This is a genomic window from Aurantimonas aggregata, from assembly GCF_010500835.1.
Taxonomy (GTDB): domain Bacteria; phylum Pseudomonadota; class Alphaproteobacteria; order Rhizobiales; family Rhizobiaceae; genus Aurantimonas; species Aurantimonas aggregata.
In genome coordinates this window covers 167,125-224,795 of sequence record NZ_JAAAMJ010000004.1, presented here as the reverse complement: position 1 = coordinate 224,795, position 57,671 = coordinate 167,125, and the positions used below count along the sequence as shown (strand labels likewise).

Genomic DNA, 57,671 nt, shown 5'->3' with positions numbered 1-57,671 from the left:
GCGCTGATGCGCACCAGATCGTTGCGGACGGCGTCGACAATGTTGAAGTCGACCGCTTCGGAGGCTTGCAGAACCTGCCCGCCGACGATGGCGTTGACGCCATACTGGGCATATCCCGGCTGCGGTACATAGCCCGGAGGCAGCGGACCGGTGAACACACCCGCGGCGTTGCTCGGGTTGAGGAAGGCGTCGAACAGATTGACCTCGACCGGGTTGCCGTTGGCGTCGAGCACCGTCAGCTTCTGCCCGATCAGCGAATGGCCGAAGCGGAACGCGGCGGCGGCGAACTCGTGCGAGATCGCGGCATTGGCATTGGGGTCGTATTCCTCGAAGCCATGCGTGCCCTCGCTGCGCAGGCCGCCCAGCAGCGTCTCGAGATACTCGTCGAACACCACCCGCTGGTACTCGGCCTCGTTGATCATCTTGGCGGCCTGGAAGACTTCTTCGGGCGTGCCCTCAAAGCCGGCAGCCAGCAGTCCGTCCACATGGTGATTATGGTTGCGGGCCCAGATCGTGTGGATCGCCGTCAGCCCGTAATTCTCGTTCGCCCGCCCGTCGCCGGCAACATAGTGATCGAGAACGTCGATGAACGGGTTGGTGTCGAGCAGCAGCGGGTGGCCGGACCCCATGAAGTTGGAGATCACCTTACTGACGACGCCTGGGTCGAAGGCACCCGCCTCGTCATCGAAGAGCGTGCCGGTGGTGTCCGCGTCGATCGCATAGTTGGTGTAGTAGGCGCGGAAGCTGATCTGGCCATTCGGAAGACCGGGATCGGTGAAGATCGTGTCCGCGTACCAGTGATGCTGGATCAGCTCGCGCAGCGTCGGCAGAAGGTTGAATTCCGGGTTTGACGGATCCGGCGCTCCCGAATAGAGCCGCATGCCGTAGCCCTGGTTGCCGTCGCTTTCGCGCAGGAACTGGCCGACCAGACTGTTCGAGCCATAGGCCTGGTTCTGGTCGACATAGGGAGACGTCTGGTTCTTGTGCAGCGGATTGCCGTCATCGTCGTAGCCGATGACCGTACCGCGCGTCAGGTCCGCCGGATTGCCGGAGAACGGGTCGCCACCGCCGGGCCCGCCGATCGCGATCGTGCCGTTGCCGCCCTTGGGCAGGAAGTCCAGCCCATGGTCGATATACTGGCCCATCGACATGAAGAAGATGTTGGCATCGTTGCCGGCCTTCGGCAGTCCCGCCTCCTGGGCACCGAGAATGTTGGAGATGGTGCGCGGGTCGAGCCCCTGGAAGACCGGGTTGATCGCCCGGTTGCCGTCGGCGTCGGGCTCGCCGTAATGCGGATTTGTGATGCGGATGAACGCCTCGTCGGCAGCGCCCCAGCCAGGGTTGGCTTCGTTGTTGTCGTAGCCGCTGAGTTCGCGGACACCCGTCGGCACCTCGTCGTCGCCCGCCGAGGCAGGTGTCTGCCCGTTGACCAGCGCCTTGAGGCCGGCGACGTCGCTCGGCGTGTATTCGAAGGCGCCGTCGATCGCGTCGTCATCCGGCGTCGAGTCGTTATCGAATGCCGGCGGGGCCGATCCGGTGAAGGTGATCGAGTGCGCACCGTTGGTGAGGGACTGGGTTCCATTGCCGTTGTCGACCAGGGTGTAGGTCGAGATGTCCTGTCCCGGCGCCAGCTCGATGACGTCCTGTGGCCGGATGCTGCCCACGACGGTGTCGTTGCCGCCATTGGAGCGGAAGACGATGCGGTGGGCCGAGCTGAGCGCGGAGATGTCGACGACGTCGTCGCCCGTGCCCCCGTTTATCGTGATCGTGTTGATGGCGAGACTGGTCGGCAAGAAGTCGCCGATCACCTGGATGGTATCGTTGCCGTTGTCGGTGTTGACGATGATCTCCTCGACGGCATCGAGCTCGGCGATGATCGACGCGTTGGTGGTGCCGCCGCGCGTGATGACGATCTCGGCGAAGGGGTTGGTGACGACGAGGCCGGCGGCATCGGCAGCGTCCCGCGAGTAGATGCGATACGCCTCGGCGACAAAGTTGGCCGCGTTGCCGTTGATGACGAACGTATCCGTCCCCTCGCCGCCGTCGACGATGTCCCGGCCGTCCGAGCCGAAGTTGCCGTTGGCCGGGGCGTTGTTCGCGTTCCAGATGATCGTGTCGTCGCCGGCACCGGAAATGATGACGTCATTGCCGGCATTGCCGTCGAACGTGCTCGACTGAGCGTCGCCCAGAAGGATGTCGGCGCCGTTCGTGCCGCTGATCGTGCCCACCGTATCCCAGGTGATGTCGACATCGGCGGTATCGGTGAGCGAACCGTCACTGAGCGTGTAGGTAAAGTCCTTCGTATTGTCGCCGTCCGTCCGGGTCGCGGTGACACCGCTGGTGGCCGGGTCGTAGACGATGTCGAAGTTGGCGTCGTTTTCCGTCGCCCCGATCACCCGCAGTACCGAACTGTCCACATCGGTATCGTTCTGCAGCATCATCCATTCAGGAATGAAGACGGGCCCCTCGATATTGGTGACCACATTGTCGATGACCGCGTTCGGCGTATTGTTGACGGGGACGACGTTCACCGTGGTTGTGGCGACATTGCTGTCGAGCACCCCATCGTTGACCGTGACGTTGATGATCCGATCGCCGGCGACCGGATCGTTGGAGACGCTCCGATACGTGACGGCCTGGATGGCGTTCTGGTACGCGCCCAGCGATGCGGCACCGGTCAGCGTCACGGTGATCTGTCCGGCGACCGCCGTGTTGACCGCCGCGACGATGCCGGCAGGCAGCGCACTGACGAGCAGCTGATCGCCGTCGGACGCGTTGGTCAGGACGATCCGGGCCGAGGCCATTTGAATGGCGTCGTCGACAATGGAGGGTCCGCTGGCGATTGCGACCGCCGCGCCGTTCTCGGTGAATGTCGTCTGGTAGTCCACCGTGGGTGACGGGTTCGGCACCGTGAGCGTGAAGGCCAGAATGTCGATATTCACGAATTCATTGAAGCCGGCCACGCCGCTTGCCGTGAACCGGATGACGGCATTCGCCGTGAAGGGACCCGTGAGGTCAAAGGCCCGGGATGCATTACCGGTGGTGAAGTTGACCGTCTCGAGAAGCGTAAACGGTGCGGAGCCATTCGGCGAAAACTCGACGAGTATCGTCTCGCCCGGATCGAACCCGTTCTCGTTGACCGAATAGGTCAGCCGGGCCGAACTGGCGGCCGAAAGATCGACCTGACGGGAGATGCTGGCACCGTTGCCGGTATCGAACTGCAACTGGCTGCCGGTGATGCGGATCTGTCCGGCCGCAGCGGTTGCGCTGTCGTCGTCGCCCGTCTCAATCCAGTCCGGCCCCCAGTTGATCGTGCCGTTGCTGTTGCCGTACGTGGCGACGGTGAAGTTGTCGGCGTAGGTTCCGCCGGGATTGAAGGCGTCCAGCTGCAATTGCGGCGGCGTGAGCATCAAGTCCATGTCGGAAAAGCGGAGCATCTCGATGTTGCGCAGCGTATCGACACCGTCGGAGACCAGATTGCGTCCGGTGAGCGGATCGATGACGCCGACCGTCACGGCGTTCTGCGTGACGGTAATCGTGCCATCCTCGTTGGACGTAATCGAATAGTTGGCGCGCACGTCGTTGAAGACCGCGATATCGGTGTCACCGGTGCCATCGTCTTCGATGATCTCGCGCACAATGTGCAACTGGCTCGGCACGATCGCACGGGAGATCATCAGCTCGAACAGGCTTTTGCCGATCCAGGCAGGGTCACCGGCATCCTGGGCCGTGAAGACGTGCTTCAGGCTGTCGACGGTGGCCATCTGGTTGCCGGCGGTGTTCCCGGTTCCCTGTCCGTCGACGTCCTTTTGGGTGATGCGGATCCGAACGTTCAGCCAGGCGTCGCCGTCGAGTAAGTCGTCACCGCCATTGCCCTGAAGCAGGTCGTTGCCGCCGCCGCCGAGCAGGATGTTGCCGCCATCGAAGGCGATTTCGAGTTCCCGCTCTTCGGCGGTCGCTCCGTTCGGAGCGTCGATCAGATTGCCCAGCAGGGCGCGAAGACCGTCGATCCGGTCGACGCCCGCCTGCGTGAGCTCGTCCTGGAAGAATACGCCCTCGGCAGTGCCGATGGTCGCGGCGCCGTCGGTGTCACGGACGCGGTCGTCGCCGCGCAGGATGTCGTCCTGGTCCCAGCCGGACAGCGCCTCCACCTTGTCGAAGCGGTTGCGCAGGATGTCGGCTTGCTCGGTGGTGAAGATCGGCACGCGCAGGTCGGCATTTGCCCCGAAGGATACCCCCTTGAAGATCGACCAGTCGAAGCCGAACATGCCCTCGTTGCGCATGACGCTTTCGCCCTGGACCATGATGTCGTCGCCGGATTCGGCGTCGAAATCATGCTCGTCATTGCCGGCGAACATCACGTCGTGGCCCTTGATGGCCGAGTTGAAGAACAGCTCCGAGTTGTCGCCGGCCGTGGTGTCGAAGCCGCCACCGCCTTCGATCCAGTCGTCTCCCTCGTTGCCCATCAGGAAGTCCAAGTCGTCGCCGCCGAGGATGAAATCGTCACCCTCGCCCCCGAAGACTTCGGTGGCATCGACGCCGACAAAGAAGACGTCCTTGCCGGTGCCGCCCATCAGGATGTCGAGGCCGTTCGAATTGGCGATAACGTCGTCGCCCTCGTCGCCCTTGAGGAAGTCGCCGGTATCGCCTGAGTCGGTAATAATGTCGTTGCCGGCCCCGCCATTGACGAGATCGACGCCGGCGCCCGCCTCGATGCGATCGTCGCCCGCATCGCCCCAGATGCCGTCGTCACCGAAATCCGCAATGATCGTGTCGTTGCCGTTGGTGCCGCCCAGCACCACGTGCTCGCCGCCGAAGACGCGGATGTAGTTTTCGGTGACGTCGCCGGTCGGGTCCACTCGCACGACCTTGCCGAGGCCTATCGCCTCGAGGAACGGATCGTTTCCGGTCGGATCCTTGCCAGTCGCGCTCAGATCGTTCGGATCGTAATCCGCCTGATTGGCGACATTGACTTCGAGGACGTAGTCGTAGGTCGCGAACGCGTCGACGCCGATATGGCGCAGGACGATGTCGTCGGGCGTGCCGCGGATGCCGTCCAGTCCCGCGTCCGCAAGGGCCGTATTAGCCATGATCATCTTGGCGAAGGAGTTCTGCTCCAGCGCGTTGAGCATGTTCTGGCCCTGGGTTCGGGTCAGATAGTAGAAGCGGTCGCCGTCCTGCAGGTTCTCGAGCTGCAGCTCGAAGACGGCGTTGAAGGTCGAGCCGAGGAAGCCGCCGAACGGCATCTTCTTCTCGGCCAGGCCGCCGATCCACAGATCGACCAGGTTGAGGCCGGTTTCGTCACCCGCCCAGTCGCCCGTTCCTGTCAGGAAGGCCATCCGGTCGGCGGGCACCGAATTGTCGCCGTTCTGATCGAGACCGAACACCAGTTCCATTGCCGCATCTCGCTTGCCCTCAAGCGTGGTCGCAGCTGTGATGGAGCCATGCGTGCCATAGGCCGCGATGAAGTTCACGATCGATGCCGGGTTCTTCAGGTTCGCCGCGAAGTCGGCCCAGTGATCGTAGGGTTTAAGGAAGGACGACCCGCTTGCCGCATAGAGTTGGCCGCGTGCGTCATTCAGCGACGGCATGCCGGTGTCACGACCGCGCGCGATGTTGATCGCAGCGAGATCGAGCGGAAGGCCGAGCAGGTTGTTGCGCAAGGCGTCCACGACGAACTCGTCGATCTCGTTGCCCCGTTCGATGGTCATGCCGCGGACGATCGCCGCAGCCGCCTCGTCGTGGGAGATGGGTACCCCGGCGAGCGTCTGGTCGAAGAGCACCGGATTGAGGAAGGCCTCGACGAGGCCGAGACCGGCGTCCATCGGATTGCCGTCGGCGTCGATGCGCGGCATGTTCTCCGTCAGCATCGAGTGGCCGAAGCGGTAGACCGTGTTGGCGAATTCCGAAAAGATGGATGGGTCGACGTCGGTGACCGAATTGAACACGAAGACGTCGATATTCGGCTGGACCTTGCGCGCGAACTCCTCGAACACGAGGTGCTGATACTGCATCTCGGTGGCGAAACGGGCGGCCTGGAACAGGCGCTCGCCGTCCCAGTTGCCGTCGTTGAACAGCGCGTTGCCGGCAAGATAGACGCCCTTGTCAGCGGCTGCCTCGAAACCGGAATTGAAGGCGGCGAGGGCTGCACCATCGATGTCGACAGAGAGCCATTCGTTGACGAAGGCGAGATCGCCGCTCTGCAGAATGGTCAGCTTCTGGGCGTCGACCTGACGGTTGTGTTCGGAGTGGAAGATGTGATGCACGGCGGTGAGGCCGATGTTCTCGTTGCCGCGGCCGTCGCCGGTGACGTAATGACGATCCAGCAGTTCATTGTCGTATCGCCCGGCGGTCGACACGCTATCGGCAAGGCCGAGACCCGTGTCGTCGTCGGCGATCTTGAGCGCGCCGGTCTGACTGTTCAGCGGATTGGCGTTGTGCGCGATGTCGTCGAGGAAAGCGTGGCCGATGCGCGCGGCAAGGGACGTGAACGTGTTGACGGGAGCATCGAGATCGACCTCGATCAGCGCATTGAGGGAGCCGTCGAGGTTGAGCTGCACCAGTTGCGGCAGGCCATTTTCCCCGCGGACGAACTCGCCGTAGGGATCCGTCAGGATCATCGGGATGTTAAGGACGTCGCCGTCCGTCAGTTCGATGCCCAGCATCGTGGCCGCCTGCGCCTTGATATCGGCCCAGGTTGCCAGTCCACCATCAGCCCCGGTGAGCAGACGGCCGGTCGAAACCGGTCCTTCGTCCGTCATGCGATATTCGCGCAGGAAGACCTGATGCGAAGCGTGCGAGGTGTAGGTCTGGTTCTGGTCGACGAACGGGGTCGTCGTGTTCGTCTGCGACCCGTCGTCCGTCGGCGTCGCGCGGGTCAACGTCATGAAGCGGAGCTGCGGCGGCACTTCGTCGCCGTTGCCCGCGATTCCGTCCGGGCCATGGGTAACCAAGGGATCGTCGACGGCGAGCGGCACGAACACCGTGCCGACACCATCGCCCCCTTTGGAAATGAGATCCAGGCCGTGGTCGAAGAACTGGCCGAAGAACGTCATCCATGCGTTGAACGGCGCGGACAGGCCCTCGTCCGGCGCGACATTCGGGATGTCGAGCGAACCATTGTTGACGGTGACGCCCTTGGCTTCCAGAACGGCGTCGAGTTCCCCTTGCAGGACAGAGTGGTCGCCGGCCGGATCGGCGTCCCGGGCGGCCTTCAGCGCGGCGAATGCTGCGCTGATCTCACCCTGGTCGCCGAGCACGTCTTCCGAGCCGGCGAAGGTCAGGGCGGCGATGATCGCGGCCGGATTGTTCAGGCTCATGTCGACGATGAGATTGGAGATCGTGCGCGGCGCGGTGTCGACGATGTTGCCGGGGTTTGCATAGTCCCCACCAACGACGACTCCACCCGGTCCCGGTCCGTCAAGGTCAGCCGAGCCGATACCGCTGGTGTATTTGGGATCCAGCAGGCGCGGCATCGACTGATCCGCGGCGCCCCAGGTCTCGCGGCCCGGAACGATGTTGTTGTACGTCCCGTCGACGGTGCGCAGGCCGAAAGGCACATGGGGATCGGGAATGGCCAGCGGCTGGCTGGCGTCCCGGGGAACCAATCCATTCACGCCGTCGAGAACGTAGTAGGTTAGGCCCTGACCATTGAGCGCCTCGGGATCGGCAACAACCTGCCCGTTGGGGTCGAGCAGGATGCTGGTGAGCGGGATGCCGGCAGCATGCGCCTCAGCAATTTTGATCTGCTGCAGAACGAATGACAGATCGGCCTGGTTGATCTTGAAGGCGGCCATGGTCCCTACTCCCGTTAACGCGGCTGCTGCGCGCGCTGTCCAAACGAAATATTTGCAAGGCACTTGCGAGCATGTCTGTTATGCTCTCAGCGCGAGCGATCTATTGTCGCGTGATCGATTCCTATCGCAGCGACGATCTGGCATGATTATTAACGGATGTTCAGCATGGCGTTAGGTCAGAAGGTCCTAGGCACTTTGGCTACTTTGGTCCGAGGAGGTCCGACGACCAAAGGCGGGAAGGACATCGGACCTTGGTCGAACGGGAATTTGACCTCGAGGCTGCTGACGCGGTGGCGCCGACTTGGGCTGGCAAGACAATTCCTGCTGGTCGCGTCGGTCCTGGTGACCCTGTTTCTCTCCATTGGCGGAATTCTGCAGTCACAGCTGATCACCGCCAACCTGGTCGACAGCAGTACGCGGGTCGCCTCCATCTACATGGAAGGCATCATTTCGCCCCACGTGCAGTCGCTAAAAGGCTCCCGCCGTCTTCAACCGGACGAGCAGTTCCAACTGGAATCCTCCATCGCCGACACCGGGCTGCGCACACAGATCGAGCAGGTCAAGATCTGGCTTCCCGATGGGACGATTGCCTATGCCAGCGACGAAAGCCTGATCGGACAGCAAGTCGTCTCCGAAAGTGTCCGCCGGGCGGCCGGAGGCGAGACAGTCCGGAATTTCGGAGAGTACACAGAGCATCCCACTGAGGGCACCCATCACGCCGGAATACTTGAGATGTATATCCCGATACGCGACGCTGATGGAAATGTCATTGCGGTGGGGGAATTCTACCAGAACCTCGATGAGATACATGCATCAATTTTCACCGTCATCGCCGGCAGCTGGGTGATCCGCATTCTCTTGAGTATCGCAGCCATGACGCCCTTGTTCTTCATCGTTCTCAAGGCTGATCGGCATATGGCATTGCAACGCCGGGCGGCGCGACTTCATCACCGTCGAAGCATGAACCTGTCGAGGCAAAACCTGACGCTAAGCATCGAGGCCGATAATTTACGTCGTCGAGCGGCGCAGGCCAATGAAGAGCTGCTAAGCCGTGTAGGTGCTGACCTGCATGACGGGCCTGTTCAGCTCCTGACGCTCGCAGCACTTAACTCAGAAGATCCACCGAAAGTGATGCAACTGCTGCGGGAGGCCATAGGGGAACTTCGGTGCATTGCCAGCGGGCTCGTATTGCCCGAGCTACGCGACCTGACTGCCGCCGATGCGCTGCGTCTCGCCGTCGCGCGCCACGAGCGAGATACAGGAACCAAGGTCGAGACGGATATTGCGGAGTTACCGATGGAGATATCGCACGAGCTTAAGGCCTGCATGTATCGTGTGGTCCAGGAAGCGCTTCGGAACATCGTCCGACATGCCGGCGGCCAGGGCCAAAAAGTTTCTGCAGGCCTAGAGGAAATGATCGTCGTTCGCATAGACGACGCGGGGCGGGCTACCTCGATGGCGACAGTACACGACCGGAGCACCGGGCTTGGGCTTCAGGGCGCTCGGAACCGCGTTGCCGCCTTCAACGGAACGCTTGAGATCCTAAGCATTTCCGGTGTCGGCACGTCGCTTGTTGCTCGATTTCCGCCGGACCTCGCCAGCGGAAAATAAGCAACGCGCGGCTTACGTCGAACGGCTAGAACGACCGACTAATTCATCGTGTCATCCGCGCGCCGCCAGTCGCGGCCGCTGGGGTCCGCGAGCCTCTGAGCCGCCAGAACGACTTCCAGGCGATTGCGCGCATCCAGCTTCTGCATCAGCAGCGTCATGTAATGTTTGACGGTTTTCTCGCTGATGCTCAACCGCGCGGCGATGGCCTTGTTGGTGCAGCCTTGCAGCAGAAGTTTGACGATCTGGTCTTCCCGGATGCTGAGACGAGGATTGGGTGAACCTCGCGTAACCGGCAGGCGAAGTGCTGCGATCACCTTGCTGGCAAGACTGGGCGTAACGAAAGTCTCGCCCTGCATCGCGCTGTTGATCGCAGCCGTTAGCTCGCCAGCGGTACTACCCTTCAATACGTAGCCGTTTGCGCCGGCCTCCAACGCATCGATCGCGTGATCGATGCGGTCGGAAGCTGTGAATGCTATGATGATGATCGACGGCGACTTCATCCGTATCCGGGCGATGGAATCCATTGCGTTCCCCGGCATCTGCAGATCGATGAGCAGGACGTCGGGCTGCTTTTCGGTGGCAATTGCCAGGGCATCGGCTGCAGACGCACCGCTGCCGACCACGGCATAGCCTTCGAACTTCGAGAATAGGCTGACTAACCCTTCCCGGAGGACGGGATGGTCATCAATGAAGGCGATCGAGGTAGGTGCCACGACTCGCTCCTGTCACATTATGGCCGCAATTCAGAGGTCGCACAAAATTGTCCCTATGTAAAGATTTCCCACGCCTTTCGCGCCAGTTGAGTTGAAGAGTTGCAGATTTGTTGGCCCGAGACCATGATGTATAATGCAGACTTATCATTTTCTACAATTTAAGGTTGTATTATCTTTTTTAGATTGACTGCGAAATTACTCGGTTGACAATTTTGACTGAAGGTATTTTCTTTTCGGGTTCTTCGGAAGAACTAGAGCCTTCTGGACATCAGGGTGCCGGTTTTCGCGTAGGATCAGTCTATGATCTTCGATCGTATGCCGATGGCCACCGCATGCAACACGTTGACTGCGTCGAGATGCTGACATGCCTGTTGGAGCAGGTCTTCCACTCGATGGGGCGTGCTGCCGAGGAGATTGGCGGCCTCCACAATCGAAGTTCCGTCTGCCATAAGCTGCAGACATGCCGCATAGTCAGGCGCCAACGGTTCGGGGTCACTTGGTGCCCACCGAGCATCATTCGAAATTGTCCTATACCCGACCATCGACCCGCTCCAAAAAGCGCTGCTACATCTCCGGGTATTCGTCGCTAGCCGCGATGCCGCGTAGCGGCACACTTCCCATCGACTCCTCGCCATTATGAACGAGTAGTCTTCTACCCTACACGGATCTGATGACTTGTATAGCGTGGTCGATGCTGCGGTTCGATACAAACTCGGTGCTCGCAAGGACATAGTGCGCAATCGGAGAGGGTCCAGTGACTGTGAGATGCTCAAACTAATCACTGAGCGAGAAGACTGCGATAGCAGCGTCATTGATGCCGTCGACGTTGTGAAGATCCTCTTGCTGCCGACTCTGCGCGAACGTTGGATCGTTCTCCTGCTTGCGCAGATTAGCCTGACCGATCCTGGACTGTTCGCGATCGACACCGATGGCCCTAGCGGAGCCCCAAGCAACCAGCGCCTCCGTGTGGCCGCCGTCGGCACAGCCGCAATCCAGCCAGACGCCTCGCAGCAGACCCATCTGCTTCAGCTTGCCCAGTCTGTAATTGAGCTTGACCTCCGGAGCTGTCGAGCCGCCGGGTGGGGAAGCATAGGGCGCTTCTTGCCCTCGGCAGCCGTGGCGTTTGTCATCATGGCGATCCTCCTCAGGTGTGATGTTGCCGCGGGAGCATCGATGGATGCGCAAGATCGTCGAGTGACAACGGTTCGGCATGGTCGCCACCGACGGTCACGGGGTCACGGCTGGGGCTCTCCTGCACGCGGTTCTTCAATCCGAGCAGCGGCGATTCCATCAAGAACCATGAGGCCGTCGACACGAGCAGGCTCAGAGCGATGGCGATCACTGCCTGGGCCCAGAGTGGGACCACGCCGAGATGCCTGATCATTGTATCGGACTGGAAGATCCCCAGAAAGAAGACGTGCGTCAGATAGATGCCGTACGAAATCTTGCCGATGAAGCGAACGAGGCTGAAATTGCTGAACCACGCGAGCGGGCCCTGCAGATCAGCGTCCGCTCTGGCGACCAGCCATGCGAAGAAGATCCCCACGGACAGATTAAAGGTAAGGTGGCGAACCACGCCATCACCCCAAAGATACCATGCCACGCCTTGGAACACGATGCAGACGATGCCGGTCCAACGCCAGATGGGGCCAGGCTGCAACGGCCGTCCCGCCTGCGATGCAGCATAGGAGAGCCCCCCAATCAGCACTCCGAGACCCAGTATTTCGAAGTTTCCGAAGAGCGAGAGTTCGAACGACCAGGGGTCGATGGGGGTCGCCAGGACGAGGTTGCGCAGCAGGAATCCCGTTGCGATGAGCAGGGCGGCCACCTTGACGGCATTGCGCCCGGACAGAATAACCAGGGCAGGCAGGAGGAGATAGAACTGCTCCTCCACCGCCAGCGACCAGAACACCAGCAGCGGGCCACCCGTGGCGGCGAGGTAGTTGCTCGCGTAGACAGCGTGCCACAGGACGAAGTCTCTGACCTCCGGCACGCCCAGCGCAAAGAGGACCAGCAGCGTCAGGTAATAGGCCGGCATGAGCCGGATGGCCCGGCCGATGTAGAATCTGCGAACGACGTCGCCGGCTGGTTGATCTTCCAGCCTTGCCAGAAGGTTGCGCGTGATCAGGAACCCGCTCAGGACGAAGAACAGGTGCACTCCGAGCGCCCCTGCCCCGATCGGGAAATGATCGCGGATCCAGGGCCCGCCGAAGTGCTCGATACAGACGAGCCCGATGGCGATTGCCCGCAGCCCGTCCAGTTGCCGTTTGTAGGCCTGCCGCACGAGCCCAGCCCTCACGTCTGGAGCGGCGACGGAGCCGGATTTTCTTGCAGGGAACTGGGCGCAGCGTTCAACTTGGTCACGAGGCCAAGAAAAGCCGCCGCGCATGCGCCCTCGATGATGACCGCGAGGGTCCATCCGAGAACCAGTCCCTGGAGCCCGCCGAATTGGGCGCCTGCCACCGCGAGGCAGACTTCCAGTAAGCCGCCGATCGCGAACCAGTACGCCGCCGTGCGCATCCGGTCGTTGAGCCTTGCCAGCGCACATGCGTGATACTTGAGCGTCAACCCGAGGAGGCTGAAGCCGAGCAAGCGGAGGCTGGAGCCGGCGATATCCGGATATGCCGGATTGAAGAAGGCGAGGATTTCCTGCGAATAGACCAGGATGACGACGGCGCCGGCGAGCGAGACGAGAAGCGATCCGAAGAGCGACACCAGGATGTTATGCCCGGCCTGATCCGGGTTCGACCTGACCACGGGGAAGAGAGCCGTCGCCGCCACCGCGGGGATCACCGCGGCCGTCGTGACCAGCATCCACAACAACGCGAAGGCGGCGGTGGTGGCCGGCGATAGCAGAACCAGCACGAGGAACGGCATGATGATGCCCGGCGCCTGGAGAGCGACATCGAGTGCGTAGTGGTCGAAAGTCTCGCGCCGGAGCCGATAAAGCAGTCTGAAATCGGGGCGACCGACGAGCCGCCGCGTTCCGCCCCGGGAGAGCAGGTCGAACACGATCCAGGATGCCAGAAGGCTTGCCACCCAGGTCAGGAGAATGGCCGCGTTCGAAACATAGCCCACGACCACAGCAGCGGCGATCAGCGCAAGCTTGAGCAGCGAGAACAGCACCTGCTGGACCATCCTGCCAACGCTGTTCAGGTTGCCGATAAGCGCATCCTCGAACAGCATGCTGACGACCGTCGCGCCGCAACCGAAGAAAAAGGCAGCGCCAACGATCCTGCCATTGATGGGACCTTCCGGACCAAGAACCAGCGTCTGGCCGATGACGAACGCGAGCGCGAGGCCGAGTGCCAACGCGAGCCCAACCAGAGTCGCGGCGCTGACGAGCTGCGGGCCCTTGCTTCGCCGAGGACCGTTTTCGCCGATAAGCAAGGTACCGATGCCCGCCTCGCTCAGGACGCCGGCAAGCCCGACGACGGAGAGAAGAGCCGAAGCACGGCCGACCGCCTCCGGCGGGAAGAACCGCGCCGCGAGCCACCAGTAGGCGAAGCCGAGTACCGCCGCAGCGAGCGTTCCGACTGCCAGAGCTCCGGAATTGACGATGAGCGTCGTGCTTTTGCGGATGGAACCACGCAGTTGCCCGATCGCCGTATTGACCTGCTCTAGAAGCACGACGGTTCTCCCAGATCCTCGCGCATCACCACAGGCTGAACGCCAGCGGCCTCCCGCAGGACGTCCCGGTAGACCTGCTCGATCCGACCGACCACGGCGGTGGATTTCAGATCCTGCACCCGGGCGAGGCTGGTCGTCGCCAGTCGCGCCAGGAGCACTGGATCATCCAGGAGGCGCTGCATGGCCTGAGCAAGCGCCGATGCGTCGCCGGGCGGCACGAGGAGGCCGGTTTCGCCCGAGCCGACGATATCCGGCATGCCGCCGATATCGGAGGCGACCACAGGCTTGCCCGAAGCCATCGCTTCCATGACAACCGTGGCGCAAGCCTCCGGACCGGTCGACGGCAGGACGCCGAAGAGCGAGCGCCGCCACGCGTGCATGATCGCGGCATGCGGCCAGGTGCCGAGAACATGGACGTTGGGCGGGAACCTCGATGGCGTGTCGGGGGTCCGGCGGCCGATCAGGACCAACGGTGGCGCCCGCTCTAGCCTGGCATAGGCTTCAAGAAGAACCCCGATGCCCTTGAGTCGCATCATGTCGCCAACGAAGAGGATGAAGCCGTTTGCCGGCAGCTTGTCCAGACACGATTCTTCGGGGCCAGGCACCCCGATCTCGTCGGGTACGAAGTTCGGAATGACTACGTGGGGCGTCGCTGTCCCGGCAAGATTGGTGTGGCGCGCCACCGCATGGCTGACCGGGATGAAGCGGTCCACGCCCCGGCGGGCAAGGAAACTGGTACCCCAGTTTCCCAAAGTCACCGCGGTTGCCTTTGCCGCCCCATAGTGGCGGGATGCACAAGGCAGGCATTTGGTCAGCGCCCGGCCGCTGCAAAGCTGCGTGCCCCTGTGCATCAGATTCTTTTTCGCGCAGACCAGCCCGTAGTCATGGAGCGTGACCACCAGCGGAATTCTGTTCGTGACGTTGACCGGGAGAAAAGAGGCGTAGATCCAGTTATGGGCATGGACGACGTCCGGGCTCTCCTGCACCATCAGACGCCTCAAAGCCAACGCCAGCTCGGGATCGGGGAAAGGCGGCGCATGGGGGCGCTCAAGATCGGCATGAATGGCCGCCAGTCGTCGCAGCGTACCGGGAAGTCGATACACGCGGACCGAGCCGTCCCATTCCACTTCGGGTGAACCGGGATGCCGCGACGTGCCCACGGCCACCGTATGACCCCGCTTGGCCAACGCTGCGCCGAGGTTGCGGACATGCCGCTCCTCGCCGCCGATCACCGGAGGATAGAATTGCGAGAGCAGCAGGATTCGCATGGACTGACTCCGTTACGTCAGGATCCCGGCACCAGCGCGGAAACACGGCGGTAAAGCTGCAGGTCGGCGAGCTTCAGCAATTTGGCCTCGGCGTTCTGCGGCCTAGCCTCTCTTGGCACCTGAACTTGCCGCGTCCACGACTCGCCGGGAGCGACTTCCAGTGACGGAAAGATCGCGAACGGGCGGCCGTCGATGGTGATTTCCAGGTCGAAATGCTGGGTGCGCGTTTCGCCGCTCCGCAGACCGACGGAGAGTTGGCCATCCGCCGACGGCAGGATCCACAGTTCGGTAAACTCGAACTGCTTCTGAGCGGCTTCGTCCCGCACGGCTAACGCATAGCCGATTGTCGCAAGCAGCGCTGCGAAGAGGAATGCCGTGACATGCCTTGCTCGCAGGCCCTCGGGCCACTGCCATTCCGGCAAACCGAAAGCGCTGCGGCGTCGCGCGGCAATGATCGAGGCCAAGACGACGACGGTTCCGAACCAGGCGGCCCATCCCAACGGGGTCAGCAGGCCTGATGCATGCAGGAAGAAGCCGCCGGCAATTCCCGCTACGAGACTCATCCCGGCCATGCAAACGAGATCTTCAAGCGTCGACCTGGTTCTGTAGCCTGCGGCCCTCAGCAGCGCGTGGCCGCTAGCAACGAGTACAAGCGGTATACCCAGGACGGTGCGAAGAAGGCTGCTGTCGCTGGAGGCGACGGCAATTACTGTCGCCGCAGCCCAGAGGCATGCCGCGAGAATATGCCGGTTGTCAGAGGAGTTCATGCAAACCCCTCACGTCGTAGATTTTGATCCAGCCATTGTCGTAGATGCGGACGACGCCGTCGACATGATCGAACTTCAGCAGCGCTTCCGGCAGCAGTGCCTCACGGTTCGAGTCCCACGGCTCGAAATAGAAGCCGAAAACCGGCCTGGACTGGGAAAGACGCATATCGACCAGCAGGAAGTCGATGTCGCTTCTCGCCAGGGCGTAGAGATTGTCGCCCTCCAGTTGCTCGGCCTCGTAAATCCGTGCGGTAGCGACGCCGTCGACGACGTCGACCCTGACGTCTTGTTGGCCATAGCCGGCCAGCAGCAGCCGATTGACACGGTCCGCGATGAAGCCGTTGCCGACGCCAAGCCACTCCCGGGTCCATCGCGCCGCCTGGATGGCCATCGGCTCCATCGACTCCGAGTCTGCCCCTGCCCTGTAGGGGCCCCGGATCGGATTGAGGGAAGAGGCCGTCACGCCGCCCATGACGATGACCGCCAAGGCAGACGCCGGCAGGACACGACGCCATCGGCGCAGCATCGGGCCTTGCCAGAAATGGACGAGGCTTACGGCGACCACGAGCCCGACGCCGAGGAAGACGAACGTTCCCATGCGATTGCCGATTTCCCATCCTCCGACCGTCAGCCGGAAGGCCATGGCAATCGGAAACCCGAAGGTCAGGACGGTCAGGAACAGGGAGCGACTGTCGCGCCAGCGTCGCTCCAGGATCTTGGCGATCGGCATCCAGCCACTGCTCGGGGCCGCCTTGACGGCCAAGGCCAGCGACCGGAAGAACCCGGTCGCCAGCCCGAGCGCCAGAAGCAGAACGGCGACGAGCGTCGTCAGCCGTGTTCCAAGCGGTTGCGGCGGTATGTCCAGAGGCTCTGTCGGGCGGGTCGTATCGGACAGGCTGCCGAGCCGCTGGAGTAGAGCCTCGAACCCCCCTTCGATCACAGGACCCAGATAATTGACAACCGGGTTGCCGCGGACACCCATCCACGCGAGCGGCAAGGCGACGGCAAAGAGGGCCAGGACCGCCGCGATCATCACGTCGCGTCGCGTCGCGTCCCGGCGCAAGATTTCGAGAATGGCAAGAGCCACGAAATAGATGATCGCATAGGTGGCGCTGAGATGATGGGTGACCGCAAGACCCGCCAGCAGAACGACGATCAGCACGGCTGCCCTCAGCCGGGAGACGTCATCGCGGTTCCTTGAGGCTGCCTCGATCGCGAAGCAAAGGAGGCACAGCACGATGCCGAGGCTCTCATAGGAAAACTTCGACGTGAACTGAACGTAAGTCGATGAGCCCATATAGACCAGGCAGGCGATGGCCGAGAGGCGGGCGGATCCGGTGATGCTCTCGAAAAGCAGGAATAGTGCGCCGACGAACACGCATCTCAGCACGGCCAGGAGCAGCGTCCCCGCCACGAAAACCGGCAGCCCGGTCATCTCGACGATCGCCGACGTCAAGATCTGCAAGCCAGGGTAGTCCGGCCCGACATCAAGCAACGGGTTGGAGGCGAACAGTCGGCCGGCCGTCGTCAGGTAGTCGGTCGCGATCCAGTGCAGGAATTCGTCGTGGTCGCTGAAGCTCGTCGGCGCATAGACGCTCTTGTAGTAGAAGAGCCCTCCCGCGAGGAGGAATAGCAGGAAGAGGCGCTCCCCCCGCGCGACCATCGGCCAGGAGATCCGGAAGGTCGTAGGGACTACCACGAGGATCACGCCGGACCAGAACAGCAAGGATGCCGCGTCTTCGCCCCGACGTCCGGCACCCTGCCCCGCGACAACGAGCAAAAGGCCGAGCGCGACAACGAGGCAAAGCGCCGAGACCCAGCGAAAATCAATCGCGCAGGATGCCTCGCCCTTGGCCGGCGCGCCGAGATCAGGTCCGATGATGGTCTCGATCAGCCGAAAGCGACTTCGGAACGTTCTTGCCTCAGTCCTTGCGGCGTTGCCGGCGGATACGGTCGACATCACGCGGGCTCTGCAGGCGGCATCCCCGCCTCGAGCGGAAGCCGCACCGGCGTCGAACCGCCCACAACTTCCCGGTACACCTCGCCGAGCGCCTGGGCGCAGGCCTCCCAGTCCGGCAGAACCATGTCGGGAACTTGCCGGCGGGACGAGAGCTCCTCGGCAATGGCCGCGGCCAGCACCTGCGACGAGGAGTTGATAGGAACACCGCGGCAAAGCCCCCTTTCGACCAATTCCAGCAGCCCGCTCGTCGTACTCACAAGGACCGGCCGGCGCAGCGCCAGCGCTTCCATCACGGCGACGGGGTGCGCTTCGTATTCGCTGAACAGCGCAAAAAGTCCGGCTCCCGCGAGGAGATCGGCCATGCGCTGCCGATCGGATCCTGGAATGGCGGAAATCGTGACTCGCTTTTCAAGCCCGAGCGTCTCGACCAGCCGCCGCAAGTCTTCCTCATATGGCCCGGTTCCGACGATGTGCAGGCGGGCATCCGGAATGCGCCGGAGAAGTTCGGGAAACGCCGCCACGATCCGGTGGTGACCCTTGTACCGCTCCAGCCTGCCGACGGAGAGCACGAGATGCCGATCCACTGTCACGCCGACACTCGGGCAGGGCATTGCCGCGCCATTCGGGATGACAATGAAGCGCTCCCGCGGCACGCCCATCCTGGCACTGAAGAAATCCGCTTCGAACTGCGAGACACCGATCAGCCGGTCGGCGCGGTTCACCAAGGGGCGCAGCAAAGCGTGCTGAGATCGACGCACCATGTTGCGCAGTCGCGAGGAGTGTCCCCCGCTGTGAAAGGTGATGATGAAAGGAGTGCCGCTTTGAACGGCAGCGCAGAGGCCGATCGGGGCCACGAACGTGCTGTAGCCCTGGAAATGGATGACGTCCCATTCCCCCTGCCTGATCGCTCGGTAGATGGCCGGCGCGATGTACAGGTCGCGGTTTTTCGGCCACGCCGGCGCGCGCCGGAGCCGCATGCCACGGACAGTTTCCTCGACCGGAAGATCGCCTGTCGGGTCGGTCGTGAGAATGTCGACCTCGTGCCCGCGCGACACCAGCCGGGGTCCGACTTCTTGGATGTGGGTTTCGATACCACCCATCAAGGGATGGCACCGGGCGGCGACCATCAGGATACGCATCGGTACCTCGCGGTTCAGGAAAGCGCTTCAAGCAGATTCCATGGTTGCCCTGCCGCTCAGGGCATGCCGTGCTGGACGAGCGGGGCCGGCGCCACAATGCGCTCACGCAGAATGGTGGTCAGGACGCGCCAGCCATCCCTGATCGCATGCAGATTGCTTTCGCCACTGATGCGCGGGGCCTCGAAGCTCGGCACCTCGACGATCGCGAGCTGGTTCTTGAGCGCGCGCACGTTGATCAGTGTCTCGATCTCGAACCCGTCGCAGTCACAGTCGAGTGTGGCGACGTGCTTTCTCCAGAAGGCGATGTACCCGTAGCAGAGATCGGAAAACACGCCGCCGTAGAGTATCCGGACTGTCAGTGTCAGGCCCCAGTTCCCGAGCATCCGGACGAACGACATGTCGCCGGTACCCGCGCCTTGCAGAAAGCGCGACCCCTTCACCAGATCGGCGCCGGCCATCAGCGCACCGACGAAAACCAGTGCTTCCTCGGGAACCATCGAACCATCTGCATCGATCATGACGATGATGTCGCCGGTGGCGGCCGCGAAGCCCGCTCGCAAGGCTGCGCCCTTGCCACGGCGACCCTCCATGACGATCGTCGCATCCGGGCGAAGCCGGCGGGCGACCATGACGGTATCGTCCGTCGATCGGCCATCCACGATGACCACTTCGTGGGCCCAGCTGGGGATACGTGGCAGAAGCCATGGCAGGTTGTTCGCCTCGTTGAGGGTTGGGATGACGAAGCTGACGCGTGGCAAAGGCAGCGATGGCGCCGCTCCGGCCTCGGGCAACGCCAGAGCCCCTGGGGGCGAAATGTCACTTCGAACCAGGATGTTCACGACAGCACCTCGCTTTCACGCTCCACGACGAATTCCGGCGTAGCGTTCGCTTTGGCCGGCACGGGCAGACGCAACCTCGGGACCCGCTTCCGGTCGGTCGCCAGATAATGAGCGAGATGCCGGGCGGGGTATCGGCTGCCGTAGACGAAGCGGCACACCGGACCGAAGCTCGGGGCCGCGGCCGGACCAACGAAGTGCAGGCCGGGAACCGACGTCTCGTAGTCTCGTGTCAGTCGCGGCGCTCCACCTGTCAGGCGGAGATCGTTGAGGATCGCGGGGCTCAGGAAGCCCAGACGGCTCACGTCGATCCTGTATCCGGTGGCAAAGACTATGTGATCCGCCTGAAGGACCTGCCGTTGTCCGGCGGCATCCGCCAGAAGCATTTCGACCCTGTCGCCTCGAACATCGGCGGAGCAGATCGTCTGGCCAAGCCGGAGCGGAACTCCGGCCATGCGTTCCTTGGCGGAGGCGCTGCCAAATGGTCCCAAGGCCTTGCCATAGGCCAGTCCGGTCCGTGCGTCCTCGGACAGAAGATGGATCAGCTGCGGATACCTGGCGCATATTGCCAGCGACCAGCCCTGCCCAATTCCACTGGTCGGAGCAGTCAGGCGCTCGACCATCGTTCGAGGTCGAGGGCGTGAGGCGAAGCGTAGTCGGCTTTGGCGCGACACAAGCGTCGTGGGTATTCCCCGTTCGTGGAGCAATGCCGCGAGATCGGTCGCGGATGCCCCGGAGCCGACGACGACGGTTTCCTTGCCATCGAGGTGCTCCAGGGAGCCATAATCGCTGCTGTGCGAGCGGAGCTGCGACGGCAGCCGCCCGACGTCCTCCGGCAGATGCCCGAACGGGCTCAAGCCGACGGCAATGACGACGCGGCGGGCGTCGACGGTCTCGCCGTCGGCAAACCTGGCGCGGAACCCGTCGGGACCCGGTTCGAGCGACGTCAAAGTCCCCCTCTCGCAAGAACCAGCGACGAAGCGTTCCTGAAAAGCCTCGCCATACTCGATGAACCGGTCGAGCGGCAGCGGTATCAACTCGTCATGATAGGGATACCCGCGCTCGGCGCAGAAGCTTCTGAGGGAGAACTGTGCATCCGGCCCCGGTATGCTTGATGCCCAAGGATAGGATTTCAACAACATGCCTGCAGGCATGTTGTTCTTCCAAACGCCCATCGTCTCACCGAAAAGACGATACTCCACTTTGCGCTTTTGCAGATGCGCTGCCAGCGAAAGCCCATATGGACCCGCTCCGATGATCGCAACATCCGTCGTGCTCAATCTGGTCAAGGCATGCTCCTGCGTGCGAGCGGAAAGCCGAGTTGGGGCGCAGAGACCGTTCGTTATCGAAGCCCTACCCGCTGAATGTCTCCGAGCATCATCCGTGGATCGAGAGGTAGCAATTCGTTAACAGTGATTAATACCTAAGTTGCAGGCATTATTTCTAATAAAATAGTTTTTGTGCCGACAAATAAAATCCTTGGCTGCAAGGTAACTCTGCATATTACTGGGGCGGTATCGTTAGATTTGTCTGCCGCGTCACTGGACGCTGGTCGCGTTAATCACGGCACGAATTTATTGCCCATCTTTCGCTCGTTCTGCGCCTTGAGCTAAACGTCAAAGTCGCGGCTGGCGATATTCGGCTAGGTTGTTGTTCGAATACGGGCCGCCCCTGGATCTGGCTGAAATGCAAATACGCAGGTCGCATCCTCGAAGACGTGTTTTCGCAGCACCATGGGACGGATGGAGTACTCCGTTGCGGTGACATGGTACCGCCGCTGCGAGCCCGGTTGATTGGTCTGGTGGTTGTCAATGGCTTCCGTTTTTCGGCCGGTAGAGGCACGAATATTCGATGCGTGCGGACGTATGAGCTCGAGATAATCACGACCGGACAAGGAGTTGCCCGCCCGAATGCTGACGGCCTTTCAGCGTGGGGTTTGTTGGCTGGTAGGCGATGGAAATCTCCTGCCCTGCCCGGGACCGCCCGAACAGGTCGATCACTTCAAGCCCGTGATGTCGATTGTAGGTGTGACACCCGGACGTACCGGCCACGATGCGGCCGACGGGCGTTTGCTCGAAAGTCAGATTGTTGAGCGCATCCACCCGGAAGAACGTCAGTCCGCCGCCATAGAAGCGGGTGCAATCCTGGACGGGCCGCAGAAGCCATTCGCCTCGCTGGAACAACGCCCCTGCCGGGCGACTGCAGCCCGCATCGATCGTCACGGGATTCTTGAAATGCGCCCGCCAAGGTTTGGTGAGACCCTCGGCACGGTAAAGGCCCAGCATGTCCCACGATGTCGATTTCCATGATCGGAGGCTGGCGAAAAACCAGAGCTTGTCGCGCTGGAAGAGCGGGGTGACGTCATAGGCCTCCAGCCCTTCGGCAAGGCAAGCCACGCGGGTCCACCGGTAAGGAAATGGTTCGGCCTTGTAGAGATAAACACTCCTGGACTCGCCCGACTCCGGGATCATCCAGATTTCTCCCGAATGCTCGAACACAAACGGGTAGGAAAGATGGTGCGGTTCTTCGAGGACGATATGAGGCGTGCTGACCTTGCCGTTCCGCTCGACGGTCGCAACCGCGATGCACCCCCGGTTGGACGCATAGGGAACGAGTTCAAGGAAGATATAATTCTGCGCTTGATGACGGAAGGGAAAGGGATCGGCGACGTAGCTCTCGCTGCCGCCGGTTAGTATCTGGAATGCTGCCTCGCCCTTGTCGAGCAGGCTGGCTGTTTCATCGAGCCGCCAGCCGATCGCCCAGCTCCTTCCTCTCCGCAGCAGCGCATCGAGGAGTTTGGCCGCTTTTCGAGCCGACATGCGCGCGGCATGCGCGAAGCAGAGAACAGATAAAGCAGGGGACGTCCTTCCGCGCGGTAGCGGCAAGTCAGGACTGGATGCCCCGCGGAAACCGACGCGGATGGCCTTGGCTATCAGTTCGGCCGCGCAGGCAAGGACGCCGTCGAGACTTGCGGAAAAGAGCTCCCGGTCGGCGCTCGCCGGATGCGCCCTCCAGGGCTCGGCGGGGCGAGCCGTGTCGTATAGCTCGACCAGCAGCTCCTGATCGCCAGCCAGGGCCGCCATCGTTCCGACCTCGCCGGGGACGCCGTTGAAGCTCGGTGTGAGGACACGGCCCGCAGCTGGCAGGATGCCTTCGCCGCTGAAATCCACGAGGACATCGATCTCGCCAACAAGGTGTGGAGGAAACATCCGGAGCTGATCTTCGACAGGATCGGTAGCCCCGTCACCTCGCGAGTCGAAGATCAGTCGCTCGAATTCCACGAGCAGTCGGCAGGGAGGAGGGAGTGGGCGGCGGCGCGTCGCGAAGCTGAGGAAGATCTCGTTGCCGGGCATTTCAGCAAGAGATTGCGCGACCCAGAGGTTCCAGCGCAGGAGCCGCGAAGGATCACATCTGAGCACGATACGCATACGACGTCTCCGGCCAAGCTCTGATGATCAATCACGCCATCCCCGAGGGCTTTTCGGCTCCCGCCAGGCCCCTTGCGGCTGGGAATGCCGATGATCGCGGCAGCTACACGCATCGGACCGAAGGCGATCTACCCCGTAGCATGGCCGAGCCTGCACGTGTGCTCATCATCCGAACTCTTAAGGATTACGAACTCTAGGCCGGAGTAATTACTGCTTCGGAAGCTTTGCATTCGTTTAGATTGCTCGTCACCTTAGATCCGGCTTGGCGATCCCTCCCAAGGTCCTGGATAACAAGATGATGTTGCGAGTACTGTCGGTTGCGCTGCTGTGCGCTTTTCCGGCGCCCTCCCTTGCAGAAGGGCCGGCGAAAGACGGGTTCGTGGAGGCATCCGGAACGCAGTTTACCTTGAACGGCCGCCCCTTCTTCATCACGGGCGTGAACATTCATTACCTTACTTATGCTTCGCCCCAAGAAGTCATCCTTGCCCTCGACGACGCGGTGGCCCTCGGCGCCAATGTCGTCCGGCTTTTCCTGCAACCCGTGATCGGCTCACTCGACGGGCGCATCCCGACAATCTGGGACTGGCGCAGCGAGGCCAGCTCCTACGACCTGGGCGTCAACGGGAACTACCTGCTTTCCTGGGACGCTCAGGCAGACAAGATGGCGATCAACGACGGCGCGAACGGCATCCAGAAGGTGGATTTCGTCATCGCCGAGGCTGCCAAGCGGGAGCTCAAGCTCGTCATCGGCTTTCTGGATTTCTGGAGCTATACCGGCGGCTCCCAGCAGATGCGGGCCTGGTACGGCAGCTCGAGCGAGGACGAATTCTTCTTCAGCGACCCGCGCCCGAAGCAAGATTACGTCACCTGGGTCGACTTCGTCGTCAACCGGGTCAATCCGCTGACCGGCCTCGCCTACCGCGACGACCCGACCATCATGGCCTGGGAACTGATGAACGAGGGCTACGCCAAGCCGGAGGCGCTACGCCTGTCCTGGACCGCGGAGATGTCGGCGCACATCAAGTCCATCGATCCCAACCACCTTGTCAGTTCCGGACATGCGAACGTCTTGGAACGACTGTCTGATCTGACGATCCCGACGCTGGATTTCGGGACCTGGCACGGGTACCCGCTCTATTACGACTTGAGCGTTCAGGACTTCGACACGCTGATCGGCGAGTTCTGTGAAATGGCGGCGCTCGCTGACAAGCCGGTCCTTCTGGAGGAGTTCGGCTACGCCCGTTCCAATCCCGACATGCTGCAAGCCTATGGCATGTGGCTCGACACGCTCGCGCGAAATCCCGATTGCGCCGGATGGATGATCTGGCGCCTGGCATCGCGGCAGGATGACGGCCAGTATCCGGTGGACGAGTACGACCAGTTCGACATCCGCAACGACGGCAGCCCGTTGTGGACATTGGTTCAGGCGGCAGCTTCCCGCGGGGCCTGGCGTGTCGAACCTTCGACAATCGGCTCTCTGCGCGATGACGACCGGAGGGCTCGCCGATGAACATCGCACCGGTTTCTACGGGTACGGCGACAGCAGACTCCTCCAGGATGTCCGTCGTGATCTGCGCGCACACGCTCGATCGATGGAACGAGCTGTCCGGCGCCGTCGCCTCCGTGATCGCCCAGGACCGCGCTCCGCATGAAATCATCGTGGTCATCGACAACAACGAGGCCTTGCGCCAGCGTGCGACCCGGACATTCGTGAATGCGACGGTCCTGGCGAACACCGGCGAGCCAGGCCTTTCAGGGGCGCGAATGACGGGCGTCGACCATGCGACGGGCGACCTGATCGCGTTTCTGGACGATGACGCAGTGGCGGAAGCCGGTTGGCTGACGGCCCTGATCGAATCCTATCGTGACCCGGCCGTCCTCGGAGTTGGCGGCCCCGTGGAACCGCTGTGGCGGACCAGGAGGCCCTACTGGTTTCCGACGCAATTCGACTGGGTCATTGGCTGCACCTATGACGGCATGGACATCCGGAACGGACGCATCCGCAACCCGATCGGCGCAAACATGTCAGTGCGGACGGACGTTCTTCGCCGGACGGGCGGATTTTCGTCGCATCTCGGGCGTCGCAAGCTTGGCTTCTCGGTCAGCGGCAAGGCCCGGACCGGCGGCAAGGCCGAGAGCTGCGAAGAGACCGAATTCTGCATACGCGCCTGCCGCCTGTATCCGGGTGGCTACTTCGCATTCCACCCGCGCGCGCGGGTGCTTCACATCGTGCCTGCCCAGCGGGCGACCTGGAAGTATTTCGTCAACCGCTGCCTGGTCGAAGGAATGGCAAAGGCGACCGTGGCCGGGTTGGCCGGAGCCAAAGGATTGAATGCGGAGGGTCGCTACGTTCGCCAGGTCCTGCCCCGCGCAGTCGCAGAAGATCTCATGGCGGCGTTGAGCGGAGAGGGCCGGGCCGCCGCTCGGGCCGGAGCCATCACCGTAGGTTTCCTGCTCACCGCGTTTGCCTACGCCAGAACGCGGCTCATGGGCTTCCAGCTTTTCCCCGGACGGCCTGAAACCGGAAGTCAGACACTCTAGGCTGCGGCACTGCGGCCAACCCTTGGACAGCGTGCACGGAAGGAACACTCCCATGACAGTAATGGTGACCGGAGGAGCCGGCTTCATTGGCGGTCATGTCGTGCTGGCGCTTCTTGATCGCGGCGAAGTGCCGCTCGTGCTCGACGATCTGTCTACCGGCTCACGCAGTGCGGTCCCTGCCGGGGTGCCTTTCCATGTCGGAGATGTCGGCGACATGAAACTGACGTCGCGCCTCGTCCGAGAGTATGGCGTTGAAGCGATCCTGCATTTCGCCGGCAAGATCGTCGTGCCGGAGTCGATCCTCGATCCTCTTGGCTACTACCTGGCAAACACACTCAAGACGCATGCGCTCCTGAACGTCGCGGTTCAGACGGGCGTCAAGCATTTCGTCTTATCGTCGACGGCGGCCGTCTATGGCGACCCGCGCAGCATCCCGGTCACCGAGACCGCTGACACGCTGCCACTTTCGCCCTACGGCAGATCCAAACTGATGACCGAGCAGATGCTTGCCGATGTCGACGCCGCGTATGGGCTGCGTCATGTGGCGTTGAGATACTTCAATGTCGTCGGTGCAGACCCCGATCGGCGTCACGGGCAGTCGACCCCGCAGGCAACCCATCTGTTCAAGGTCGCGCTTGAGGCGGCGCTCGGGCGGCGCTCCCATCTCGACATCTATGGCAGCAGCTATCCCACTCCCGACGGCACCTGCATTCGAGACTACATTCACGTGTCGGACCTGGCACGCGCTCATTTGGCAGTCCTGGATCATCTCCGTAGCGGCGGCGCATCCCGAATATTCAATTGCGGCTACGGCCGGGGCTATTCGGTTGCGGAGGTCGTCGAGGCGGTCAAGGCGGTCACGGGCACCGACTTCGAGGTCCGCCGCGCTCCGCCCCGGCCCGGGGATCCGGCCGAGATAGTCGCCGATAGCAACGAACTCTTGAAGCTTGGATGGGAGCCGGAACTGAACGACTTGCGAACCATGGTGGACGATGCCTGGCAATGGGAACGGAAGCTGGCCGTTTCTCGAACCACCGAACAGATAGATCCCGGTATTTCACCATCTATTCCTATCGTTGCCTGAATTTAATGAAATTAACAACGAATATTACATGGATATGTTTGCTTGTATTTGTAGAGCAATAGAGAAATCTTGTTTCCCCTGTTTGATTGGACCAGACCCATGGGCGAGCAACAAATGATGCGCGATCAATTAGGAGATCCGAAGATTCTCCAACGTGCGCCGAAAAGACGGGGCAGGCGCATCATCCTTCTGCTCAGTATTGGAGCGCTGGCTGTTGCGGGCGCGGCGGCAGGCAAACCGTACGTCGAGAAAAATCCGGCTTATCAGCGTCTCGTATCGACGGCGCAGGCTCAGATGGCTCCCTTGTCGGCACAGATCGGCAAGTTCTGGGACCGTTATGTGCCAGAAGGCGATTTATTTGCCGCTTTGAGAACGGAGGTCTCGCAAACCTCCGCCAGGTTAGGGCGAAACCCGGCCAACCTGCCTCAGGAAGACAAGGCGTCGGGGGCGGCGGATCAGGCGGAGATCGACAGTGAACGAGAGCCGGCGTTGGACGTGGAACATCCAGCGTCAAGACTTGCCGATCGTTCTCCGGCGAGCCTGGCAGAGCGCCCTCACCCGCTGCCCGCCGTGTCAAATCCTCGAGCGCTTGGTGTCGGAGACAGCCTGAAAGTCGTCATTTACGAGCGAGTGGCGACCGAGGACGACAAATGGGGCCGTCCGACGTCCGCACTGACCGGCATACAGCAGCGTCCGGAACTGAGCGGCGACTACATTGTGCAGGAGGACGGCAACATCGCCGTTCCTCTCCTCGGCGTCGTTCCGGCCGCCGGCCGTTCAGAAAGTGAGGTGCAGTCCGCGCTCAGTGGCGCCTTTGAAGATATGCTCGGACGCCGGCCGCTCGTGAATGTGATGCTTTCAGCGCGCGCGCCGATCTATGTCCTCGGTCCGGTCAGAGCCCCGGGATCCTTCAAATACGTTCCCGGAATGACGGTGCTGCACGCAATTGCGCTCGCCGGAGGCCTCGATCCGCGTATCAGTGATCCCTGGCAGAATATCGAAGCGATCCGGGCGACAGAGACGCGGGAAGAAATGTCCGGATCAATGCTGAAGATGCTCGCGAGAGCCGCCGTCCTGAGAGCGGAGCGCGACGTGACAACGCCCGTCGCGCCGCCTCAACTCGTGGCAATGGCTGGCGCCGCACAAGCCGACAACCTCATCAACGAGCAGATCGACCGGCGCCGGGCCATTGTCCTGGCTCAGGAGTTCCGCAAGCAGACGGCGATGAACGCCATCGAGGCGGCGACGCATGATGTGCGGATCTACGCCCGGATGGATTCGCTTGAGGATCTCGTCAAGATACGCCGGGAGCGAATGGACAACATAAGGTCGCTGGTCCAGCGCAAGGTCCTCGATTCCGACGCGCTTTCGCAGGCGCAGGCCGAACTGGCAGACGCCGAGGAGCGCCGTCACGAGGCCTTCAACCAGTATCTTTCGGCCAAACAGCGTCTTGCGACGCTTCAGGCGGAAACGCTTAAGGCCCAGTCCGAGATCGCCAGCGAACTCGCAGGCGAAGTCGAAGAAACCCAGCGCCAGATCGTTGAAAGCCAGCGCGAATTGGACACCAGTGACGAAATCCTGAGCGCTCTGCCCGGGACCCGGTCGCCATCGACATCCACGGGAAAACGGCAGACGATCTACCGGGTTGTTCGGCAGACAGATGGACGCCCCGTCGAGATCCAAGCCTCGGGCATGACCGTCCTGGAACCGGGTGACCTCGTCAATATCGCCGAGGACGCCAGCCAGCCCCTCCATGCTCCGACGCCTGAACCGAGCGGGCAGATAACAGGCACACCGTTAGCGAGCGTAAACACGCAGACCGTCACCAGCAACTAGACTCAGGCGGCTCGGATTACCGCCTCGCCAATAGGGTGCATAGCAACGCGGGACCGTTAGCCGGTACAGGCGCCGACCGGCACCAGTCGTCATAGGCAAACGGAAAGCTAGTCGTCAGTGGGTGGTCGCGGCCAAAGCCAGGCTCTGATCCAGCAGGGCCGATATACCGACGTGAGACCCGGCGTCCAACACGCCGGACGAACTCTCAGCAACGCGCGGAAGCGACTGTCGGTTGTCTCCTCCCACAGATCCTGTTCGCCAACTTGCGGGCGAACGACGACGCCGCTATCACAGGTTCCAGCTTCAGCTGGTACCGACCATAATGGGCATCCGGCGTCCGCATAGCGCGATCTAAGAGGTGTCCGGCCAGTGACCCGCCGCCGCTGATCGCGATCTTCCGCCTTCGCAGCCGCATTAGCCGGCGCTCCCCAGCCGCCCGCCCCGACCGAGGTCTAAACGAGTCGGACTTTGGTCGATGAATGTCGCCGACCAAAGTTGCCACGTTTTCTTGGACCTTCCTCCCTAACGCACTCTTTAGCATTCAGTAAACTGTTCTCCCGTGCCGGCCCCGCCGGCGATGTCGGTAATTCATCCGGGCGCAGCCTTAGCTGAGTTAGCTAAGTTAGCACAATAATGTTATTTCTGTTATATTATATATATGTTATGAATTAGATCGATCTTCTTATATTAATATTGAATTATGCAGTATTTATAAATTTTGTCGTCATTATCTCGGTAATTGATTGGAAGCCACGCACGCACAGTTGGGGGATTGGCAATGGCAAAACGCATCTTCGTGGCGATATGCGAGAGCAATCCCGTATTTCGGGCGGGGCTCGCTTCCCTCCTCAAGGAGGAGAGCTTTCGCGTATGCGCCATCGTCTCCGAGTTCCAGGACCTCGACATAAAGCCGCGCAAATGGCCCGATGAACTCATTGTTCTTGTCGGGTACCATCGAGACACGGTCTTGGACGAAGAAGGTGTGGTTCGTCTGCATCAGGCCAACCCCGGAGCCCATATCGTCCTTCTGGCAGAGAGCATATCCGAGGAGTGTCTACGTCAGGCAGAGGCTGCAAGGGCCCATGGTATCCTGGTTCGCTCGGTCTCGCAGGATGTCCTGGTAAAGAGCCTCGAACTCATCGCGCTGGGGGGATGTGTTTACTCGTCGGTGTCGATGGGAGTTGTGAACAGGCTCGGCGCCTCCGAGGGGGACGGGCGGCAGGTGGTGTCAGCCAGTGAGCGGCGCTTTCGTGCTGCCAAAGAGCCTGATGGTGTTCCTTCGGCTAATAATGGCGATGGAGCCCCGCCAAATCGCCAAGTTTCCGAGCATGCTGTTCCTGCACAAGAAAATTCCAGGACGGTCAGCGGTTGGGGAGATCAGTCTGCTTCATCTCGAAAGGAGCGTCTTTCCGAGCGAGAGATGGAAATCCTCAACTATCTATCCAGCGGATTTTCGAACAAGGTCATCGCCCGGAAATGCTGCATCAGCGACGCTACCGTGAAGGTTCATGTCAAATCTATATTACGAAAGCTAGGTGTCTCGAATCGCACCCAAGCTGCCGTGTGGGCGATGCACAATATTGAAGCCGATGCCGCATTTGCGACCGCAATCAAGCCTGTAAACGAGAATAAAATGGAGGTAAGTTCTGCGATTCTGCGCACCGGCGATCCGCTTGATAGTCGTACGGAACTCATTCCTCGACGAAGTGGAACGAATGGGCTCTGCTGATCAACCGGAAGCGGTTTTTTTGCGTAATGCCACCGCCGCCTGCTTCTATCGCAGGACGCCTTCAAGTTGTGACCGCGATTCTCGTTCTGGCGATCATCCACCTCCATTGATACGCCGGCGTGCTGTGGCCAGATCGCGCATCCCGTCCAACGAGCTAGTAGTTTTTGATTATCGATTTTCCGGACTCGTCAATGGTCATCATCACGAGCGGTAACTGGGCGCGCTCGGATATATACTATCAGAGATATTTCATGTCGTAACGTTTCAGTAGCGCTACTATAAGATCCCGAGCCTTGATCTTGTGATCCTGCGCCATCTGACGGGCGCCGGCAGCATCGCCGCCCCGCACCGCATCCAAAATGAGCCGGTGCTCGCCGATGGAATGCACCGGTTTCGGCCGGAAGCGCAGGGTCAGCCGCCGGGCCCGGTAGGACTGGTCGATATTGATCCGCGCGATCTTGGCGAGCCGGCTGTTGCCGCTCCCCTCGACGAGCACGGCGTGGAACCGCGCATCGACATCTGCCCAGCGGGCAAGGTCGTCGCGATCGAGGGCCTCGACGAGCTCTTCGTTCAGGGCTTCGAGATCGTCGCAGACCGCCTGCCGGGCGGCCGCCGGTTGCTCGGCCAGCAGCAGCGCCGCCATCCCCTCGACGGCGATGATAACGTCGTAGACTTCCCGCATGTCGTCCGGCGACAGGCTGCTTATGACCACGCCCCGCTTCGGCCGAAGCTCGACCATGCCTTCGCTCTGAAGGCGGATGATTGCCTGGTGCACCGGGGTCCGGCTCATGCCGAGCCGGTGCGCCATCTCCAGTTCCGAGCCCTGAAACCCCGGCGGAAACATGCCGTCGCGGATCGCCTGTTTCAGCGCGTCATAAGCCGCTTCGACCAGAGGCGGCTTGCGCTCGACACTGTCGGTTTCGAAGAGCGCGGCGGCATCGGACATATGGGGCTCCCTGTGCGAAGCCAGTCTATCGCGGCCCCTTCGGTGGCGCAAATGATGCATGCTCTGATGCATGCATCAACGAACGCAAGATTGACATTCGGCAAATGATTGTCCCAGATAGCGCCGACGCACCCTCTCCGGCTGGGAGGCCGAGGGTGTCGTCATCGATGATCCAGGGAGGATTCCAGATGAAATTCACGACCATTCTTGCCGGTGCCGCGATGTCGATCGTGCTGTCGGCGGTGCCCGCCGTAGCGCAGGACTACCCGACCAAACCGGTCAACTACATCATTCCGTTCAACGCAGGCGGCGAGTCCGACATCGCGGCGCGCCTGCAGCAGCCGGTATTCGAGAAGCAGACCGGCCAGAGCATGGTCGTGCAGTATCTCGAAGGCGCCGGCGGCGCCCAGGCCTGGTCGCAGCTGAACGGCATGGAGGGCGACGGCTACACGATCATGGGCACCAACCTGCCCCACATCATCATGCAGCCGATGGCCCAGGACGTCGGCTACAAGACCGAGGACCTGACCAACGTCTACTTCTTCCACTACACGCCGGACGCGATCATCGTGCCGGCCGACAGCCAGTTCCAGACCCTCGAGGAACTCGTCGCCTACGCCAAGGAAAACCCGGGCCTCGTGACCTTCTCCGGCTCCGGCACCAATTCGGCCAACCACGTCGCCAAGGAAACCTTCGACCGGCTCGCCGGCGTCACCACGACCTACATCCCGTTCTCCGGCACCAGTCCGGCGACTACCGCCGTGCTCGGCAACCAGGTGCAGGCGGGGTTCAGCTACACCACCGCCGCCCTCAACCAGAGTGACGCGGTCCGCGTGCTCGCCGTCGCGGCTGACGAGCGCGTCCCGAGCTTCCCGGATATTCCGACATTCAAGGAGCTCGGCTACGACATGACCGGCGGCGCCTATCGCGGCGTGGCCGTTCCGAACTCGGCTTCCGAGGAAGTGCGCCAGCAGGTTTCCGACATGATCGGCGAGATCAATGCCGACCCGGACTTCGTCCAGAAGATGAAGGATGGCGGCTTCGTCGTCATCGACGTGCCCTATGGCGAGATGGAAGCCTTCATGGGCGAGCGGCGCGCCGAGTACGAGGAAACCGCCAAGCAGATGGGTATCACCCAGAACTGATCCGGCATCCGGTCCGGGCGGAAGCGCAGCTGACGCTTCCGCCCTTTCATCCTCGCGCCATCTGAAGCGGACGCCATGGACAAGCTCGTCTACCTCGCCGAGGCCCTGACGCTGACAAATCTCGGCCTTGCCCTGATCGGGGTTGTCGCCGGTATCGTCATCGGTGCCATGCCCGGTCTTTCCGCGACGATGGCCGTCGCGGTCCTCGTGCCCTTCACCTTCACCATGGATCCCGCCTCCGGCCTGATCGTGCTCGGCGCGATCTATACCGGCGCCATCTACGGCGGCTCCTACTCGGCCATCCTGGTCAACACGCCCGGCACGCCGTCGGCCATCGCCACAACGTTCGACGGCTTCCCGATGGCCAAGCGCGGCGACGGCGCGCTCGCCGTCAGCCTGGCGACACTCGCCTCGGTCACCGGGGGGCTGGTGGGCGCGCTGCTCCTGATGTTCCTGGCGCCACCGCTGGCGCAGGTCGCCCTCGCCTTCGGCCCGCCCGAGTATTTCTGGCTGGCGGTGTTCGGCCTGACGCTGATCTCGGCGCTCTCCGTCGGCAACCTGCTCAAGGGCATGATCGGCGCCTGTCTCGGGCTGCTGCTGTCGATGGTCGGCATCGCGGTGATCGGCGCGGACGTGCGCTTCACCATGGACAGCCAGATCCTGCTCGGCGGCATCAACATCGTCGCCGGCCTGATCGGCCTCTACTGCATTCCCGTGCTCATCGACCTCGTCGCCACGCGCGACCCGCATCTTCGGGTCGCCGCGGAGAGCGGCGGCTTCCGCCTCAAGGAGGCGTTCGCGATCACGATGAAGGAGAAGGTCAACCTGATCCGCTCGTCGCTGATCGGCACGATCGTCGGCATCCTGCCGGGCGCCGGCGGCTCGGTGGCGAGTCTCGTCTCGTATTCGGAGGCGCGCCGCTCCTCCAAGCACCCCGAGCGCTACGGCACGGGCGAGCCGGGCGGGATCATCGCCACCGAGTCGGCCAACAACGCCACCGTCGGCGGCGGCTTCATCCCGACCCTCGTCCTCGGCATTCCCGGCACGCCGCCGGACGCGGTCATCCTCGGTGCGCTGCTGGTCCAGGGTATCCGCATCGGACCGACCCTGTTCACCACCCAGGGCTCGATCGTCTACACCTTCATCTTCGGCCTGATCATCGGCACGCTGATCATGCTGCCGGTCGGCCTGCTGATCGGCCGCTATGCCTACAAGAGCATCGTGGCGATCCCGAAATCGGCGCTGGTGCCGACCATCGCCTTCATGACCGTGGTCGGCAGCTTCGCCATCCACAACAACCTCAACGACGTGGCGGTAATGCTCGGCCTCGGCGTCGTCGGCTGGCTGCTCAACCGGACCGGCTATTCGCCCTCGCCGATCGTGCTCGGCCTGGTGCTCGGCCAGATCGCCGAGCAGGGCTTCGTCCAGAGCTATCTGATCGGCAATGCCCAGGGGAACGTCCTCGGCATGTTCTTCGGCCGGCCGATCTCGATGGCGATCGTCGCCTTCGCCGCGCTGACCCTGTTCTATCCGCTGATTGCCGCCGCGATCGGCGCCAGGCGGGCCCGCAAGTCCCATACCGACATCACCGTGGAGAGCCGCGATGGCCAGCCTTAGAAAGCCGCACGACGTGCCGGGAACGATCCTGGCCGCCCTGTTCGTCGCGCTCGGCGCCTTCCTGATCCTGCAGACCGGCAACATGTCCCCGATGGGCTCGGTCTTTCCGATCACCGTCTCGGTCGCGATGATCGTCTTCGCGCTGGCGCTCATCCTGCGCAATGTCGTCCTTGGCATGCGCCCTGTTCCGGCGGCGGCGGACGAGGCGCCAGGCGAGGCGCAGCCCGAGGCCAGCCACGAGTCGATGCCGCGCCGCCTGCTGTTCCTGCTGGCGATGATCGTCTGGATCGTGCTGATCCCGATCCTCGGCTTCTTCGTGTCGAGCGTGCTGGCCTATTTCGCGATCATGCTCGTGGCGACCCATGACCGCATGTCGCTCCGCGAGGGCGCCGCCCTCGTGGTCATCGGCCTTGCCATCCTCACCGTCTTCTACCTGGTGATGGCGAGGGTCCTGCTCATCCCGATGCCGACCGGCATGTTCCTCTAGACCGGCCGCGCCTGCGCACCTTGGCGCGGAACCTGAAAATACGGAGTACCCCCGCATGTCCGCAACCAACCGCCTGAAGATCGCGACCATTCCCGGCGACGGCATCGGCCGCGAGGTCGTGCCCGAAGGCATGCGCGTGCTCGAAGCCGTCGGCCGCCGGTTCGATATCGGCTTCCAGTTCGACGAGGTCGACTGGAGCTGCGACTACTACAGGAAGCACGGGCGGATGATGCCGGAGAACGGCCTCGAGCAGTTCCGCAAGCACGATGCGGTGTTCCTCGGCGCGGTCGGCTGGCCAGAAGTTCCCGACCACGTCTCGCTCTGGGGCCTGCTGATCCCGATCCGCCGCGACTTCAACCAGTATGTGAATTTGCGGCCGGTCCGCCTCTTGAAGGGCACCACCAGCCCGCTCGCCAATCGCGGCCCCGAGGACATCGATTTCTACGTCGTGCGCGAGAATGTCGAAGGCGAATATTCCGAGGCCGGCGGCCGGCTCTATCGCGGCACCGAGAACGAGCTCGCCATCCAGGAATCGATCTTCACGCGTCGCGGCGTCGACCGGGTGCTGCGCTACGCCTTCGAGCTGGCCCGGACGCGGCCGCGCAGGCAGGTGACCTCGGCGACGAAGTCGAACGGCATCATCCACACCATGCCGTTCTGGGACGAGCGCTTCGCCGCGATGAAGGCGGAATACCCCGACATCGCCACTAGCCAGTACCATATCGACATCCTCTGCGCGCATTTCGTCCAGCATCCGGACTGGTTCGACGTCGTCGTCGGCTCGAACCTTTTTGGCGACATTCTGTCGGATCTCGGCCCGGCGGTGGCCGGCTCGATCGGCATCGCCCCTTCGGCCAACATCAATCCCGAGGGCGACTTCCCGTCGATGTTCGAGCCGGTGCACGGCTCGGCACCGGACATCGCCGGCAAGGGCATCGCCAATCCGATCGGCCAGATCTGGTCGGCGGCGATGATGCTCGAGCATCTCGGCCACAAGGACGCCGCCGACGCCGTGATCGCGGCGATCGAGACGGTGATCGCCGACCCCGCCTCGCGGACCCGCGACATGGGCGGCAAGGCCAACACCGCCGAATGCGGCGAGGCAATCGCTAGCGTGATCTCGGCGGGGTGATGTTGCCGGCATGGGGCGGCTGAGGCCGGATACCCCCTCTGCCCTGCGCGGAGGGACATACCCCCCTCTGCCCTGCCGGGCATCTCCCCCACAAGGGGGGAGATCGGATGCTTCACGGACCCAGCCTACCTGGCAAACCGAAGTGAACTCTCGAACCTTGCGAAGAACTGCGGCATCCGAGCGGGATCGATCTCCCCCCTTGTGGGGGAGATGCCGGCAGGCAGAGGGGGGTGGATGTGCCGCCGACCTCGAAGAACAACAACCAGGAACGCTCCATGCGCATCACCGCCATCCGGGAAAAGACGGTCTCGATCGCCAGCCCGATCGCCAATGCCTTCATCGATTTCTCGAAGATGACCTGCTCGGTCGTCGCGGTTGTCACCGACCAGGTCCGCGACGGCCGGCCGGTCGTCGGCTTCGGCTTCAACTCCAACGGCCGCTATGGCCAGGGCTCGCTGATGCGCGAGCGTTTCATCCCGCGGCTGATGGAGGCCGATCCCGCGACCCTGGTCGACGAGGGCGAAGCCAATCTCGATCCCTTCGCCATCTGGAAGACCATGATGACGAACGAGAAGCCGGGCGGGCACGGCGAGCGCTCGGTCGCCGTCGGCACGATCGACATGGCGGTCTGGGACGCCGTGGCGAAGATCGCCGGCAAGCCGCTCTACCGGCTGCTCGCCGATCGCTACAGGGACGGCGTGGCCGATGACGACGTCTGGGTCTATGCCGCCGGCGGCTACTATCATCCGGGCAAGGAGATCGAGGGCCTCAAGGACGAGATGCGGTCCTATGTCGACCGCGGCTACACGGTCTGCAAGATGAAGATCGGCCTCGCCCCGCTCGCCGACGATTTGAAGCGCATCGACGCGGCGATCGAGGTCGTGGGCGACCCGGCCCATCTCTGCGTCGACGCCAATGGCCGGTTCGACCTTACAACCGCCGTCGCCTATGCGAAGGCGCTCGAGCCCTACGGCCTCTACTGGTACGAGGAAGCCGGCGACCCGCTCGACTACGCGCTGCAGGCCGAGCTGGCGCAGCATTATTCCGGCCGCATGGCGACCGGCGAGAACCTGTTCTCCATGCAGGACGCGCGCAACCTCATCCGCTACGGCGGCATGCGCCCCGACCGCGACATCCTCCAGTTCGACTGCGCCCTCTCCTACGGGCTGGTCGAGTACATGCGCACGCTGGCGATGATGCAGGAGAACGGCTGGTCGAGCCGGCGGGTGGTGCCGCATGGCGGCCACCAGATGTCGCTCAACATCGCCGCCGGTCTGCATCTGGGCGGCAACGAATCCTATCCGGACGTCTTCCAGCCCTTCGGCGGCTTTGCCGACGCGACCGAAATCAGGAACAGCCGGGTCGGCCTGCCGAATGTGCCGGGCGTCGGCTTCGAGGCGAAATCGGCGCTCTACAGCCTGCTCAAGCGCGAATTGCTCGACTGAGCGGAGGCAGGTGAGGCGTTAGCCCCGGCGCTTACTGGACAGCAAAGAGCCGCCGATCCTCAAGGTCGGCGGCTCTTTGCGTCACGCGTACGGCTCAAATTGCCTTGATGGCGGCCAGCAGGTCGTCCTCGACCGCAATCCCCTCGGCCAGCGCACGGCGGCGAAGCGCGCCGCTGCGCCGGCCGGGAATGCGGGTGCCGGGCTCGTCGGCGATGGCATAGATCAGCACGCCCAGCCGGGCGATTGCCTGCGGCCCGCCCATGGCAGCCGGATCGAGCACCAGCAGGAACTGGCCGAGCCCCGGCGGCGGGCCCTTGTCGTCGAACAGCGACGTCGCCTCGGACGCGTAGTTGGCGCCGGTGAGGCCGGCCGACAGCATCTCCACCACCAGCGCCAGTGCGGCGCCCTTGGCGTCGCCCATCGGCACCATCGTGCCGGCGAGCGCGGCGTCGACGTCGGTGGTCGGACGGCCCTCGGCATCGAGCGCCCAGCCTTCCGGGATCGACGTGCCCTTCTGCTTGGCGGCCATCACCTTGCCGCGGGCGATCTTCGACAGCGACAGGTCGACGACGATCGGTTCGCCATCCGGCAGCGGCGCCGCGAAGGCGATCGGGTTGGTGCCGAAGAGCGGGCGCGTGCCGCCCCAGGCCGCCATGGCGCCGGGGGAATTGGCCATCATCAGCGCCACCAGCCCGGCTTCGGCGAAACGCTCCACCGTCAGCCCCAACACGCCGGCATGGTGCGAGCGGCGGATGGCGGCGACCGCGACACCGGTCTCGGCGACGATCCCCGGCATTTCCGCGACGGCGAGGTCGAGCGCCGGGAAGGCGAAGCCGTCGGCGGCGTCGATGCGCAGCAGCGCCGGGCGCACCCGGTCGGCGTCCGGCACGGCGCGGCCGGCGACCTTGCCGCTGCGCGCCTGGCCGCAATAGGCGACGAGCCGGCGCAGGCCATGGCCGCTCTGGCCCGCAGCCTCCGCCGCGACGAGGCCGCGCCCCACCGAGGCCGCCTGTTCGGGCCCGGTGCCGCTGCGCTCCAGCGCGGCAGCGGCCAGCGCCTCGGCTTCGGCGACGGACAGGATCTCGCTCATCGCAGCGCCTCCAGATGCTTCAACACGTTCTCGGCGGTGACGGCGCTCACCCGCACATTGGATTCCGCCGTGACGCCGGCGATGTGCGGCGTCAGGATCAGATTGCCGAGCCCTTCGAAGACCTCGCCCGCCGCTTCGGTCAGCGGTTCGGTCTCGAACACGTCGAGCGCCGCGCCGCCGAGCGTGCCGCCCCGCAGCGCCGCGGCAAGGGCTGGCTCGTCGACGACGCCGCCGCGGGCGGTGTTGACGAGAACGGCGCCCGGCTTCATCCGGCCGATCGCCGCGGCATCGATCATGTGCCGTGTCTCGGCGGTCAGCGGGACGTGCAGGCTGATCACGTCGCAGGATGCCAGCAAGGCGTCGAGGTCGAGCCGCTCGGCGTCCCGCCAGGCTGGATCGGACTCCGGCAGGAACGGGTCGAAGGCGGCGATGGTGAAGCCGAAGACCCGGGCGCGCGCCGCCGTCTGGCGGGCGATCGACCCGTAGCCGACGAGGCCGAGGCGCTTGTCCATCGCCTCGCGGCCGATCAGGCGCTGTCGCGGCCAGCGTCCGGCGGCGACGTCCGCCGTCGCCGCATAGGCGCCTCGCAGCAGCGTCAGGGCAGTCGTGACGACGTATTCGGCCACCGCCACGTCGTTGGCGCCGGTCGCCGGATAGACGGTGACGCCGCGCGCCTTGCAGGCGGCGAGATCGATATTGTCGAGGCCGACGCCGAGACGGCCGACGCAGGCGAGCTCCGGGGCGTTGCGAATCAGCGCTTCGGTCACCTTCGTGCGGTTGCGCACGACCAGCGCCCGGGCGGCAGCGACGGCCGCCGCCAGGTCACCGGGCCGGTCGACCAGTTCGGGATCGTAGAGCGTGTCGTGACGGGCGCGCAGCAGGTCCACCGCCGCCTCGTCCATGAATTCGGAAATGACGATGTCGGCCATCGTGTCCCCTTGCACTGGCTTGAAAGGCAAAAGCCTTGCCGGCCGCCCCGTGTGGGGACGGCCGGCAAGGCTTGATGGCAGCAGGCGTCAGGCGCTGCGGTAGAGCTTGGTCATCACGAACTCGCGGTGGCCGAGCGCTTCGGCCGCGGTGACGCGGCCATTGGCAGTGCGCATGATATTCTCGATCAGCGCGTCGCCGGCCTGGTCGATCGTCATGTCACGGCGCAGGATGCCCGAGACGTCGACGTCGACATGCTCCGACATGGTCCGCACGGTGCGCGGGTTGGCGGTGATCTTGATCACCGGGATGATCGGATTGCCGATGACGTTGCCCTGTCCCGTCGGGAACGTGTGGATGACGTAGCCGGCGGCGGCCATCAGCGTCACGCACTCAGCCGCGGCCGAGGACGTGTCCATGAAATAGAGGCCGTTGCCCTTGGCCGGTGCCTCGGCCGGCTCGAGAATGTCGATGTAGCGGCACTCGCGGCCGATCTTCTCCAGATTGCCGAGCGCCTTCTCCTCGATGGTCGAGAGGCCGCCCTCGATATTGCCCTTGGTCGGCTGGCTCTCGGAAAGATCGTCGGTGGCGTGGGCGAAGATCACGTCGTCCTGGTAGGCCTTCCACATCTTGTACCAGCGCTCGCCCGTCTCGGCGTCGGCGGCGCGCTCCTTGCAGATATGCTCGGCGCCGGTGATCTCGGAGGTCTCGCCGAAGACGCCGTAGATGCCTTCCGGGATCAGCTTGTCGTACATGTTGCCGACGGTGGGGCAGGAGCCGAGGCCGGTCGTGGTGTCGCTCTCGCCGCATTTGGTCGAGACCCAGAGCTCCGAGACGTCGCATTCGACGCGCGGCACCTCGGTCGCCCACTGCACGAACTCCTTCGCCTTGCGCGAGACGTCCATGATGGTCTTCAGGTCACCGTTCTGCTCGATCGAGAAGGCGGCCACCGGTTTGCCGGTCGCGGCGATGCCGTCGGCGATCTTCTGCGTCCAGCCAGGCTCGATGCCGACGACGATGCAGGCGGCGACGTTCGGGTTGGCGCCGGTGCCGATCATGGTGCGGAAATGCAGGTCGAGATCCGGCCCGAACTGCAGGCGGCCATAGGCGTGCGGCAGGGCCAGCGTGCCCTTGATGTTGTTGGCGACGGCCTCGCAGCAGGCGTTGGAAATGTCGTCGACGGGCAGGATGACGACGTGGTTGCGAACGCCCACGCGGCCGTTCTCGCGGCGATAACCCTGGAACTTGCGGTTTGTATTGATCGGCATGGCTTTGGCTTTCTCTTCGAATCTGTCGGACTGGTTCGTCGCGGGGCGACGGCGGCGGGCGTTAGCGCCGCGCTATCACCAGCGGTTCGTCTTCAGATTGTGGACGTGGACATGGCTGCCCTTCTTCACGTCCGCCTTGAAGCGGCCGATGTCCTCGCCGTACTTCACCGCGACGTCGCCGGCCGACACGTCCTTCAGCGCCACCTTGTGACCGATCGGCACGTCGTCGTTGCAGGTCAGGGTGAAGGAGGAATTGTCGTGGGTGACGACGCAGAGCATCTCGGTGCCGGCCTTGAGATCCTCGACGACGACGACGCCGACATTGTCCTTGTGGTCGTGTACCAGCAGTTGCGGGATGCTCATGTTTGTTCCTCCGGGTAGGGATTTTCAGTTTCCGCTGGATGCAGGCCGCGCAGGCGCCGCCTCACCACTCTTGTATAAGACATAAATTATGTTTACATCGACGTGTCAAGCGGGGGCGGCAAGAATTGCCCGTCGCATCCTCAGGAGCCGATCATGAGCGAGGCAGACAGGGCGCCCGCCTTCCGGCCGCTTTACCGGCAGGTCCGCGAGGCACTGATCCAGCGCCTGATCGATGGCGCCTGGACACCCGGCATGATGCTGCCGAGCGAGTTCCAGATCGCCGCCGAGCTCGGCGTCAGCCAGGGCACCGTGCGCAAGGCGCTCGACGCGATGGCCGCGGAGCACCTGCTGGTGCGCCGGCAGGGTCGCGGCACCTTCGTCGCGCTGCCCGAGGAAGGACGGATCCTGTTCCAGTTCTTCCGACTCGCCGCCGATGACGGAACGCGGCTATTTCCCGAAAGCCAGGTGATCGAACGGCAGCGCGAGGCCGCGGGCGCCGCCGCGGAAATGCTGCAGATCGAGGCTTCGGCGGAGGTCTGGCGGATCGGACGGATCCGGCGCCTCGGTGGCCGGCCGGTGATCGCGGAAGAGATCGTGCTGCCGCTTGCCCGCTTTGCCAGCCTCGCCGAATTTCCCGACCTGCCGAACAACGTCTATGCGCTCTATTCCGAGCACTTCGCGATCACCATCGGCCGGGCGGTGGAGCGGCTGAAGGCGACGGCAGCCGACGAGGCGACCGCGGCCCAGCTCGGCTGTCCCGTCGGCCATCCGATCCTGTCGATCGAGCGCGTCGCCTTCGCGCTCGATGGCACGCCCGTGGAATGGCGGGTTTCCCGATGCCTCACCGACGGGTTCCACTATCAGGCCGACCTGCGCTGAGGAGGTCGGCGCGCCGGCCCGCCCCGGCCGTCCCGCCGCGCCGCCATCGTGCGCCACGCCCGCGGTCAACGCGGCCCGACCGAGAGATCGATCGGAGCGCGAGAGGGAATCGAAATCGGGGCATCAGGGGCTTTGCGATGTTAACAACTCTTGTATAAGACAAAAAATATGATTTCTTGTCCGACGTGACGATGACGATTCCATCCCGCGTCTCCGGCCGGCCCGAGGTCGTCCCCGTTTCCGCCGACGACCGCTTCTTGGCGCACGACAGGTAGCCCGATGTCCGAAACCACCCTATCTGCCGTCCACGCCCGTTATCGTCCGCTCCTGCCCGGCATTCTGCTGGCGCTGACCGTCGCGGCCGCGGCGCGCTTCGTCGCCGATCACTACGGCGCGCCGGTCATGCTGTTCGCCCTCCTGATCGGCATGGCGTTCAACTTCCTTGCCGTCGATCCGCGCTTCAAGCCGGGTCTGGAGTTCTCCTCCAAGAACCTCCTGCGCATCGGCATCGTCCTGCTGGGTGCCCGCATCACCACCAGCGACATCGCCTCCCTCGGCATCTCCACCTTCGCGACGGTCGTCGGCCTCATCGCGCTGACCATCGGCACCGGCTTCGTATGCGGGCGCATCTTCAACAAGCAGTGGCGCTTCTCGCTGCTGACCGGCGGCTCCGTGGCGATCTGCGGCGCGTCCGCGGCTCTCGCGATCGCCTCGGTTATCCCGCACAACGAGAAGACCGAGCGCAATCTGCTCTTCACCGTCGTCTCGGTGACGACGCTGTCCACGATCGCGATGATCCTCTATCCGATCCTCTTCACGGCGCTGGGCCTAACCACCAGCCAGAGCGGCTTCCTCGTCGGCGCCACGATCCACGACGTCGCCCAGGTGGTGGGGGCGGGTTATTCGATCTCGACCGACGTCGGCGACGTCGCGACGATCATCAAGCTGCTGCGCGTCGCCATGCTGCCCGTCGTGCTGGTCATCATCGTGCTGGCGCTGGCCGGCCAGAAGCGCGGCGGAGCGAAATCCGTCCGCCTGCCGCTCTTCGTCGTCGGCTTCGCTGCCCTCACCGCCGTCAACAGCCTCGGACTGCTGCCGCCCGTTGCCGCCGGTTTCGCCGTCGACCTGTCGGGCTGGCTGCTGGTCGTGGCGATCGCCGCGCTTGGCGTGCGCACCAACATGAAGGACATGCTGCAGCTCGGCTGGCAGCACGTCGCGATGGTCGTCACCGAGACGCTGGTCCTGCTGACCCTGGCGATCGCCGCGGTCGAGATCGGCCTCGCCGGCTGACCTCACCCACCGGTACCAGTGGTATCCCTTCCCGTCCGCTGTTGAGTTCGGGTTTTAAGTAACTGCCGGCCCCACCTCCGACCCTAACTGTCATGTTTACCGGTCGATAATGTCGCTGGGAGGCCGCGCCTTCGCGGATTGCAGATGGGAGCGTGCGGCGGCACAGTCAGCCGCATGAGAAAACTCTTGATCGTCGCGCTGCTGGCGCCGCTTGCCGCTTGCACCACAAAGCCCATTGCCGAGATGAGCTATACCGAGGTCAAGGTTTTGGCCGATGAAATTATCGAGCGATGCAACGACCAAGGCGTCGCTAACGGCTCTCCAGAGATGACGATATGCCTCCGCCAAGAGGTTGGCAGAGAAGACGCCACGCGGGCCGCCAATGCCCAACGCCGACAAGCTTTCGCGCAGGCGCTTTCCCAAGCGGGCGATAATATGCAGCGGCAGGCTGATCGGCAGGCACTGATTAATGCCGCACAGGCCAACAGGAACATTTCTTGCCGATCGACCGGCTTTGGAAACACGGTCACCACGAATTGCTATTGAGCGAACGGGACGCTGCCCGCCGCGTCGCTGACGTGACGGCTGACTAAAGCGTGTCCGGGACCAGGGTCTGCTCGGCTTCGAGGACCGGCGCGGCCTCGCCGATTTCTGGGGCGAGCATGGCGGCCACGCGCTCGAGCGAGGCGATCAGCATCGACTGCTCCCAATCCTCAAGCGCCAGGAACTGTTCGTTGAAGCGGGCATGCACCCCATCCGGGGCGATCACCAGGATATCCTGCGCCCGCGGCGTCAGGGAAAGCCAGACCTGCCGACGGTCGGTTTCACCCTTGCGTCGCTGCAGCATGCCGAGAGCCTCGAGCTTGTGGATCAGAACCGTGGCCGTCGCCTGGGTGATGCCCATGCGGGCGGCGAGATGGCCGGCAGTCTGCTCTTCGCCCTCCTCCAGCATCTGCAGGAAAATCAGCTGCGAGGGGGTGAGCCCGGTCTCGGCCAGCAAGGCCTTGGCGTTGAGATCGGTCGTGCGCAGGATCTTGCGCATCGCGGTGAGGGCACGCTTGGTCCGGTTTTCCAAATAGCGCGATCCATCTGTGGGCACGAGCCGATCACCTTAGCTGCTCGAATACGCGATCCCAAGCGCGATCGCGACGTATCTCGACGGTCGATATCATTCGTAAATACGAATTATCCTACTGAAGGTAAACCTGTTTCGCATATCCGAGCAATAAAAATCTGCACGGCCGAAACACCTCCTAGCGCTCACTAATAGCGATTTTTGGGCGCAAATGCGTATCAATAGCTCGCAGACGGCATTTGACATTTAGTTAGATACGACTAACCTTCTCGGTGATCAGCGAGGAACCGAAAATGCAGACGACAGAGTTGAGCCGCCGAAAGGTCCCATCGGCCAGGATCCACCTGAGGGCCCCACGGCGCCAGGATGGTGCCGATGTCTGGGCCCTCGTGCAGGGCACCGCCGGGCTCGACGACAACTCGATGTACTGCAACCTCCTCCAGTGCACGCATTTCGCCGCGACCTGCGCGCTCGCCGAAATCGACGGCGCGGTGGTGGGCTGGGTTTCGGGCTATATCCCGCCCGAGACCCCGGACGTGCTCTTCGTCTGGCAGGTCTGCGTCAGCGAAAAGGCCCGCGGGCAAGGGCTGGCGCGGCGGCTGATCGCTTCGGTGCTTGCCCGCGACGTCTGCTCGGACGTGCGTGTCGTCCATTCGACCATCACCGAGGCCAACAAGGCATCCTGGGCCCTGTTCGGCTCGATCGCCGACTCGCTCGAGGCCGACCTCAACCGGCAACCGCATTTCGAGCGCGACGACCATTTCGATGGCCGGCACGAGACGGAGTATCTGGTCTCGATCGGTCCGTTCGAGCGCGCCGCGCTGCCCTTGCGCGATGCCGCCTGAGGCGAGCCCGGCTCCCCCTCATCATTCACCGTCCCAAGAAAGACGTGTTCATGACAGCAACGATTTCCGCCTTTTCCCCCGTGTTCGACCGTGTCGAAAGCCAGGTCCGCTCCTATTCGCGCAGCTTCCCCAAGACCTTCGGCAAGGCACAGGGCGCCACGCTCTTCGACAAGTCAGGCGCGGCCTACACCGACTTCCTCGCCGGCTGCTCGACGCTGAACTACGGGCACAACGACCCCGACCTCAAGGCGGCGCTGATGGACTACATCGCGTCCGACGGCATCGCCCACGGGCTCGACATGTTCACCGACGCCAAGCAGGCGTTCCTGGAGACCTTCGAGCGCGTCGTGCTCAAGCCACGGGGCATGGACTACAAGCTGCAGTTCACCGGCCCGACCGGCGCCAACGCGGTGGAAGCCGCCATCAAGCTGGCGCGCAAGGTCACGGGGCGCACCGAGATTGTCGCCTTCACCAACGGCTTCCACGGCGTCACGCTCGGCGCCCTGGCCGCGACCGGCAACTCGGGCCACCGCCAGGGCGCCGGCACCGCGCTCCCAGGCGTTTCGCGCGCGGCGTTCGACGGCTATTTCGGCCCCGACATCGACACGGCGGACATGCTCGACCAGCAGCTGTCCGACCCGTCGAGCGGCTTCGACGCGCCGGCGGCCTTCATCGTCGAGACCGTGCAGGGTGAAGGTGGCCTCAACGCCGCGTCGCCCGAATGGCTGAAGAAGATCGAGGCGATTGCCCGCCGGCACGGCGCGCTGTTCATCGTCGACGACATCCAGGCCGGCTGCGGACGGACGGGCAGCTTCTTCTCCTTCGAGAAAATGGGACTCGACCCCGACATCATCACCATGGCCAAGTCGCTTTCCGGCATGGGGCTGCCGATGGCGCTGACGCTGTGCAAGCCGGCGCACGACATCTGGGAGCCGGCCGAGCACAACGGCACCTTCCGGGGCAACAACCATGCCTTCGTCACCGCGACCGCCGCGATCGAGAAGTTCTGGTCGGACGGCGCCTTCGAGGCCGAAGTCGCGACGAAGGCCCGCTATCTGGAAGATCGGCTGGGTGCGATCGCCGGGACGCACGGGTTCACCCTGCGCGGACGCGGCATGATGCGCGGGATCGATACCGGCTCCGGCGCCGTGGCCGAAGCGATCTGCCGGGCCTGCTTCCGGCAGGGGCTGATCATCGAGACGTCCGGCGGCCACGACGAGATCGTCAAGGTTCTCGCGCCGCTGACCATCGGCCAGGCCCAGTGGGCCGCCGGCCTCGACATACTCGAGATGGCGTTCGACGAAATCCTGGGCGGCCACCGCGCCGCCGCCGAATAGAAGGCACGACCATGATCATCAGAGACCTTGCCGAAGCACGGCAGACCGAGCGTCTGGTCACGGCGGAAGGCTGGGATTCGACCCGGCTGCTGCTGGCCGGGGATGCGATGGGATTCTCGTTCCACATCACCCGCATCCACGAGAACACCAGTCACGAATTCCACTACAAGCATCATTTCGAGAGCGTCTACTGCATCTCGGGCGAAGGCTCGATCGAGGATCTGGCGACCGGCGAGGTCCATCAGATCCGCCCCGGCGTGATGTACGGGCTCGACCAGCACGACCGGCACCGCCTGAACGCCAGATCGGAAATGGTGATGGCGTGCTGCTTCAACCCGCCGGTCAGCGGCAGCGAAGTGCATCGCGAAGACGGATCCTACGCGCCGGCCGCCGAATCCGCCTGATATTTGAACAAACACGCAGGAAGGAACTCCCCATGAGTACCGCCATGCAATGGAACAGCCCCGACGATATCTATCCCACCCGGCTCGAGACCGAGCAGTGGCTGGAGCGCCGGGATCCCACCTTCTGGGGCAGATGGACGCCGCAAGCGCCGCTCACGCGCGAGCAGACCGAGAGCTTCGAGGAGAATGGCTATCTCGTCCTGACAGACGTCTTCTCGCCGCTCGAAGTGACGGCCCTGCAGGAGGAGTCACGCCGCATTCGCAGCGGCGAGTCGACGCTGACGGCCGAAAACGTCATCACCGAACCCGGCTCGAACGAGGTCCGCACGGTCTTCCGGCTCGACGAGCAGAACGCCCTTTTCGATCGCCTGGCGCGCGACGAGCGCATCGCGGGGCGGGTCAGCTATCTGCTCGATGACGAGGTCTACCTTCACCAGAGCCGGTTGAACTACAAGCCGGGCTTCACCGGCAAGGAATTCTACTGGCACTCCGATTTCGAGACGTGGCACGCCGAGGACGGCATGCCGCGGATGCGCGCGATCTCCGCCTCGATCCTGTTGACCGACAACGATGCGCTCAACGGGCCGCTGATGCTGATGCCGGGTTCGCACCGCTCGTTCATCGCCTGTGCCGGCGAGACGCCCGAGGACAATCACAAGACGTCGCTGAAGAAGCAGGAGGTCGGGGTTCCGAGCCACGACAGCCTGACCGAGATGGCCGACCGGGTCGGCATCGACTACGCGGCGGGCGCTGCCGGAACCGTCGTGCTGTTCGACTGCAACACGCTGCACGGCTCGAACGGCAACATCACGCCATTCCCGCGCTCGAACGCCTTCTTCGTCTACAATGCCTGGAGCAACAAGGTGGTCGATCCGTTCGCCGCCCGGTCGCCTCGCCCGGCGTTCCTGTCGTCGCGCAATCCTGCCGGCCCGATCGAGATCGCTGGCGGCAAGTTGGCCTGACCGGGCGTCCGCCGCCCTCAAGACGACGCACAAACTCAGAGAATTGGCCGTTCCCGTCCGCCGGGAACGGTACTGGAGACTTCATGCCCAAAGCGCCTCACAGCGTCGAAAAGATCGGCGGCACCTCGATGTCGCGAACCGCCGAATTGCTCGATACCGTTTTGATCGGCAGACGCACGGGAGAGGCGCTGTACAACCGGGTCTTCGTCGTCTCTGCCTATGGGGGCATGACCGACGCCCTGCTCGAGCACAAGAAATCCGGCGAGCCCGGCGTCTACAAGTTATTCGCCGGCGCCGAGAGCGGCGGGAGCTGGGGCGAGGCGCTCAGCCAGGTGGCCCGGCGCATGCTCGACAGGAATGCCGAGATCTTCGCCGATGACGGCTTGCGCGAGGCCGCGGACCGCTTCGTCACCGAGCGCGTCGAGGGCGTACGCTCCTGCCTGATCGATCTGGCGCGGCTTTGCTCGTTCGGACATTTCCAGCTCGAGCAGCATCTGATGACCGTGCGCGAGATGCTGTCCTCGCTCGGCGAGGCGCAGTCGGCGCACAACACCGCGCTGTTGCTGAAAAGCCATGGCGTCAACGCCCGGTTCGTCGACCTGACCGGTTGGTGCGAGGACGGACAGTTGCCGCTCGACGAGGCGATTACGCGGGCTTTCGCCGACGTCGATATCAGCCGGGAACTGCCGGTGGTCACAGGCTACGCCCAATGCGTCGAAACGCTGATGGAGACGTATGATCGCGGCTATTCCGAGGTGACGCTGTCACGCGTGGCGGTGATGACGAAGGCTGCCGAAGCGATCATCCACAAGGAATTCCATCTGTCGTCGGCCGATCCCCGCATCGTCGGTGCGGATGAAGTGCGGGTCATCGGCGAGACCAATTACGACGTCGCCGACCAGCTTTCGAACATGGGCATGGAGGCGATTCATCCCCGCGCGGCCAAGAGCCTGCGCCAGGCCGGCATTCCCCTGCGCGTCAAGAACGCCTTCGAGCCTGACCATCCCGGAACGGTGATCCGCTCGAATGCCCTCACGGCGCGCCCGGGGGTCGAGATTGTCACCGGGCTCAAGGGAGTCTTCGCCTTCGAGTTCCACGATCAGGACATGGTCGGGGTCAAGGGTTACGACAGCGAGATCCTCGAGGCGCTGCGCCGGCACAAGGTCTGGATCATCGCCAAGACCTCGAACGCCAACACGATCACGCATTTCCTCAAGGGCTCGATGCAGGCGATCAAGCGCGTCGAGGCCGATCTTTCCAAGGCGTTTCCGAATGCCGGCATCAACCTGCGCAAGCTGGCGCTCGTATCGGCGATCGGCAGGGACCTCGGCGGCATCAGCACGCTCGGCAAGGCGATAACCGTGCTGGCCGAAGCCGGCATCGTGCCGCTGGGCGTCCACGACCTGATCCGCAAGGTCGACCTGCAGGTGATCGTCGAGGAGGCTGACTTCGAGGCGACCATCCGGGCCCTGCACAAGGGTCTCGTCGCCAGCGAGGTCGCTCCCTGCACGGACAGGCTGGCGGCCTGAACGTGCTTGCCACCAACGGCGCGCGGCGTTGCTGTTCCGCCTGTGGCTGCTCAGCGCGACCGGTGTGCCCGGCATAGCCAGGACCGCACCGGGCGAAAGATGAGCTTTCATGCGGGCGGCGGCGGGCCTCCACCAAGCGCCGGAAGGATCCGGCGCTTGGCCTTCGCCCTGTTCTCCGCCCCGTCACACCAGCCCGAGATCGCGATAATTGTCGTGCAGGACGTCGTCGGCGGCGCAGAAGCGATCGGCCGCGAAATTATGCTGGTGCCAGTAGGGATAGAGGTAAGGCGGCCGGCTGACCTGGTTGAGCCGTTCCAGTTCGTCCGCTGAAAGCTTCAGTTCCGCCGCTGCGATATTCTGCCGGAACTGCGTCTCGCTGAGGCCACCGACGACCAGCGTCGAGACGCCCGGGCGCGACAGCGTCCACGCCAGCGCCACCTGGGCCGGCGCCAGGTCGCGGGCTTCGGCGATCTCGACGACACAGTCGACGATCCGCCAGAGCCGCTCCTCATCGCGGATCGGCGGCTCGCTCCAGCCGGCTGCCTGACGCGAATCCGCCGGCCGGCTGTCGCGCCGGAAGGCGCCTGACAGCAGCCCCGCCGCAAGCGGCGACCAGACCATCGTCCCGACGCCCTGGTCCACCGCGATCGGCAGGAGTTCGTATTCCGCCTCCCGCGCTTCCAGCGTGTAATGGATCTGCTGGGCGCCAAAGCGCGGCAGCTTCTCACGCTCGGCGATGCCGAGCGCCTTCATGACGTGCCAGCCGGAATAGTTCGAGCAGCCGGCATAGCGGATCTTGCCCTGGCGCTGCAGCGTATCGAGCGCCGCCAGCGTCTCATCGAGCGGCGTCAGCCCGTCCCATTCGTGCATGAGGTAGATGTCGATGTGGTCGGTCCGCAGCCGCTTCAGGCTGCGCTCGCACTCGCGGATGATGTGGTAGCGCGAGGCGCCTTCGTCGTTGGGACCCGGCCCGATCCGCATCCGCGCCTTGGACGAGATCAGCACCTCGTCGCGCCTTCCTTCCAGCACCTCGCCGAGAATCGCCTCGGAGCGGCCGAGCGAATACATGTTGGCGGTGTCGAAGAGGTTGACGCCGCCCTCGATGCAGACATCCACGAGGCGCCGCGCCTCGGCGACGCCCTGCGAGGCGACCTTGGCAAAGGCCCCCTCGCCGCCGAACGAGAACGTGCCCATCGCGATCGCCGAGACCTTGAGGCCGGAGCGGCCGAGCGTCCTGTATTCCATCGCGTCGGTCTTCCGTTACGAGGTCTGGTCGGCAAGCGGCTCGACGATGCGCAGGAACGCCAGCTGGCCGGGATCGTCGAGCGCCGCGCTCTTCTCGGCGAACATGCGGGCGCGGCCGAGCTTGCAGGGCTGGCCCTTGAAGGCCTCCAGCGTCGCGCGCGCCGCTTGGACCGCCGCTGCGGCCATGGCCTCGGGCGCCATGCCCTCCAGCGCCTGTGCCGACCGGTCTAGACTGTCGAGCACGGTCTTGGCCCCGAGTTCGCCCTTGCCGCGGGCCATCATCGCGTCGCGGGCCGCGGCGACGAGCGCCGGGATCTCGGACGCGGGAACGTCCGACCGACCCTTGGTCGCCTTGGCGGCAGCCATGAAGCCGGTCGCGACCAGGGTGCCGTACGACGAGGACGACACCCGCTGGAAGGCCTTGGCGCATTCCAGCAGGGCGAGCCCCACGTCCTCCGGCAGGTCGGCGTTGGCCGCCTCGCGAAACCCCTTCGAGACGGTGATGCCGAGATCGCCGTCGCCCAGCTGACCATCCGCGGCGTTCAGTTCGGCCGCGGCGGCTTCCGCCGCCGCCGCCACTTTACCGAGCGCGGCAGCGATGGCTGCCTTGTCGATCGTGGTGCTGCTCATCGCTCAGCCCACGCGCCAGTAGGCGCACGCCGCCGGCGCCTTCAGAAGGGTCTCGAGTTCGTCGTCGAGCGCGATGACCGTCAGGGTCGCGCCGGTCATCTCCATCGAGGTGGCATAGCGACCGACCAGCGGCATGACGATCTCGACCCCGGCCTCGTCGAAGCGCTGCCGGACGCGGCGGTACATGATGTAAAGTTCCTCGAGCGGCGTCGCGCCCAGCGAGTTCACCAGCACTGAGACCCGGTCGCCCCGGGCGAGCGGCCGGTCGGCCAGGAGGCGGTCGATCATCTCGTCGGTGATCGCGTCCGCGGGCTTCAGGCTGTCGCGCCAGATGCCGGGCTCGCCATGGATGCCCATGCCCATTTCCATCTCGCCGTCGCCGATCTCGAAATTCGCCTTGCCGGCCTGCGGCACGATGCAGGGCGACAGCGCCATGCCGATCGAGCGGCAGGCGTCCGCCGCCTTCTGGGCGATGCGGGTGACTTCGTCGAGATCGGCCATGGTGTCGGCTGCCGCGCCGGCAATCTTGAAGGCGTAGATCATGCCGGCGACGCCGCGGCGCTTCTCGGCCTCCTCCTTCGGCGCCGAGACGACGTCGTCGGCCAGCACGACCGTCGCGGTGCGGATGTCGTCCTCCATGTCGACCATCTCGCCGGCCATGTCGAAGTTCATGACGTCCCCGCCGTAATTGCCGTAAAGGCGCAGGACCCCCGCCCCGCCATTCGCCCGGCGGATGGCGCCGGCCATCTGCTCGGCCGATGGACTGGCGAAGACGTCGCCGATGGCGCAGGCGTCGAGGAAGCCCGGTCCGACATAGCCGGTGAAGACCGGCAGGTGTCCGGAGCCGCCGCCGGTGACGATGCCGACCTTGCCGTCGATCGCGCCTCCGGCGCGGGCGATGACCCGGCGCTCGGGCTGTGCGTAGAACTCGGGATGGGCGGCGGTGAAGCCTTCCAGCATCTCGTCGACATAGTGGCTCGGGTCGTTCAGGATCTTCTTCACGAGATCGTCTCCCTCAGAGTTTCAGACGGCGGCGCGCGCCAGGCGCTCGCGCCGCGCGCGATAGCGGTCGGTCAGGATGGGCAGGCCGGTGCCGATGATGATCAACAGGCCGACCACCACACGCTGCCAATAGGACGGCACCCCCGCACTCAGTAGCGAGGTGTTGATCATGGTGATGACCAGGGCGCCGAGCAGGGCGCCGGTGACGGTGCCGTGGCCACCCGCGATGCGCGCGCCACCAAGGACGACGGCGGCGATGACGTTCAGCTCGGTGCCGACGAGGTCGAACGGGTTGGCCATGCGCGACAGCGTCATGTGTGTCATGCCGGCGAGCCCGGCGATCGCCCCGGCGATCACGTAGATCCAGATCTTCACCCGCGCCACGTCGATGCCGATGCGCCGGGCACCCTCCTCCGACCCGCCGATGGCATAGATCTTCCGGCCGAACATGGTGAAGTTCATCAGGATGGCGACGAAAAGCGTCACGCCGATCAGCACCACGAAGGAGAGCGGCAGCGAGACGAGCTGGCCGACGGCGTTCTCCATCCGCACGATCATCGTCCGGGCGAAGCTGATGACGTTGCGCGGCACGCCGGTCAGGTAGGTTGTTCCGACGAATGTGAGCAGCGCGCCGCGGAACAGGCTGAGCGTGCCGAGCGTGACGATCAGCGTCGGCAGCCCGAGCCCGCCGATGAGCAGGCCGTTGATCAGGCCGAGCGCCGCGCCGATCAGCGCGCTCGCCAGGAACAGGCCGATGATCGGCACGTCGATGTCGATGCCGAGCACCAGCGTCATCGTCGTGTACATGGCAAAGGCGCCGATCGCCGTGAACGACACGTCGATGCCGCCGGAGGCGAGCACCATCATGACGCCGAGGGCGAAGATACCGGTCACCAGCGAGTTGCGCATCAGGTCGACGAGCGTCGCCACGGACAGGAAGCCCGGGTTGGTGATGCCGATGGCCAGCGCGAAGACCAGCGCCATCAGCAGGACGACGCCCTGGGCCGAGCCGAGTATGTTGGACAGTGCGCGCATCAGGCGTGCCCCTCCCTGGTGACTTCCGCGTAGACCGTGTCCTCGTCCACCGCCTCGGCGTCGAAGCTGGCGGTGATCCGGCCCCTGACCATCACCAGGACGCGGTCCGACAGCGCCATGGCCTCGCCGATATCGTCGGTGACCACCATCACGGCCGTCCCCGACCGGCTGAGCGCCACCAGGATCTCGTGGATCTCGCGCTTGGAGCCTATGTCGACCCCGACGGTCGGCCCGTTGAGGATGATCAGGCGCGGCGAGCGCTCCATCCAGCGGACGAGCACGACGCGCTGCTGGTTGCCGCCCGACAGCGTCGCCACGGACGGCTCGATGCCGGGGGTCTTGATGCGCAGCCGCTCAACCGCCTTGCGCGCCTGTGCCTTGAGCCGGGTGCGGCTGAGGAAGCCGCGTTCCTTCAAGGTGGCGACGGTGATGTTGTCGCCGATCGGCTGGTCGAGGAAGAGCCCTTCGGTCAGCCGGTCTTCGGGTACGTAGGCGATGCCGGCATCCATGGCCTGCCGGGCGTTGCCGAGAACCACCGGCGTGCCGTCGATCTCGATCTGCCCCTCGTCCGGCGCCATCAGGCCGAACAGCGACAGCGCAAGCTCGGTCCGGCCAGACCCGAGCAGGCCGACCACCGAGACGATCTCTCCCGGCCGCAGCTCCAGATCGACGCCGGCATAGTCGCCGCGCCGCGTCAGCGACCGGGTTGTCAGGAAGGGCTTGGCTTCCGGCGCATTATCACGGAGCAGGCGCTGGGTCTCGACGTCACGGCCGGTCATCTCGCGGCCGAGCCGTCGGCCGTCGAATTCCGTCGCCGGCCCCTCGGCGACGACCTTGCCGTCGCGCAGGATGGTGATCGTGTCGCAGAAGGCGAACACTTCCTCGGTCTTGTGGCTGACGAACAGAAAGGCGACGCCGTCGGCCTTCAGCGCGGCGATGATGTCGGCCAGATGCCGCACCTCGCTGCGCGTCAGCGCGGTGGTCGGCTCGTCCATGACGATGATGCGTGCCTCGTTGGCAAGCGCGCGGGCGATCGCCACCAGCTGCTTGGAGGCGACCGGCAGGGATTCGACCATTGCGTCCGGATCGATGTCGACCTGCATGCGCGCCAGCGTCTCGCGGGCGATGCGCTTTTCCGCGCCGCGACGGTGCCAGCGCTCGCCGTTGGCGACGAATTTGAGGAAGGCGATGTTCTCCGCCACGGTCAGGTTCGGGAACAGCGAGAAGTCCTGGTAGATCACCGACAGTCCGGCCGCGATCGCCTGGCGCGGATCGCCGGACAGGGCGTTGCCGGCGATCGTCACGCTGCCGGCGTCGCTGCCGACGACGCCGGAGAGAATCTTGATCAGCGTCGACTTGCCGGAGCCGTTTTCGCCGGCCAGGCACCGCACCTCGCCCGGCATCAGCGTCAGCGCCACATCCTCGAGCACGCGCACGGGCCCGTAGGCCTTGCGGATGCCGGTCATCGAGAGGACGGGTTCGACCATGTGCGTCTCCGGTGGATTGCAGGCGAAGGGCCGCCGTCGCCGACGGCGGCCCTTCCTATCCCTTTAGAAGTCGTATTCGTCCATGTTGTCGGCGGTGACGTCGACCCAGGCCTGGCCGTAGACGACCTTGCCGTCGACCTGGACGTCGTTGTAGCCCTCGACGCCGAGATCGGCACCGCTTTCGACGGTCTCGCCGGCCAGCGCCTTCTCGGCCAGGACGTTCATGGCATAGCCGGCCTTGGCCGGATCCCAGAACGAGATCATGTCGATCTCGCCGGTCTCAAGATACGGGCCCGACACCGACGGCAGGCTGGTCCCGACGATCGACACCTGGTCGCTGACGCCGGCTTCCTCGACGGCCAGTGCCGCACCGACCACGTCCTCGCCGGCGGAACCCTGGATGCCCTTGAGGTTCGGATAGGTGCGCAGCAATTCGCGGGTCTTCTGATAGGCCTGCTGCTGCTGCTCGGCCGATTCCTGCTTGCCGCCGACCAGGGTCATGTTCGGGTAGTTCTTCTCCTGGTAGGCGATCGCCGCGTCGACCCAGGAATTGTGCGTGACCGAGGTGAGATAGCCGACGAACACGGCGTATTCGCCCTCGCCGCCCATGTCCTTGGCGAGGCGCTCCATCAGGTGCTCGCCATAGGCGGCGTTGTCGAAGGCCTCGAGGTCGTAGGTGATGTTCTGCAGCGTCGCGCCCTCGTGGGCGATCACGACGATGTCATTCTCGAGCGCGCGGGCGAGCACCGGCTCGAGGGTCTGCGGCGAGTTCGGCACGACGTTGATGGCGTCGACGCCGCGCGCGATGAGGTCCTCGATCAGCTGCACCTGCAGCGCAGCGTCGGCCGTCGCCGCGCCGACCTGGGTGGCGTTGTTGCCGGTGGCTTCCGCATATTCCTCGACGCCCTCTTCCATGCGGTTGAACCAGGCGATGCCCGACAGCTTGACGACGGTCACCATCTCCTTGGCGTCCTGCGCGCCCACGGTGCCGATCGTGCCGGCGACGAGCATTGACGTCAGCAATGCGCCCGCCAGGGCGCCCTTCAGTTTCCGATGCATATGCACTCTCCCTTGTTGTGGCATCACCCGATGCCGTCTCGATTTGGCTCGGCGGGCGGCCGCATCAGATCGCGGGTCCGCTCGTAGAGTTCCCGATAGGTGCCGAAGCCCCGATCGTAGGTCGCGGCGTGCGCGGCACGCGGTTCGATGCGTCCGGCCACCGGATTCCAGCCGTCGATGTCGGCCGGTGCGGCGTCCCCCACGCCGACCGCCGCTAGGAACGCGTTGCCGAAGCTCGCCCCGACGGTCTGGCGCCTGAGCACCTGCGCCTCGCCGCTCGCATCTGAGACCGCCTGCGACCACACGGCATTCTTGGTGCCGCCGCCGACGGCGGAAATCTCGTCCGGTCGGTCGCCGACGTCCTCGTAGGTTTCCAGGACGTGGCGGACGCCGTAGGCGATGCCCTCCAGCACGCCGCGATAGACGTCGCCGCGGTTGTGGGTCAGGTCGAGGCCGAAGATCACCCCCTTGGCATGCGGATCGTGCAGCGGCGTCCGCTCGCCGGAGAAATACGGCAGCACGATCAGGCCATTGGCGCCCGGCGGCGAGACCGCGGCCTCGTCGGCGAGCTGCCCCATCGCGCCGTCTTCGGAGAGGTCGCGGGCGAACTGCTCGCGGAACCACTGCGTCAGCGTGCCGCTCGTCGCAAGACCCGACATCAGGGCGTGCTGACCGGGGAACAGCCACGGCGCGGACCAGAGCCGGCGGTCCCGCGCCGGATCGGCGGTGACGAGGATCATGAAGATCGTCGAGCCGTACATCAGCATCATCTGGCCCGGCCGGGCGACGCCGACGCTGACCGCCTCGGCCGCCGCGTCGATCGTCCCGGCGATGACCGGCGTGCCAGCGGCCAGGCCGGTCTCGGCGGCGGCGCGCGCGGTCACCGTGCCGGCGATCTCAGACGTCCAGAGCAGTTCCGGCAGGCGCTTGCACTCGACGATGCCGGCGCACAGATCGTCGGCCCAGTCGTGTTTCGTGGGATCGTAGAGCGGCTGGAAGCTCGCGGCCGAATAATGGTCCAGCACGCGCCGCCCGGTGAGCCGCTCGACGAGGAATGTCGTCGAGTTCACGAAGGCAGTAGCGTCTCGGTAGATCTCCGGACGATGGCGCTTCAGCCAGAGGATCTTCGGCCCGACCGACTGCGAGGTCAGCGGATTGCCGGTGCGCGCGAGCAGCGTGTCGGCACCGATCCGGTCGGTCAGTTCCGCGATCTCCTCATGGGCCCTGGTGTCGACGCCGTAGAGCACGGCGTTCATCAGCGGCCGGTTGTCGGCATCCACCGGCAGCATGCACGGGCCGATGCCGCTGGCACCCACCGCTCGGATCGCTTCTGCCGGCAGGCCGCATTCGGCCACCAGCTGCCGCGCGATCGAGGCGAACTCGCCCCACCAGTCCGCCTCGGCATCGTGCTCGGCCCATCCCGGCTGCGGCACGATCATCCGGTGCGAGCGGCTGGTCGCGGCCAGCACCTCGCCGGTGCCGGACACGACGACGCCCTTGGTCTGATAGGTGCCGACGTCGATGCCGAGATAGGCCCGGCTCACGTATAGAGGTCCCGGTCGAGATCGAAGCCGGAGGCCATGCGCGAGATCGCCCCGACGACCAGCCCGGTCAGGTCGACGAGGTCGTCGAGATCACAGACTTCCAGCGAGGTGTGGGTGTAGCGGCTGGGGAAGCAGAGATCGATGCAGGCGACGCCCTCGCCCACCAGCTGCACATAGGCGGAGTCGGTCAGCGCGCCGACATGGGCTGTGCGCTGCAGGGCGATGCCGTCCTCGGCCGCGGTGCGGGCGACGAGCGCCGTGAGCGCCGGGTGCGGAATGGTGCCGTTCAGCGTGCCACGGCCATGGAAGGAATAGTGGCTCATCGCCGGTCCGCCGCCGAGCACCACCTCGCCGCGATGCACCATGTCGGGCGTGTCGGCGGTGAGCGCTAGGTCGAGCTGGATGGCTATATCCGGCTGCAGCGCCTGCGCCGCCACCATCGCGCCCCGCAGGTTGAACTCTTCGAGCACCGCGAAGACGAAATGGATCGTCGGGCGGGGCTGGATGTCCTTCAGGAGGCGCGCGGCCTCCACCACTACCGCGCAGCCGGCCCTGTCGTCGACCGAGGTGCCGGCCACGCGGTTCTCGTT

45 protein-coding genes (2 of these 45 only partly in view) are annotated in these 57,671 nt (G+C 64.1%); 19 read left to right on the top strand and 26 right to left on the bottom strand.

All coding sequences use genetic code 11. From position 1 onward, the window contains the following. A protein-coding gene (locus tag GTW51_RS08845; RefSeq protein ID WP_163043544.1) for a peroxidase family protein crosses the window boundary here: on the bottom strand, nucleotides 1-7,796 show its 5' portion. Its footprint begins 1,663 nt before the window's first position; only the first 7,796 of its 9,459 coding nucleotides appear in the window; it begins with the start codon at nucleotides 7,794-7,796; the stop codon falls past the left edge of the window. Nucleotides 7,797-8,138: 342 nt separating this feature from the next. Here GTW51_RS08845 and GTW51_RS08840 point away from each other — a divergent pair, with 342 nt between their 5' ends. Then, nucleotides 8,139-9,407, top strand: coding sequence for a sensor histidine kinase (locus GTW51_RS08840; RefSeq protein ID WP_163043543.1), 1,269 nt, complete (start codon nucleotides 8,139-8,141; stop codon nucleotides 9,405-9,407). 38 nt (nucleotides 9,408-9,445) lie between these two features. Here the strand turns inward: GTW51_RS08840 and GTW51_RS24470 are convergent, their stop codons facing one another. The 11 genes from GTW51_RS24470 to GTW51_RS08785 all read right to left on the bottom strand — a co-directional run bounded on the left by GTW51_RS24470 (nucleotide 9,446) and on the right by GTW51_RS08785 (nucleotide 23,148). Next, complete coding sequence (locus tag GTW51_RS24470) at nucleotides 9,446-10,120, bottom strand: response regulator (protein WP_163043542.1); 675 nt, start codon at nucleotides 10,118-10,120, stop codon at nucleotides 9,446-9,448. 774 nt (nucleotides 10,121-10,894) lie between these two features. Then, nucleotides 10,895-11,305: a class I SAM-dependent methyltransferase gene (locus GTW51_RS08830; RefSeq protein ID WP_163043541.1), complete on the bottom strand. Its 411-nt coding sequence runs from the start codon at nucleotides 11,303-11,305 to the stop codon at nucleotides 10,895-10,897. After that, on the bottom strand, nucleotides 11,265-12,404 hold the full coding sequence (locus GTW51_RS08825) for an acyltransferase family protein (RefSeq protein WP_163043540.1): 1,140 nt from the start codon (nucleotides 12,402-12,404) through the stop codon (nucleotides 11,265-11,267). The genes GTW51_RS08830 and GTW51_RS08825 overlap by 41 nt, the downstream gene beginning before the upstream one ends. 11 nt (nucleotides 12,405-12,415) lie before the next feature. After that, entirely contained in the window at nucleotides 12,416-13,750 is a 1,335-nt protein-coding gene (locus tag GTW51_RS08820) for an oligosaccharide flippase family protein (RefSeq protein WP_163043539.1), read from the bottom strand. Continuing rightward, nucleotides 13,741-15,018 (bottom strand): glycosyltransferase family 4 protein, encoded by a 1,278-nt coding sequence (locus GTW51_RS08815; RefSeq protein ID WP_163043538.1) that lies wholly within the window; start codon nucleotides 15,016-15,018, stop codon nucleotides 13,741-13,743. Before GTW51_RS08815 ends, GTW51_RS08820 begins: the two co-directional genes overlap by 10 nt. Nucleotides 15,019-15,035: 17 nt before the next feature. Beyond that, complete coding sequence (locus GTW51_RS08810; RefSeq protein ID WP_163043537.1) at nucleotides 15,036-15,785, bottom strand: hypothetical protein; 750 nt, start codon at nucleotides 15,783-15,785, stop codon at nucleotides 15,036-15,038. Beyond that, entirely contained in the window at nucleotides 15,772-17,745 is a 1,974-nt protein-coding gene (locus GTW51_RS08805; RefSeq protein WP_163043536.1) for a hypothetical protein, read from the bottom strand. The genes GTW51_RS08810 and GTW51_RS08805 overlap by 14 nt, the downstream gene beginning before the upstream one ends. After that, complete coding sequence (locus tag GTW51_RS08800) at nucleotides 17,745-18,884, bottom strand: glycosyltransferase family 4 protein (protein ID WP_163043535.1); 1,140 nt, start codon at nucleotides 18,882-18,884, stop codon at nucleotides 17,745-17,747. Before GTW51_RS08800 ends, GTW51_RS08805 begins: the two co-directional genes overlap by 1 nt. 56 nt (nucleotides 18,885-18,940) lie before the next feature. Continuing rightward, nucleotides 18,941-19,723 carry a glycosyltransferase family 2 protein gene (locus tag GTW51_RS08795; protein ID WP_343033974.1) on the bottom strand — a complete coding sequence of 261 codons (783 nt, stop codon included), beginning with the start codon at nucleotides 19,721-19,723 and terminating at the stop codon, nucleotides 18,941-18,943. Beyond that, nucleotides 19,720-21,009, bottom strand: a complete 1,290-nt coding sequence (locus GTW51_RS08790) for an FAD-dependent oxidoreductase (RefSeq protein WP_163043534.1) — start codon at nucleotides 21,007-21,009, stop codon at nucleotides 19,720-19,722. The genes GTW51_RS08795 and GTW51_RS08790 overlap by 4 nt, the downstream gene beginning before the upstream one ends. A gap of 591 nt (nucleotides 21,010-21,600) precedes the next feature. Beyond that, entirely contained in the window at nucleotides 21,601-23,148 is a 1,548-nt protein-coding gene (locus tag GTW51_RS08785; RefSeq protein WP_163043533.1) for a glucosamine inositolphosphorylceramide transferase family protein, read from the bottom strand. 295 nt (nucleotides 23,149-23,443) lie between these two features. On the opposite strand from GTW51_RS08785, the gene GTW51_RS08780 reads away from it, so the two are divergent. From GTW51_RS08780 to GTW51_RS23870, 5 genes are all read left to right on the top strand, one after another. Next, complete coding sequence (locus tag GTW51_RS08780; RefSeq protein ID WP_163043580.1) at nucleotides 23,444-24,658, top strand: glycoside hydrolase 5 family protein; 1,215 nt, start codon at nucleotides 23,444-23,446, stop codon at nucleotides 24,656-24,658. Further along, nucleotides 24,655-25,689 (top strand): glycosyltransferase family 2 protein, encoded by a 1,035-nt coding sequence (locus GTW51_RS08775; protein ID WP_163043532.1) that lies wholly within the window; start codon nucleotides 24,655-24,657, stop codon nucleotides 25,687-25,689. The genes GTW51_RS08780 and GTW51_RS08775 overlap by 4 nt, the downstream gene beginning before the upstream one ends. A 52-nt stretch (nucleotides 25,690-25,741) precedes the next feature. Continuing rightward, a complete protein-coding gene (galE, locus tag GTW51_RS08770) occupies nucleotides 25,742-26,773 on the top strand; it encodes a UDP-glucose 4-epimerase GalE (protein ID WP_163043531.1) in 1,032 nt (343 codons plus the stop codon). A gap of 99 nt (nucleotides 26,774-26,872) precedes the next feature. After that, the gene (locus GTW51_RS08765) at nucleotides 26,873-28,609 is read left to right on the top strand and encodes a polysaccharide biosynthesis/export family protein (protein ID WP_163043530.1); all 1,737 of its coding nucleotides are present in this window, start codon (nucleotides 26,873-26,875) and stop codon (nucleotides 28,607-28,609) included. A gap of 778 nt (nucleotides 28,610-29,387) precedes the next feature. Continuing rightward, nucleotides 29,388-30,338, top strand: coding sequence for a response regulator transcription factor (locus GTW51_RS23870; protein WP_246232808.1), 951 nt, complete (start codon nucleotides 29,388-29,390; stop codon nucleotides 30,336-30,338). Nucleotides 30,339-30,576: 238 nt separating this feature from the next. Here GTW51_RS23870 and GTW51_RS08755 read toward each other — a convergent pair whose 3' ends face one another. Further along, on the bottom strand, nucleotides 30,577-31,284 hold the full coding sequence (locus tag GTW51_RS08755) for a GntR family transcriptional regulator (protein ID WP_163043529.1): 708 nt from the start codon (nucleotides 31,282-31,284) through the stop codon (nucleotides 30,577-30,579). Nucleotides 31,285-31,472: 188 nt separating this feature from the next. On the opposite strand from GTW51_RS08755, the gene GTW51_RS08750 reads away from it, so the two are divergent. From GTW51_RS08750 to GTW51_RS08735, 5 genes are all read left to right on the top strand, one after another. Then, nucleotides 31,473-32,429 carry a Bug family tripartite tricarboxylate transporter substrate binding protein gene (locus GTW51_RS08750; protein ID WP_163043528.1) on the top strand — a complete coding sequence of 319 codons (957 nt, stop codon included), beginning with the start codon at nucleotides 31,473-31,475 and terminating at the stop codon, nucleotides 32,427-32,429. Between the two features lie 75 nt (nucleotides 32,430-32,504). Beyond that, the gene (locus GTW51_RS08745; protein ID WP_203565973.1) at nucleotides 32,505-34,046 is read left to right on the top strand and encodes a tripartite tricarboxylate transporter permease; all 1,542 of its coding nucleotides are present in this window, start codon (nucleotides 32,505-32,507) and stop codon (nucleotides 34,044-34,046) included. Next, nucleotides 34,033-34,533, top strand: coding sequence for a tripartite tricarboxylate transporter TctB family protein (locus GTW51_RS23515; RefSeq protein ID WP_203565972.1), 501 nt, complete (start codon nucleotides 34,033-34,035; stop codon nucleotides 34,531-34,533). The genes GTW51_RS08745 and GTW51_RS23515 overlap by 14 nt, the downstream gene beginning before the upstream one ends. Nucleotides 34,534-34,588: 55 nt before the next feature. Further along, nucleotides 34,589-35,665, top strand: a complete 1,077-nt coding sequence (locus GTW51_RS08740) for a tartrate dehydrogenase (protein ID WP_163043527.1) — start codon at nucleotides 34,589-34,591, stop codon at nucleotides 35,663-35,665. 275 nt (nucleotides 35,666-35,940) lie between these two features. After that, a complete protein-coding gene (locus tag GTW51_RS08735; RefSeq protein ID WP_163043526.1) occupies nucleotides 35,941-37,110 on the top strand; it encodes a mandelate racemase/muconate lactonizing enzyme family protein in 1,170 nt (389 codons plus the stop codon). A gap of 94 nt (nucleotides 37,111-37,204) precedes the next feature. On the opposite strand, the gene GTW51_RS08730 is transcribed toward GTW51_RS08735, so the two are convergent. From GTW51_RS08730 to GTW51_RS08715, 4 genes are all read right to left on the bottom strand, one after another. After that, on the bottom strand, nucleotides 37,205-38,200 hold the full coding sequence (locus GTW51_RS08730) for an Ldh family oxidoreductase (RefSeq protein WP_163043525.1): 996 nt from the start codon (nucleotides 38,198-38,200) through the stop codon (nucleotides 37,205-37,207). Further along, entirely contained in the window at nucleotides 38,197-39,129 is a 933-nt protein-coding gene (locus tag GTW51_RS08725; protein ID WP_163043524.1) for a hydroxyacid dehydrogenase, read from the bottom strand. Before GTW51_RS08725 ends, GTW51_RS08730 begins: the two co-directional genes overlap by 4 nt. 87 nt (nucleotides 39,130-39,216) lie before the next feature. Then, nucleotides 39,217-40,395, bottom strand: coding sequence for a UxaA family hydrolase (locus GTW51_RS08720; RefSeq protein ID WP_163043523.1), 1,179 nt, complete (start codon nucleotides 40,393-40,395; stop codon nucleotides 39,217-39,219). 75 nt (nucleotides 40,396-40,470) lie between these two features. Next, nucleotides 40,471-40,758 (bottom strand): UxaA family hydrolase, encoded by a 288-nt coding sequence (locus GTW51_RS08715; protein ID WP_163043522.1) that lies wholly within the window; start codon nucleotides 40,756-40,758, stop codon nucleotides 40,471-40,473. A gap of 153 nt (nucleotides 40,759-40,911) precedes the next feature. Here GTW51_RS08715 and GTW51_RS08710 point away from each other — a divergent pair, with 153 nt between their 5' ends. The 3 genes from GTW51_RS08710 (at nucleotide 40,912) to GTW51_RS08700 (ending at nucleotide 43,473) form a co-directional block, all read left to right on the top strand. Next, complete coding sequence (locus GTW51_RS08710; RefSeq protein WP_163043521.1) at nucleotides 40,912-41,637, top strand: GntR family transcriptional regulator; 726 nt, start codon at nucleotides 40,912-40,914, stop codon at nucleotides 41,635-41,637. A gap of 279 nt (nucleotides 41,638-41,916) precedes the next feature. Then, on the top strand, nucleotides 41,917-42,927 hold the full coding sequence (locus tag GTW51_RS08705; protein WP_163043520.1) for a YeiH family protein: 1,011 nt from the start codon (nucleotides 41,917-41,919) through the stop codon (nucleotides 42,925-42,927). Between the two features lie 186 nt (nucleotides 42,928-43,113). Continuing rightward, complete coding sequence (locus tag GTW51_RS08700) at nucleotides 43,114-43,473, top strand: hypothetical protein (protein WP_163043519.1); 360 nt, start codon at nucleotides 43,114-43,116, stop codon at nucleotides 43,471-43,473. Between the two features lie 43 nt (nucleotides 43,474-43,516). On the opposite strand, the gene GTW51_RS08695 is transcribed toward GTW51_RS08700, so the two are convergent. After that, entirely contained in the window at nucleotides 43,517-44,002 is a 486-nt protein-coding gene (locus tag GTW51_RS08695) for a MarR family winged helix-turn-helix transcriptional regulator (RefSeq protein WP_163043518.1), read from the bottom strand. A gap of 293 nt (nucleotides 44,003-44,295) precedes the next feature. Between GTW51_RS08695 and ectA the strand changes: the two genes are divergently transcribed. The 5 genes from ectA (at nucleotide 44,296) to GTW51_RS08670 (ending at nucleotide 49,079) form a co-directional block, all read left to right on the top strand. Beyond that, complete coding sequence (gene ectA / locus GTW51_RS08690) at nucleotides 44,296-44,847, top strand: diaminobutyrate acetyltransferase (RefSeq protein WP_163043517.1); 552 nt, start codon at nucleotides 44,296-44,298, stop codon at nucleotides 44,845-44,847. Nucleotides 44,848-44,897: 50 nt separating this feature from the next. After that, complete coding sequence (ectB, locus tag GTW51_RS08685) at nucleotides 44,898-46,184, top strand: diaminobutyrate--2-oxoglutarate transaminase (protein WP_163043516.1); 1,287 nt, start codon at nucleotides 44,898-44,900, stop codon at nucleotides 46,182-46,184. Between the two features lie 11 nt (nucleotides 46,185-46,195). Further along, entirely contained in the window at nucleotides 46,196-46,588 is a 393-nt protein-coding gene (locus GTW51_RS08680) for an ectoine synthase (RefSeq protein WP_163043515.1), read from the top strand. Between the two features lie 32 nt (nucleotides 46,589-46,620). Further along, nucleotides 46,621-47,550, top strand: coding sequence for an ectoine hydroxylase (thpD, locus tag GTW51_RS08675; protein ID WP_246232806.1), 930 nt, complete (start codon nucleotides 46,621-46,623; stop codon nucleotides 47,548-47,550). A gap of 83 nt (nucleotides 47,551-47,633) precedes the next feature. Next, nucleotides 47,634-49,079, top strand: a complete 1,446-nt coding sequence (locus GTW51_RS08670; protein ID WP_163043514.1) for an aspartate kinase — start codon at nucleotides 47,634-47,636, stop codon at nucleotides 49,077-49,079. Between the two features lie 183 nt (nucleotides 49,080-49,262). On the opposite strand, the gene GTW51_RS08665 is transcribed toward GTW51_RS08670, so the two are convergent. From GTW51_RS08665 to GTW51_RS08630, 8 genes are all read right to left on the bottom strand, one after another. Then, on the bottom strand, nucleotides 49,263-50,324 hold the full coding sequence (locus tag GTW51_RS08665; protein WP_163043513.1) for an aldo/keto reductase: 1,062 nt from the start codon (nucleotides 50,322-50,324) through the stop codon (nucleotides 49,263-49,265). 15 nt (nucleotides 50,325-50,339) lie between these two features. Further along, on the bottom strand, nucleotides 50,340-50,954 hold the full coding sequence (locus tag GTW51_RS08660; RefSeq protein ID WP_163043512.1) for a DAK2 domain-containing protein: 615 nt from the start codon (nucleotides 50,952-50,954) through the stop codon (nucleotides 50,340-50,342). A gap of 3 nt (nucleotides 50,955-50,957) precedes the next feature. Then, nucleotides 50,958-51,956: a dihydroxyacetone kinase subunit DhaK gene (locus GTW51_RS08655; RefSeq protein ID WP_163043511.1), complete on the bottom strand. Its 999-nt coding sequence runs from the start codon at nucleotides 51,954-51,956 to the stop codon at nucleotides 50,958-50,960. Nucleotides 51,957-51,977: 21 nt separating this feature from the next. Then, on the bottom strand, nucleotides 51,978-52,991 hold the full coding sequence (locus GTW51_RS08650) for an ABC transporter permease (protein WP_163043510.1): 1,014 nt from the start codon (nucleotides 52,989-52,991) through the stop codon (nucleotides 51,978-51,980). After that, entirely contained in the window at nucleotides 52,991-54,478 is a 1,488-nt protein-coding gene (locus GTW51_RS08645) for a sugar ABC transporter ATP-binding protein (RefSeq protein WP_163043509.1), read from the bottom strand. Before GTW51_RS08645 ends, GTW51_RS08650 begins: the two co-directional genes overlap by 1 nt. A gap of 63 nt (nucleotides 54,479-54,541) precedes the next feature. After that, the gene (locus GTW51_RS08640; RefSeq protein WP_163043508.1) at nucleotides 54,542-55,537 is read right to left on the bottom strand and encodes an autoinducer 2 ABC transporter substrate-binding protein; all 996 of its coding nucleotides are present in this window, start codon (nucleotides 55,535-55,537) and stop codon (nucleotides 54,542-54,544) included. Between the two features lie 23 nt (nucleotides 55,538-55,560). Next, entirely contained in the window at nucleotides 55,561-57,081 is a 1,521-nt protein-coding gene (locus GTW51_RS24465) for an FGGY family carbohydrate kinase (RefSeq protein ID WP_163043507.1), read from the bottom strand. Further along, nucleotides 57,078-57,671, bottom strand: partial view of a M42 family metallopeptidase gene (locus GTW51_RS08630; RefSeq protein WP_163043506.1) — the 3' portion only. 507 nt of this gene lie beyond the right edge of the window; the window shows 594 of its 1,101 coding nt (coding positions 508-1,101); the start codon falls outside the window, past its right edge — the gene reads right to left on this strand; the stop codon is at nucleotides 57,078-57,080. Before GTW51_RS08630 ends, GTW51_RS24465 begins: the two co-directional genes overlap by 4 nt.

Coding starts and splice junctions, on each gene's coding strand:
- GTW51_RS08815 (WP_163043538.1), bottom strand. CDS start 15,018: ATGCGAATCCTGCTGCTCTCGCAATTCTATCCTCCGGTGATCGGCGGC.
- GTW51_RS08810 (WP_163043537.1), bottom strand. CDS start 15,785: ATGAACTCCTCTGACAACCGGCATATTCTCGCGGCATGCCTCTGGGCT.
- GTW51_RS08805 (WP_163043536.1), bottom strand. CDS start 17,745: ATGTCGACCGTATCCGCCGGCAACGCCGCAAGGACTGAGGCAAGAACG.
- GTW51_RS08800 (WP_163043535.1), bottom strand. CDS start 18,884: ATGCGTATCCTGATGGTCGCCGCCCGGTGCCATCCCTTGATGGGTGGT.
- GTW51_RS08785 (WP_163043533.1), bottom strand. CDS start 23,148: ATGCGTATCGTGCTCAGATGTGATCCTTCGCGGCTCCTGCGCTGGAAC.
- GTW51_RS08780 (WP_163043580.1), top strand. CDS start 23,444: ATGATGTTGCGAGTACTGTCGGTTGCGCTGCTGTGCGCTTTTCCGGCG.
- GTW51_RS08775 (WP_163043532.1), top strand. CDS start 24,655: ATGAACATCGCACCGGTTTCTACGGGTACGGCGACAGCAGACTCCTCC.
- galE (WP_163043531.1), top strand. CDS start 25,742: ATGACAGTAATGGTGACCGGAGGAGCCGGCTTCATTGGCGGTCATGTC.
- GTW51_RS08765 (WP_163043530.1), top strand. CDS start 26,873: ATGGGCGAGCAACAAATGATGCGCGATCAATTAGGAGATCCGAAGATT.
- GTW51_RS23870 (WP_246232808.1), top strand. CDS start 29,388: ATGGCAAAACGCATCTTCGTGGCGATATGCGAGAGCAATCCCGTATTT.
- GTW51_RS08755 (WP_163043529.1), bottom strand. CDS start 31,284: ATGTCCGATGCCGCCGCGCTCTTCGAAACCGACAGTGTCGAGCGCAAG.
- GTW51_RS08750 (WP_163043528.1), top strand. CDS start 31,473: ATGAAATTCACGACCATTCTTGCCGGTGCCGCGATGTCGATCGTGCTG.
- GTW51_RS08745 (WP_203565973.1), top strand. CDS start 32,505: ATGGACAAGCTCGTCTACCTCGCCGAGGCCCTGACGCTGACAAATCTC.
- GTW51_RS23515 (WP_203565972.1), top strand. CDS start 34,033: ATGGCCAGCCTTAGAAAGCCGCACGACGTGCCGGGAACGATCCTGGCC.
- GTW51_RS08740 (WP_163043527.1), top strand. CDS start 34,589: ATGTCCGCAACCAACCGCCTGAAGATCGCGACCATTCCCGGCGACGGC.
- GTW51_RS08735 (WP_163043526.1), top strand. CDS start 35,941: ATGCGCATCACCGCCATCCGGGAAAAGACGGTCTCGATCGCCAGCCCG.
- GTW51_RS08730 (WP_163043525.1), bottom strand. CDS start 38,200: ATGAGCGAGATCCTGTCCGTCGCCGAAGCCGAGGCGCTGGCCGCTGCC.
- GTW51_RS08725 (WP_163043524.1), bottom strand. CDS start 39,129: ATGGCCGACATCGTCATTTCCGAATTCATGGACGAGGCGGCGGTGGAC.
- GTW51_RS08720 (WP_163043523.1), bottom strand. CDS start 40,395: ATGCCGATCAATACAAACCGCAAGTTCCAGGGTTATCGCCGCGAGAAC.
- GTW51_RS08715 (WP_163043522.1), bottom strand. CDS start 40,758: ATGAGCATCCCGCAACTGCTGGTACACGACCACAAGGACAATGTCGGC.
- GTW51_RS08710 (WP_163043521.1), top strand. CDS start 40,912: ATGAGCGAGGCAGACAGGGCGCCCGCCTTCCGGCCGCTTTACCGGCAG.
- GTW51_RS08705 (WP_163043520.1), top strand. CDS start 41,917: ATGTCCGAAACCACCCTATCTGCCGTCCACGCCCGTTATCGTCCGCTC.
- ectA (WP_163043517.1), top strand. CDS start 44,296: ATGCAGACGACAGAGTTGAGCCGCCGAAAGGTCCCATCGGCCAGGATC.
- ectB (WP_163043516.1), top strand. CDS start 44,898: ATGACAGCAACGATTTCCGCCTTTTCCCCCGTGTTCGACCGTGTCGAA.
- GTW51_RS08680 (WP_163043515.1), top strand. CDS start 46,196: ATGATCATCAGAGACCTTGCCGAAGCACGGCAGACCGAGCGTCTGGTC.
- thpD (WP_246232806.1), top strand. CDS start 46,621: ATGAGTACCGCCATGCAATGGAACAGCCCCGACGATATCTATCCCACC.
- GTW51_RS08670 (WP_163043514.1), top strand. CDS start 47,634: ATGCCCAAAGCGCCTCACAGCGTCGAAAAGATCGGCGGCACCTCGATG.
- GTW51_RS08665 (WP_163043513.1), bottom strand. CDS start 50,324: ATGGAATACAGGACGCTCGGCCGCTCCGGCCTCAAGGTCTCGGCGATC.
- GTW51_RS08660 (WP_163043512.1), bottom strand. CDS start 50,954: ATGAGCAGCACCACGATCGACAAGGCAGCCATCGCTGCCGCGCTCGGT.
- GTW51_RS08650 (WP_163043510.1), bottom strand. CDS start 52,991: ATGCGCGCACTGTCCAACATACTCGGCTCGGCCCAGGGCGTCGTCCTG.
- GTW51_RS08645 (WP_163043509.1), bottom strand. CDS start 54,478: ATGGTCGAACCCGTCCTCTCGATGACCGGCATCCGCAAGGCCTACGGG.
- GTW51_RS08640 (WP_163043508.1), bottom strand. CDS start 55,537: ATGCATCGGAAACTGAAGGGCGCCCTGGCGGGCGCATTGCTGACGTCA.